Here is a 57671-nt window from a genome sequence, read left to right as displayed (position 1 = left end):
ACGCCGCCAGCTGCCACGGCCAGCGCCCCGCCCCGTCGATCAGCGCTTCCAGGGCGGTGCCGAGCAGCGCCAGCGGCACCACCACCATCGTCCACCAGGGAATCGCCGCCAGGTTCACCAGCGGCCCCGCACGCGAGGCCTGCCCGAACAGCGCCACGGTCAACGGCAGCAGCGCCACGGTCGCCACGCCCTGCGCGCTCAGGAAGCCCCGCAACCAGCCCTCCTCGCGCCCCGGCAGGCACCAGATCAGCCACAACACACCGGCGAAGCTCAGCCAGAAGCCGGGCGCAAGGACGGCGAGCGGGTCGAACAGCAGCATCGCCAGCGCCGCCAGGGAGAGCGACTGCGCCACGGTTGCGCGCCGCCGGCTGCAGCGCGCAGTGGCCACCACCGCGATCATCAGCACAGTACGCACCGTCGGCAGCGCGAAACCGGCCGCTGCGGCGTACAGGGCCGCGCCTGCAACGGCCGCCGCCGCGGCCCCCATCGGACGCGGTACGTACAGGCCGAGCATCGGCAGGCACCGCCAGAGCCCGCCCGCCAAGAGAGCAGTGACGCCGGCCACCACGCCGACATGGAAGCCGGAGATTGCCACCAGGTGGGTCACCCCCAACGCACGCAGGTCATCCCAATCGGCTTGGCTCAGGCCGCGGGTATCGCCCAGTGCCAACGCCTGGACGAAGCGACGGCCATCGCCCTGGACCGCCCTGGCGATCGCGTCAGCCATCCGCTCTCGCCACGCAGGCAATCCGGTCGGCTCACCCAGCGGGTGCGCCTGGGCAGGCTCCCGCACGTACCCACTGCCAGCCACCCGTTGCCGCAACGCATAGCCTTCGGCGTCAAAACCGCCGGGGTTCACCCGCCCGCGCGGCGGCCGGACACGGACCGTGAGCGACCAGCGTTCGCCGGCCTGGAGCGTGCGCCGGCGCTCATCGGCTGCGCCGCGGAATCCGTCATACCAGCCCAGCGCGAGGTCACGGCCGCGAAGTTCGGCTGGCATTGCCGGATCATCGTCCACCCGGAAGTGGAAGCGGGTACCGCCGGGGCCGTGTTGAGGCAGGCTGATCACGCGCCCGTGCAGCGCATGGTCCACCGGCGGACCACCAGGGGGCAGCTGCTGCGCCAGCACGGCATGGGCATGCACGGCGGCCCAACCGAGACCGAAGAGGGCAGCGCCGAGGAGGCGGAGGCGGCAGGGCAGGATCCAGAACAGAATGCCGGACGCGGCCGCGGCAACGCCCCACCCCAGCGGCAGCAGCCGGGGCGAGAAGACGATCGTGCAGATGCCTGCCAGCAAAGCGACGACACATGCCTTGCCGAAGATCGGAAGAGACGCGTGTGCCGCCATGCCGCCGGTGTGTAGCGCTCGCCGCATGTGCAGCACCCGGGAAACCCTGAGTGTCACCGGCGGGCGCAGTGCGGGGTATCAGTGCGCCATGCAGGCCGTTGTCAGGAAACGCACATAGCAAAAAAGCCAACCCGAGGGCTGGCTTTTCTGTTGTGCCACGACAGTCTCCGGGACTGAAGTGGTGGGCGGTACAGGGTTCGAACCTGTGACCCCTACCATGTCAAGGTAGTGCTCTACCGCTGAGCTAACCGCCCGTTTTGCTTTCCTGCCCCGCTGCGAATGCGTCGGTGCAGGCCGCGTATATTACGGACGCCCCCCGGAAAGCGCAACACTTTTGTGAAGATATTTCACAACGTGGTGTTCAGCCCAGACTGGCCTCCTTCAACTGGCGGATCTGATCGCGCACGCGGGCCGCATCTTCGAACTCCAGATCGCGGGCGTGCTGGTACATCTGCTGCTCCAAAGCCTGCAGGCGCTTGGCGATCTGGGCCGGCTCCATCGTGCGGTAATCGGTGGACTCTTCGGCCACGCGCCCGCCCTTGCCTTTGCCCTTCCCTTTGCCGCGCGACTCTTTCTCGGCCGCTTCCGACCGCGCGCCTTCGAGCACATCGGTGATCGGACGCAGCACCGACTTGGGCACGATGCCGTGCAGTTCGTTGTATTCGACCTGCTTGGCGCGGCGGCGGTCGGTCTCGTCGATCGCCGCCTGCATCGAGCGGGTCATCTTGTCCGCATAGAGGATCGCCTTGCCGCGCAGGTTGCGCGCGGCGCGGCCGATGGTCTGGATCAGCGACCCGGTCGAACGCAGGAAACCTTCCTTGTCCGCATCCAGGATCGCCACCAGCGACACTTCCGGCATGTCCAGGCCTTCGCGCAGCAGGTTGATGCCGACCAGCACATCGAACTTGCCCAGACGCAGATCGCGAATGATCTCCACGCGCTCGACGGTGTCGATATCCGAGTGCAGGTAACGCACGCGGATGCCGTGTTCGGTCAGGTACTCGGTGAGGTTCTCGGCCATGCGCTTGGTCAGCGTGGTGACCAGCACGCGGTCGCCCAGCTTGATGCGCTCGTTGACCTCGGACATCAGGTCATCGACCTGGGTGCCGACCGGGCGGATCTCGACGACCGGATCGATCAGGCCGGTCGGGCGTACCACCAGTTCGGTGATCTCGCCTTCGGTCTCGCGCAGCTCGTACGGCCCCGGCGTGGCCGAGACATAGATGCTGCGCGGGCAACGCTCTTCCCACTCTTCAAACCGCAGGGGACGGTTGTCCAGGGCCGAGGGCAGGCGGAAACCGAACTCGACCAGGGTTTCCTTGCGCGACCGGTCGCCTTTGAACATCGCGCCGATCTGCGGAATGGTCACGTGCGATTCGTCGATCACCAGCAGCGCATCCGGCGGCAGGTAGTCGAACAACGTCGGCGGTGGATCGCCGGCGTTCTTGCCGGTGAGATGCCGCGAGTAGTTCTCGATGCCGTTGCAGTAGCCGACCTCAGCCATCATCTCCAGATCGAACTGAGTACGCTGCGCCAGGCGCTGCGCTTCCACCAGCTTGTTCTGCTCGTACAGCTGTTCCAGGCGGACCTTCAACTCCGCCTTGATCGTGTCCACCGCCGACAGCACGCGCTCGCGGGTGGTCGCGTAGTGGGTCTTGGGATAGATGGTGTAGCGCATCATCTTGCGCAGGCTTTCGCCGGTCAGCGGATCGAACATGCTGATCTGCTCGACCTCGCCTTCAAACAACTCGATGCGCACCGCTTCGCTGTCCGATTCGGCCGGGAACACATCGATCACTTCGCCGCGCACGCGGAAGGTGCCGCGGTGCAGCTCGAATTCGTTGCGGGTGTACTGCAGCTGGGTCAGGTGCTTGATCAGGTCGCGCTGGTCGATCCGCTCACCGGTGGAGAGGATCAGGCGCATCGACAGATAGTCCTCGGGCGCGCCGAGGCCGTAGATCGCCGATACCGTCGCCACCACGATCGCATCCGGGCGTGACAACAGAGTCTTGGTCGCCGCCAGCCGCATCTGCTCGATGTGCTCGTTGATCGAACTGTCCTTCTCGATGAAGGTGTCCGACGAAGGCACATAGGCCTCCGGCTGGTAGTAGTCGTAGTAGCTGACGAAATACTCGACCGCGTTGTGCGGGAAGAACGACTTGAACTCGCCGTACAACTGCGCGGCCAGGGTCTTGTTCGGCGCCATCACCAGGGTCGGTTTCTGGACCCGCTGGATCACGTTGGCGACCGTGTAGGTCTTGCCGGAACCGGTGACGCCGAGCAGGGTCTGCTTGGCGATGCCCGCCTCGAAGTTGGCGGTCAGTTTCTCGATGGCCGCCGGTTGGTCGCCCGCCGGCGAATACGGGGATTCAAGTTGGAAACGATCGCTCATGGTGCCGCCACTGCCGGGAAGCCTTCAGTATAACGGCCGGGTTGGTGACGGCCTGTTGAGGGGAGGGCCGACAGCACAACGCGGCATGAACCGGCGGCGGCGGGGCCGTCGGGCCGCCAGAGTGAAGGTTGCACGCACCCCGGACCGTCGCCGTGGAACACGCCCGCCCCCTGCCCTGCCCGGCCAACTGCGCCGGCGTGACGCTGATCCAGTCGCTGATCGCGATGGCGGTCCTGGCCATCCTCACCGGCATGGCCCTGCCGGCCATGCAGCAGACCCGGGATCGCCTGCAGGCCGACAGCCTGCGCATGCAGCTGGCCTCCGCGTTGGCGACCGCGCGCAACACGGCGATCACCGAACGGCGCCCGATCGCGGCCTGCCCCACGGACGATGGCGTGACGTGCGGCCGGGACTGGGCCCGGGGCTGGATGCTCTATGCCCCCGCAACGCCTTCCTCGGGCGAGGCGCGTTCCGCAGGCCCCCTGCTGGTGCAGCAGCACGCCCGCTCCAGGCTGAGCGCCTGGGGCAGCCAGGCCAAGCCGCGCCTCCAGTTCCGGCCGGATGGGCGGCTCAATGGCAGCAACCAGTCGGTCAACTTCTGCCTTGACGGCGCCTCCCAGGGCAAGGTGGTGGTCAGCCTTTCAGGCCGCATCCGCAGCGAGCGCCCGCGGCGCCCCGTGGCCTGCTGAGGCCGTCATCGCCCGCCGGGCGGAAACACAAAAAGCAAAAGCCGCGATTGCTCGCGGCTTTTGCAGATCTGGCGCCCGAAGTTGGACTCGAACCAACGACCCCCTGATTAACAGTCAAGTGCTCTAACCGGCTGAGCTATTCGGGCGGGGTGCGCATTCTAGCCAGCATCGGCAGGGGGATGCAAGCACTCCGGTACAACCGGCGATAGGGCAACGTTACCAGCAGCCGGAGACGGTCTTCTCGGTGGGCTTTTTGCGCCCTGCCTGATCCAGCGCCAACGTGCCGCACGTGTCCTTGGCCTGGCTTCCGCCGGCCACCGGGACGGCCTGGATACCGAACGTACTCGCTGTCGGATCCTTGTCGAAAGACAGGGTGTAATGTGCGGTGCCATCGCGCGGTGACTGGGTGAACTGCAGTTTGGCGGTGGCGTACGTGTTCTGGACCGTGTGGTAACGCTCCAGGTTCTGGGCCAGCTCCACCAGATCGGCCTTCGCCTGGGCACGCCGGGATTTCCGCACGGAGTCCTGATAGGCCGGCATGGCGATGGTGGCAAGGATGGCCACCACGGCCACCGTGATCATCAGCTCGATCAGGGTGAAACCGGCGACACGGCGGCGGAAGGCGGTCTGCATGGGGGCTCTCGTCATGAAGGTCATCAGCGCACCTGCCGCCAGGACTGGCGTCCGCAGGGGCGCGGCATGTACAGCGGGTCGGCACCCGGTGCACGCAGCACGAAGGTGCACTGGTTGGCCTTGATCAGCTCATCGACCGTGCAGGTGGCCTTGGTCGGGTCGCACGGAGTCAGCTTCGGCACGAAGATGTTGCTGTCCTTCACCGGTGGGCCGCTATTGGTGGCCCCGCCCTTGGTCAGCGCGATGCCGCCGCAGTTGCCTGTGCACAGCGAATCGCCCCCGATCTCCTGACTGAGGCCGGTCATCGATCCGGCGCCGGTAAGCAGATCCAGCGAGTACATCCAGTTGGTACCGCCGCCGCCGCCGCAGATCGCCTGACCCGGCTCGTAGGTGGTGAACACCACCTTCCGATCCTGGATGGTCGGATAGCCAACGAAGCGCTCACCGGCCACCACGTCGCCGACGATCAGGTCGGTATACCAGCCGCGCTGGCTCACATAATTGACGGCGTTGCTGCTGACATCCCGCAGCGAGTAACCCCCGCTTCCGGCACGCGAGGTGATCTGCTGCGAGATCAGATCACCGCGTCCGCCAATCGTCGAGGTCATGTTGTCCCAGACGCCGTACAGCGATTGCACCGGCGAAGACGAACTCACGGAATTGTCGTCATTGGTGAAGTACTGGCCGGTACCGAACACGATGTTGTAGCCACGCCCGGCCGCCTTGGAGACCTCCAGCCCCCCCATGATCGGCTGGGCGACGCTGTTGCGGCTGGCGGTGAACAGGGGTGCGCCACTGTAGGCCACGGCCCACTTGCTGGGGTCTGGATCGCGGAGGTCGAACTTCCACAGGTTGCCCTGCATGTCACCGCCATAGACGGTGTCGGCGATCCCGTTGCTGTTGTAGGCCGCCACCGGCGCGACGTTGATCAGGCCGTTGCGCAACGCATAGCCGCTGCCACTGGGCGACAGTCGCTTGAGCACCTGCCCGGTCTGGATATCCACCACGAACAGCACCGGCTTGCCACTGGATGCATTGACGCCGTTGCCGAAGATCGCCACGAACCGCGGCGCGCTCTCAGCCGCGCTGCCAGCGACCGGCACGATCACCGGCTTGCCCAGCGCGAAGCCCATGTCCGAATCGGTCTTGCCCGAGACTTCCCACAGCACGTCATCCTTGGTGAAAGCGCCCGGATTGCTGATGTTCAAGCCAAACATCGCGCCGTTGCCGACAGCCTTCGCATTGGGCGCCAGGGTGGCGCCGCCGGCACCGGTGGAGCCGACCAGCACGGTATGCCAGGCATCGCCGTAGTAGACGTCCGACGAGGTCAGCGCACCATCCACGTAATAACGATGCGAGTACTTCGGATTGGCCAGCTCGGCCATGTGCTGCAGCGAGGCGGACGGAATGAACGCGAAGAGCTCATTGCCGGCCGTTGTGCCGGTGGAGGCATCGAAGGCGTGCAGCATGCCGTCGTTCGCGCCGACATACACCATGGTGCGCCGGCTCTTCTTCGCGGTCAGGTAGTCCTTGTATCGGGTCGCCAGCGTCGCCTTCCAGGCGGGCGTGGAGCCCCACGTGCCATAGCCGTAGTTGTCGGCCGTGGACACGATCTCGGTGGTGGAGTTGACGATATCGCCAAGAATCGAACCACGCGAGCGGAAGCCGCTGATGGCCGAGCCTTTCAGGTAGTTCACCAGGTCGGCCACGCTGTGCGAGCCAAACCAATCGGGGATAGAGCTACTGAAACCCATACTGGCCAACTGCGCCTTGCGGTCCGCACCCGGGACATTGTTCGCCTCGAACGGTGCAGCCGCCACCGGCACCAACGCCCCGCTCCCATCGACCGTGGTCGGCGAAGTCGCCATGACGATGGTGCGACCACTGGAGCTCATCTTGGTCGAGGCGCGCCACAGCTCAATGTCATCGGTACCCGTGTCGGACACCTTGCTGGCAACGACATCACCCACCCAGTCGTTGGTGCCCGAGGTCACTTTGTAACTGGCTGATACCGTGAACGAGCCCGCATTGATACGCGCACCGGAGCCACCGCCCGCCACCGGCGCGTCGCCTTCCGCAGCACTTGCGAAGATCGCCTCGAGCGCGGCCTTGAGCTTGGCTGGATTGCGTGCGAGGAAGTAGTTATCCGGCGTACCTGGCACCTTGGTGTCCCACTTGCCACTGGGCACGCCGTATTTGGCGGCGTACCACAGCGGGCTTTCCAGCTGGCTGGCCTGCGCACCACTCAACTTGTAGCGAACCAGAGAAGGCTTGGTCCAGTTGTCCGGCGGATTCTCCGAGGTGCTGATCACCGAGCCATTGCTGTCGCCCGGACGCAGCAGCAGGCGCTGCACGTTGGTCGCGCTCGAGCCAACGATGGTGTAACCGGTCAACATCGCATTGCCTGCGTACGCCGAAAGATTCTCAAGGCGCACCAGTACCTCATCTTCGCCGATGGTCGCGCTCAACAAGCCATTGGCGCATTCCGTCTTGTTCTCCGATCGCCAACACATGTCAGCCACGCCCGCCTTGTCCCCGCAGGCAGCACCGACGCAGTAGCTCATCATCGTCACGACGTCGTTGTCATGATCGTTGCCCCACAACGAATCCTCCCACACCAGCGAGAAGCTGCCGGACTTGCCGTCGGCACGATAGGGACGACCATAGACATGCTTGGCACCTACCGTCGACTGCTTGGTGCCGATTCCGACGGCGCCGAGGAAGCAGCTGCGCCAACCCGAATCACTGATCTTGGCACTGCCGGTGTTGTTTGCCTGACACAGCGGCGACAACGAAATCGTGCCGCCGGCAACGCTGATGTCGAACTTGGGCAGGTTCTCCGCCATGGCCACCGTATAGGTGGTCGCGGTCACTTTGTAGTCCGCCGGCTTGCCTGTCAGGCCCGGGCGCAGATCGGTCTCCGCGGCGGCCTTTGCCAACCCTGCCATCAGGTAGCTACCTTCGGTGGAAGGAATGTCCGGACAGATACCGCGGACCAGACTGAGGTTGTCGACGGTGCGGGCTTCGCAGATGTCTTCGTGGGTTCGAATCGACTCGTAGCGGCCAGTGAGTCCGACCCGCCCAGCCATATAACTTTTGCCGTTGATCCCTTCCGCAGCACCGAGCGCATCCGTTGCTGACACCGCCGAAGCCAGATGGGGCACCGAGCCGACGTTGTCACTGTCGAACGACGGGAGCCCCGAGGACATCACCAGGATGTTGCAGGTGGCGCAGTACGAGTTCCCCCCCGTTGCCGTGCTCCTGTAAGGATCCTTCCATTCGACCCCGGTTGGCAGGCCCGAAAGATCACCGGTATCTCCGTAAACCTTGGTTCCAGCGCCCACGTAACGCAGCGCCTCGGCATACATCTCGGCCAGCGGATTACCCCAGGCACTGCAGTTCTTGGCACCGTCGCCGGAACTGCCCGGATCGAGCAAATGGCCGCGCCCCTTGAACCCCTGGCGGTTCAGAATGCTGTAGTCGTTGCAGTCGTTCCAATTGTTGCTCCAGTTCCACTGGTCAATCCGGAAGTTGGACATCGTATTGATGATGCCCTCGGCGCCACTGTTCTTCGCCAGGCAGAGCTGCCCGGTGGCCAGGTTGATCTCATCGCCCGCGTCACAAAGCGTACTGCCATTGCCAGCAATCTTGCCGATGTTCCGGCGAAGCACACCGCCATCGCGAGGACTGGAGTAGGTGCCGGTCACCAGGCCAAAACGAAGACGGCCACTCTCACCATAGCTCTGCAGCAGACCACTAGGCTTGTAGTGATCGTTGGTACCGTCGTTGTACTTGCGGCAGAAACTCTCGCGGTGCGCATCCTTGCCTGGATTACAGACTTCCACCCGGACGTTGTAGTCGGTGGTTTTTTTAGGCGTATCCGAGCCGCCATCACCCGTGCGGCTCACGCCGCATTGATAAAGTGCCGTTGACGCCCATTCCGACCAGACCCCACCCGCCACGCGCATGAGCGGCGCACCATCCGCACTGATGCTCGCGTTACAGAACGATGCGCTCGCCGTCAGGGGCGTGAAGCTGTTGATATCGTTGCCGGTATAAACCTTGACCCACGCGTGCAGGTCATTGGGGATCTGTGCGCGCTCCAGCACGGTCTTGTTGGCATCATCGGTGGAACGCTGCCCGCCATAGAGGACGTAGCGCATCACGTCCAGCCGGCTCATGGTCACCCAGTTGAGGAAGTTGCCCGACCAGCCCTTGCCACCACAGCTGTGCTTGTTGTCGCCGGTGGCTGCGTTGGCGGCCTTGAACACTCCGGCGTCATAGCTGTAGCAAAGATTCGAATCGAAATAGCCTTCGTACGGGAACTTGTCCTGGTACGTGGTATCGATGATCTTGTCGTCGTCCAGATCGCTGTAATCGCTGTAGGCCTTGTTGAACAGCTGCTCATCGCGCGACATCACCATCATCATCAGCGGCGGCTGGCTCTGCTTGGTATAGAGCGGCTCCTGCGCGATGTCGTAGTCGCCCAGCGCGGCGCGCAGCGGCACGACGCGGCTGAGCAGGAAGCCCACCACGATGACAAGGACGCCAATGCGCAGCCAGTTGATCGTGCGCTTGCTGAAATGGAAGCGATCAGAGGTCATGGGATATAGATCGTGTCGACGACCGCGCTGGCCGAGGGATTGGTCGGTTCGTCACTGGCCAGTGCAGTGATCTGATAGATGTTGCCGGTCTCTTCGTTCTGGCGCTCACCCACGCGCGCACTGGAGGCGGCGAAGCACTTGTCCAGGCGCCGGGTATAGCTCGCCTTGGCGTCAGAGGTGCCGTCGGCCCAGGTCAGGGGATCGAAGATCGGGCTGCACTCTTCCTGCTTTGCCGTGTAGGTGCCGCCGGCCGCCAGGTCGGTATCGATGGTGTTCTCCAGCGTGCGTGCATCCGCCTCGGCATTCTGGAAGGCCAGGTTGGTGCGCAGGTAGTTGGCCGCCATGCGCTCCTGCATGCCGGTCACCTGCATGCCTGCTACGCCGAGAAGGGCAAGCAGGATCAATATGATGAGGGCCACATACAGCACGGCACCGTTCTGGCGGCGCGGTGCGACAAAGGGTTTTGGACGCGATGCCATGGAAGCCTCAATTGCCATAAAGGCGATTACGTACGGCGATCGTGGTTTGATAGACCGTCCGGAAACGACCGTCCGTCGGGGCGGTGAAGGTGACGCCCATGGCTGTCAACGCCGCATCCGCGTTGGCCTGCGCTGCGGCTGACGGATCCGGGCTTTCCAGCACCAGGCCCAGCTGCACCGCCCCGACCCGGCGCCACGCATCGGCGGCCGGCGTGATCGAGGCATCCACGTCGGCAGCGGTTCCCTGCCGATCGATGTAGCCGGTGGGCGGCGAGGCGGCGCTGAGCGAGCGATCCTGCCCATACAGCAGCTGCATGTTGCGGACCCCCTCCACCAGTGCCTCCGGCGTACCCGCGACCAGGGCTTCACCGGGTTTGGCCGAAAACCGCACGCGATAGAGCGAACTCTGCTTGGTGGTGGCGTCGTAGCCGATGTAATAGACCACGCTCTCCGCGCGGTACAGCATGGCCTGGCCCGGCGTATAGAGGCTGGTGAAGCTGCCGGTGTTGTTCGGCGCGGACTCGAACGTCACGGTACCGGCAGACCCACTCACCGCGCTTGCCTGGAACATGGTGGCGGTCAGGCAGTCGGCGACACCGAACAGGCCCGGCGCTTCCACACCACTTTGGAGAACGGCCCAACGGGTGCTGTCGAAATTGAACACGGGCTTGTCGTCCGTGCCCCCCACCACGGTGACCGGGACACCATCGGGCACCAGAAACCGGAGCGCGACGATGTCGCTGCCGTCCACCCGATTGGTCAGCGCCGCGGCGTATTCCGTCGGCAGCGCCGGGGTGTACTCGATGCCGCCGGTCGACGGTGTGGCACTGAGGGTCAACGGGTCGCCGGGCTTGGTATCGGCGGCCTCGAAGCCCTGGATGGATTGCATGAAATCCAGCGCCGGGTGGCCGCCGGCATCGAACGTCGTCTGCATCGAGCCAGGGCTCTGCACGTTGTGACTCTGGTCGTTGACGCAACCGAAGTGGCCGGCCATGCGCAGATCACGCTGCAGGAAGTCCATCGCGAAACGGCCATTCTCCTGCACGCGCGCCAACCCTTCCGAGAGGCGCGAGGCCGTGCGCGAAGCGGCGAACACCTGCATCAGGCCCAACAGCAGGACCAGGCCGATGACCATGGCGATCATCAACTCGATCAGCGAAAGACCGCGTACGCGTTCTCGGGACGACATGGCGCGCATCACAGCTGGGTCCTCGCCGCAAAGGTGGTGTCTGCGGCATCCAGCCAGCGCTCGTCGCCCCAGCTCACGCTGACCGTCACTTCATCGCCGCTGCGGGTCACCTTGGCACTGGCTTCATCGCCCAGGGCCTTGCCCAGCCGGCAGCGCCAGTCCGTCATGTACTGATCCTTGGTGATCTTGGCGCCGATCGGCGATGTGCAATCGGCCGCCTTGGTGGTGGCCGCGTAGGTGCCTACGTAGGTCGTCGCGGCGACGCGGTTGATCCGGATCTGGTCCAGCAGCTCGTAGCTGAGGTTGGTCGCCTGGGTGCGGAAATTCGCGCTTTGCACGAACCGCACGTTCATCGTCTGCAGCAGCGCGAAACCAAGCAGGCCGATGCTCATCACCACGATCGCGATCAGCACCTCGATCATGGTGAAGCCGCCCTGCCCTGCGCGCCGCGCGCCAAGATGTCTTGCCGTCACTTGCAGCTCTCCCGTTCCACACGTACCTGCCCAACGGCCGACAGCCGCAGCGTGCGCTGCAGCGGCAGGTCCCCGCACTCGTCGGGCTTGAGGGTGATGTCCAGCGCCGATGCGGCGCGATTGCGACCCCGGCCGTCGAAGGCCAGCGTCAGGTTGTCCTGGCTGCCCAGCATCTTGGTCGAGCCGGCCGAGTACCGCAGCACCGGCTCGCCGGAATCGAAGCTGCCACTGCCGTCGGCATCGGACCAGACCATCCAGCCGTCGCCCCAGGTATCGCCGTTGCAGCTGGTGCCATCGGATGAGGCACATACCCCGGCCCCACGGGTGTTCTTCAGCGCTTCGCTGCGCGCCAGCGCCAATGAAGCGATCAGCTCGTTGGTGGTGGTGGCCGCCCGGTTCGAGCGCAGCACGCCCTGGAAGCTCGGAAACGCAATCACTGCCAGGATGGCAAGCACCGCGATGGTGACCATCAACTCGATCAGTGTGAAGCCGTTGGACCGGCGCAAAGACATGAAACGCTCCCCAGCGTTGATGACACAGAAGATGAACGTCCCGCCGCCGATCAGCAAGGGGCGGCAGGACGAACGGTCGCCCGGAGGCGACAGGCGTCAATCAGTTGACGCAGATCCAGGCCGACGGCAGGCCCCCTGCCCGCCGCTGGCCCGGCCAGGGCCTCAGGCCATGACCTTGTAGCAGGGCTGGTACTCGCCCGAGATCTTCATGCGGCGCTGCTCGACGAAGGCGCGCAGCAGCTCATCCAGCGCCTGCATCATGTCCGCATCGCCATGGATCTCGAAGGGACCGAACTGCTCGATGCGGCGCATGCCGTCTTCCTTCACGTTGCCGGCCACGATGCCGGAGAACGCGCGACGCAGGTCGGCCGCCAGGGCATGCGGCGGACGGCCGTGATGCAGGTCCAGCGCGGCCATCGCCTCGTGGGTCGGCACGAACGGCTGCTGGTACTCCCACGGAATCTCGATCGACCAGTTGAAGAAGAACGAGTCCTTCTGCGCCAGGCGATGTTCGCGCACGCGCTTGATGCCCTGGGCCATCTTGCGGGCGACGTTGACCGGGTCGCCGATGATGATCTCGTAGCGGCTGGCGGCTTCCTCACCCAGGGTGAGGCGGATGAAGCGGTCGATCTGCTCGAAGTACGGCGCGGCCACGGTCGGGCCGGTCAGGATCAGCGGGAACGGCAGGTCCTTGTTCTCGTCGCGCAGCAGGATGCCCAGCAGATACAGGATCTCCTCCGCGGTGCCGACACCACCGGCGAACACGATGATGCCGTGGCCGATGCGCACGAACGCTTCGAGACGCTTCTCGATGTCCGGCATGATCACCAGGTGGTTCACGATCGGGTTCGGCGACTCGGCGGCAATGATGCCCGGCTCGGTCAGGCCGATGTAGCGCGTGGTGGTCTTGCGCTGCTTGGCGTGGGCGATGGTGGCGCCCTTCATCGGGCCCTTCATCGCACCCGGGCCGCAGCCGGTGCAGATGTCCAGCCCGCGCAGGCCCAGCTCGTAGCCGACCTGCTTGGTGTACAGGTACTCGTCGCGACCGATCGAGTGGCCGCCCCAGCAGACGACCAGGTTCGGGTCGCCCGGGTTGAGGATGCGCGCGTTGCGCAGCAGCCCGAACACCGCGTTGGTGATGCCTTCCGAAGATTCCAGCTCCGCCGCGTACGCCGGGCCCATCTCGATGGCCATGTAGGCCAGATCGCGGACCACCGCGAACAACAGCTCGGCCACACCGCGGATGATCTCGCCATCCACGAAGGCCATCGCCGGCGCGTTGACCAGATCGATGCGCACGCCGCGGTCCTGCTGTGCCACCTGGATATCGAAATCGGGATACAGATCGCGTGCCGCGCGCGGATCGTCCGAGGCGCTGCCGCTGGTCAGCACGGCCAGCGCGCAGCGGCGCAGCAGTTCGTGCATACCACCACCGGAGGCATCGCGCAGGCGCGCCACTTCCGCGCGCGACAACACATCCAGCCCACCGCGCGGGTAGATCCGCGCGTCCTGCACCGGCAGCGTCCGCGCCGGCTTTTCGTTGATCGTCATGTCCATCTTTTTCGCTTTCCTCAAGGTTACCGACTGTACCGCTGCCCCCTTAAAAAGCAAAACGGCCGGGAAACCCGACCGTTTGGACACCAATTCGAGGAGCCTGACATCTGCCCCATACCGCCCTGCACGCGAAGGCGCCAAGCCCGCGAAGCCTACACGCCCCGACCCCAAGGCACAAGGGCTTGTCTGGTCCGCGCAAAAAGAAACGGCTGGGGATGCCCCCCAGCCGTCTCCGTCACCTTCACATCAGTACAGCAATCAGAAGGTGTAACGCAGGGTCAGCAGCAGAGACCAGCGCTGCGACGGGCTCAGGCTTTCGTTGACCGCCAGCGCCTTCGGCGAGTAAACGCCACCAGCGTTGTAGTTGGTGCCGGAGATATCGTAGATGTACTTACCATCGGCGCTCACACCCGAGACGTCGGCAAGGCGACGGATCAGCGGGAAGTCAGCGCGGTGCTCGATACCCCAGTTCTTGTCGATCATGTTCAACACGTTGAACATGTCGAGGCGGATCTCACCCTTGTGACCCTTCATGAAACCAGGGATTTCCTGGCTGAAGGAAAGATCGATCTGATTCACCCAGCCAGCGCGGCTGGCGTTGCGATTGGCCACCGAGCCAGCTGCACGACTCAGGTCAGTGCTGTTGCCAAGGTAATCCCAGAACGAATCAGCCATCGCAGCCGATGCGGCATTCGCCCAGACCACGTCGTCAGGACCACCCGGGACGTAAGCAAGCGAACGACCCGAAATCCCCAGACCCTGCGCATCGTTGCCGAATACCCAGCTGTACGGCGCGCCGGTATGACCGTCATAGAAGGCAGAAACGCGGGTTGCATAGTCGCCGAAGAATTTACGTTCCCAGCTCAGCGACGCAATGATGCGGTTCGGGATCGAGTAGTTCGACGTCGACAACACGTCCTCGCCCGGGTTGTACCACGCGTTGTTCTGATAGCTGCTGTAGGCAACGCTCGAGGTGCCCGGATTGACTTCCTTGGCGCGGCTGTACGTGTACGCCAGCATGCCCGACCACGAACCATTGAACGGCTTCTTCAACGAAACGGTGAAGTTGTCCGAGCTGCCCTTGTCGGTATTTGCCAGTTCAATGACATTGCCGAAGGACGGGTTCTTGTTCCAGTTGGGCGTATTGGCGCTGGCCGGAGCACCAGCCGGGTTGCGGGCGTAGGTGAAGCGACCGTCCGGCAGCGTGCCGGTCGGAGCACCGGTGTTCAGATCGCGGTAGATGATGCCCTTGTCGACTTCAAGATGCTGGTACTCGGCAGTGAACACCAGGTCAGACCACGGAAGCTGATGGTCCAGGCCCAAAGTGTACTTCCACACGGCCGGGAGCTTGAAGTCCGGATCGACGACGTTCACGGTCATGTTGGAGGTACCCAGCCCAGGCGGGGTGATGACGCCACCCGGCACGTTCTGGTTGGCGCCGTCGCCGCTGAACAGCGGATCGCTGGGCAGACGGAGACGGTTGATGTCATAGCTGGTCACAGCAACGCCGTTGTTGGAGTACGGATTGCCAATCCACACGGCCGGCGTGTTGGAGACGAACAGACCCGCGCCGCCACGCAGCTGGGTCGGGCGCTCGCTGTCGAACTCATAGTTGAACGACACGCGAGGCTGCACCACGCTATTGCCATCGATGGTGCCGGTGTTTGCATAGCCGAAACCACCGGTCGCCGCAGCCGGATTGGCCGGGTTGTTGCGCAGGCCGCACGAACCCAGATTGCCCAAGGTACCCGGATCCGCAGCAAAACACTCATTCAACGTCGGAAGCGGGTTGACCTTCGGCATGTCATAACGCAGGCCGTACTGAACCGACAGACGATCAGTTGCCTGCCAGGTGTCCTGCAGGAACAGACCGTACTGCTTCAGCTTGAATTCGGCTGCCACGTTGCTCAAGCCATAGCCAGCTGCAGGCTGGGCCAGTCGATAGCGACGATAGGTGCCGTTCTCGAAATCAGCAATCGAGTTGAACTCGTAAGTGCCGTTGTAACGCTGCAGGAACAGGTTGTACACCTCGTCCTGCTGGTAATCGAAACCGGCCTTGATCACGTGATCACCCAGGAACCAGCTACCGGCGAAGTAAGCCGTCAGCGACTTGGTGCCCAGTACGTTTGCCTGGCTGGAGTATTCAGTGCCGAGAACGACGCTCGGGCCGGTGTCCCGGCCGCTGGTGCGAACGGTGATTTCCGGCTGGTAGCCACCAGCCAGCGGCACGCGGCTCTGATCGAACTTGCTGTAGCCCACCGATGCTTCGGTCGAGAAGGTGTCGCTCCAGTCGTCATAGAAGCTCAGGGCGTAGCTGGTGTTTTCTTTGGCTACGGTGTACCAATTGCTGGAGAGCTTCAGCTGGTCGGTCGAGCTGGCGGTGACGATCGGCTCGTCTTCCTCGGTACGGCTAAAGCGAAGGCTGGCGCGATGGAAATCATTGATGTTCCAGTCGATCTTGGCCAGGTAGCGCTTGCTTTCAATATCAGCATTTGCCGAAGAGGTATCACCAGCAACAACGCCAAAACGATCAGCAGCGGCCGTAATGCGATTCAGGTCGGCCGTGGTAACACCCGTAACGGTGCTTGCAGCCCCGGAATCAGCGGTGCCCCACAGCGAACCCGGGCTTTCCTTGATGCTTTCTTCATAGGAGGCGAAGAAGAACAGCTTGTCCTTCAGGATCGGGCCGCCCACCGTTGCACCCTTCGTGGTGTCCTTGGTGAAACCGGTCCACTTCGCGCCATTCTGGCTCTTGCCGACCATGTCATCCGGATCCTGGTAGACGTAATACGCCGAACCATGGAACTCGTTGGTGCCGCTCTTGGTGACTGCATTGACCCAAGCGCCGACGCCGCGGCGGGTAGCCACGTCAAAGTTGGCCGTCGAGATGTTGTAGCTTTCAATCGCGTCCTGCGAAATCGGCGTACCCTTCGTCGGCAGGCCGTTGTCATTCAAACCAAAGGGGTCACCGGCGTTGATCGTGTCGATCGTGATGCTGTTGTAACGATTGTTCTGGCCCATTGCCGAGAACGCACCGCGGTCGCGATCGGTGACGACCACGCGCGGATCCATACGCACCACGTTCTGGATCGAGCGATCCGGGGTCGGCGTGCGGTCCAGATCCTGACGGCTCAGATTGGTGGCAACGCCCTTGTTGTCCGAGGTAAAGGCTTCCGGCATGCGCGAGGCAACGACGCTGACCGAATCAAGCGTTGCCACGTCACCAGTCAAGGCGGCACTGACGTTGGTGACCTTGTCCAGGTTCAGATACACGCCCTCTTCGGTGCGGGTGCCCTCCCCGGACTTGGTGATGGTGATCGTGTACGGACCACCCACGCGCAGGCCGCGCGCGTTGTAACGACCCGACGCATCGGTGGTCGCACGGCTGACCGTGCCCGACTCGGTGTGCGTGATGGTGACTTCGGCACCGACGACAGGCGCACCTGCGGCCGACGTGACCTGACCGCCGACACCGGCAGAGGTGCTCTGGGCGAAGGCGGGTACGGCGGCAAGTGCAGCCACGAGACCAAGCGTCAGCTTGGACATCCGGAGACAACGGGAGTGGGTCATTGGGGAGTAGCCTCGATGCGAGATTGGCGATGGCGGAGAAAAAAACGCGCCCAAGCAGCCTTGCTGGCGGCTGACTGGACTTTTATCTGGGTTCCCTAGCCGCGAGCTGGTTTCAGCCGCAACGGTTAACACTAGATTAACACGGTAGCCCCGGATTGTGACGGTTTGGCGACAAAACACACGCCATCACAACGGGATCGTGACGCTATCTTCACATCTGAGTGTGACGGGCTGAATTCGGGCCAGTGGGGCCCTCAGCTGTGTCGAGATGGGTGCCCGCAAGTTGGCCGGGGAGCCGGGGAGCCGGCCAGCGGCCGGCACTACCGTGAAAGAGGCGGTGACGCCTTTGCCGCTCTCAGGCCTCGAGGATCTGGCCGCGGTGGGCGGCGCCCGCAGCGGACAGCAGCAGGACCGCCGCGGCGGCGCACTCGGCCGGGTCACGGGCGGTGCGGTCTTCATCCAGGGAGAACGCACGGGCGCGCAGCGCCGTACGCATCGGGCCGGGTTGCAGGCCGCTGACCCGCACCGGGCTGCGGCCGAGTTCGTCATGCAGGGAAGCGATCAGGCCGCGCAGGCCGTGCTGGGCCGCGCCGTAGCCGCCCCAATAGGCCTGCCCTACCCGCGCCGGGTCATCCACGGTGAACACCAGCGCGGCATCGTCACTCTGGCGCAGCAGCGGCAGGCAGGCCTGGGCCAGCCAGGCCGGCGCGGTCAGGTTCACATGCACGGCGCGGGCAAAGGCGGCCGGGTCGGCCAGCTCGAACGGGGTCAGCCCGGCGAAATCAGCTGCGCAATAGAGAACACCATCCAGATGACCGAGCTCGGAGTGCAGGCGCTCGGCCAGGGTGGCGTAATCGTCCGGGGTGGCGCCTTCCAGATCCAGCGGATACAGCAACGGCTCGGGGCCGACCGCCTCGACGGCGGCGTAGACCCGGTCCAGGCGGCGCGGTTTGCGCCCCAGCAGGACCACGGTTGCCCCGGCCTGCGCGCAGGCGACAGCGGCCGCGCTACCAAAGCCTCCCCCGGCCCCGGCGATAAGAATGACGCGATCGGCGAGCGATCCGGTCCCGACCACCACGGACGGGACCGCACTCACGGCTGGGAAGCCTCTTCGACGATGCGCTTGAGCTCGCCGGATTCGAACAGCTCCAGCACGATGTCGCAGCCACCGATCAGCTCGCCGTGGATGAACAGCTGCGGGAATGTCGGCAGGTTGGAGAAGCGCGGCAGGTTGGCGCGGATCTCGGGTTCTTCCAGCACGTTGACCGTGCGCAGCGCGATCGCGCCGGCGGCCATCAACGCCTGGATGGCACGGCTGGAAAAGCCGCACATGGGATATTGCGGAGTGCCCTTCATGAACAACACGAGGGGGTAACGTTCGACTTCGGACTGGATCTGCTGCATCACCGCCACAACGACTCTCCCTCCAATGGGACAACCCGGCCTCACCGGTCGGATAGACTTCCCTGGCCGCCATTGTATGCCCTACCTTCGGGTGGTGGGCACCCTGCCATCCGCCACACTGATGACGACCCGCCATGGATCGGCGCTCTCCCTTCCCAATCTGTCGTGCCCATGCCCCTCGAACTGCCTCGCCTTCCCTACGACCGCGCCGCCCTTCAGCCTCACCTGTCGGCGGAGACGCTGGACCTGCACCACGGGCGCCACTTCCGTGACTACCTGGATACGGTGAACGCACGTATTGAAGGCACGGAGCTGGCCGAGCTGCCGCTGGAGGAGATCGTCCGCCAGAGCCAGGGCAGCCTGTTCGATGCCGCGGCCCAGGCCTGGAACCACCAGTTCTATTTCCAATGCCTGCACCCGCGCGCCGGTGGCGATCCGCAGGGCCGGCTGGGTGAACTGGTCACCCGTCATTTCGGGGATGCCAAGCGCCTGCGCGATACCTTCGACAGCGCCGCACTGCGTCTGTTCGGCTCGGGCTGGGTGTGGCTGGTACAGCACCCCAATGGCGCGCTGGCGATCCAGGTCACGCGCAACGCGGGCACGCCGCTGACCGGCGAGAGCACCCCGCTGCTGGCCTGCGATGTGTGGGAACACGCGTATTACACCGACTACCAGAATGAGCGCGCGCGCTATCTGGAGGCGTTCTGGAAACTGGTGAACTGGGACTTCGTCACCGCGCAACTGCGCGATTGAGGCCCGGTAGCGCACGACCGTTGGTCGTGCGTCCAGGTAGTGCAGGCCGCTGGCCGGCACCCCTCGCCTTCAACCGCGCAGGATCTCGATGACCGGCGCGACCTGCTCACCGCGATCAAGCTGCGCACCGACGCTTTCCAATGCACCGGCCAGCGCCGCCGCATCGTCATCGCGCAGCGTGGCATGGCCAACCTTGCGCCCGTCCCGCGCCTGCTTGCCGTAATCGTGCCAATGGCCGCCGGCCTGGCCGAGCACCGCGTTGGCATCGGGCATCTGGCCGATCCAGTTGAGCATGCAGGCATGGCCCAGCATCCGCGTATCGCCCAGCGGCAGGCCGAGCACGGCGCGCAGGTGGTTGTCGAACTGCGAGGTCTCGCTGCCTTCGATGGTCCAGTGGCCGGAGTTGTGCACGCGCGGTGCCATCTCGTTGGCCAGCAGTTCATCGCCGCGGCAGAACAGTTCGAGCGCGAACACGCCGACATAGTCCAGGCGCTCGGCCAGCGTACGTGCGTAGCCGATGGCCGCCTCGTGCTGGAGCGCCGGCAGCTGCGCCGGGGCCAGGCTGGCCGAGAGCACCCCGTTGACGTGCCAGTTGCCGGTGATCGGCCAGGCGCGGAACTCGCCATCCTGCCCGCGGACCGCCACCACGCTGACCTCGCGATCAAAGGCGACGAAGCCTTCCAGAATCAGGCCGGTCTTCTCGACCTGGCTGCCGAGGGTGTCCCAGGCAGCGTCGATGTCGGCCGCGCTGCGGATCCGGAACTGGCCCTTGCCGTCATAGCCCAGCCGGCGGGTCTTGACGATGCAGGGCATGCCGAACTCGGCGACCTTGGCCGCCAGTTCGTCGCGGCTGCGGATATCGGCGAAGGGCGGCAGCGGGATGCCCAGCGACTGGAACAGGGTCTTCTCGCTGAGCCGATCCTGGGCCACGGCCAGCGCATCCGGATTGGGATACACCGGCACGCGCTCGGCCAGGAACTTGGCGCTGCGCGCCGGCACGTTCTCGAAATCGAAGGTCACCACGTCCACGCGGGCGGCGAACGCGGCCAGGGCCGCCTCATCCTCGAACGCGGCCACCTGCAGCGGTGCCACCTGGGCACCACAGGCATCGGCGGCCGGGTCGAACAGCTCGAAGCGCAGCCCCATCGGCGCACCGGCCAGGACCATCATGCGGGCAAGCTGACCGCCGCCCAGAATGCCAACGGTCCTGGGGGTCATTGACGCGGGTCGTCGTGGGCCATGACGTCTTCGGTCTGGCGGGCGCGGAAGGCCTCGAGCGCTTCGCCGATCGCCGGCTGGTCCGAGGCCAGCATGGCGGCTGCGAACAACGCCGCGTTGGAGGCGCCGGCGTTGCCGATGGCGAAGGTGGCGACCGGAATACCGGCCGGCATCTGCACGATCGAGAGCAGCGAATCCATGCCGTTCAGGGCTTTGGACTGCACCGGCACGCCCAGCACCGGCACGGCGGTCTTGGCGGCGATCATGCCCGGCAGGTGCGCGGCCCCGCCGGCACCGGCGATGATCGCGCGCAGGCCACGCTGGCCCGCCTGCTCGGCGTAGGTGAACAGCACGTCCGGCGTGCGATGCGCCGAGACCACTTTCACTTCATAGGGAACGCCCAGCGAATCCAGCTTCTGGGCGGCGTGCTGCATGGTTTCCCAATCCGAGCGGGATCCCATGACGATGCCGACGAGCGGCGCGGTTTGGTTGAGGGTCATTGGCCGTCACCTGCCTTAAAGACGTATTCTAGCCGTCTTCCACGCAAGACGAAGAATCCATGGATCGCAAGCTGCTCGACCTCCTGTGCTCGCCCGATACGCGCCAGCCCCTGTCCCTGCTCGACGCCACCGGCCTGGACGCGCTCAACCGCGCGATCGGCAGCGGTGCCGTGCTCAAGGCCGATGGCAGCCCGCAGGCGCAGACGCTGCGCGAGGCCCTGCTGACCCGCGACCGCAAGCAGGTGTTCCGCGTGGACGACGGCATCCCGGTGCTGCTGGCCGAAGAGGCCATCGCCACCGCCCAGATCGCCGATTTCCCGGAAAAATGAGCCACCTCCCCGTGCCGGCCCCCGAGGCCGCCCTGGTGGCCGCCGATGTGGCCCGTGCGCTGGCCGAGGACATCGGCAGCGGTGATGTCACCGCCGCCCTGCTTCCGGACCGCCCCGACAGCGCCTACCTGCTGTGCAAGCAGGACGCGGTGATCGCCGGCCGCCCGTGGTTCGATGCGACCCACCGGGCACTCGATCCGGAGGTCAGGATCGAGTGGCGCGTGGCCGAGGGCGACCGCGTCGCCGCCGGCACGGTGCTGGCGCTGCTGCAAGGCCGCAACCGCAGCCTGGTGAGCGCCGAGCGGACCTCGTTGAACTTCCTGCAGACGCTGTCCGGCACGGCGACCACCACCGCGCAGTACGTCGCGGCCGTGGCCGGTACCGGCGCGCGGATCCTGGACACCCGCAAGACCCTGCCCGGCCTGCGCGTGGCGCAGAAATACGCGGTGCGCTGCGGCGGCGGTGACAACCATCGCCTGGGCCTGTTCGACACGGTGATGCTCAAGGAAAACCACATCCGCGCGGCCGGCTCGCTGACCGCTGCGGTGCTGGCGGCGCGTGCGCAGTGGCCGGCGTTGCCGCTGGTGGTCGAGGTCGAAGACCTGGACCAGCTGCGCGAGGCGCTGGCGGTGGGCTGCACCCGCATCCTGATCGACGATTTCGATGCCGCCACGCGGCGCGAGGCCGTGCGCATCGCGGCCGGGCGGATTCCGCTGGAGGTGTCTGGCAGTGTCGGCCTGGACGGCCTGCGCGCGATCGCCGAGGACGGCGTGGACTGCATTTCCATCGGCGGGCTGACCAAGCATGTGCAGGCAATCGACCTGTCATTGAAACTGGGTCCGCCCCCGGGCTGAGGCGCGCGTGTCGATCAACGGTCGACATCTGCCGGGCTGGTAGCGCACGACCGTTGGTCGCGCGGCGTCGGCGCGCGGTGTTCACGGGATCGGCAGACCGGGTCTGCGAGGCTTGCCCTGCCCCCACCCGGAGAGCGCGCATGCGCCCCTTGTTCCTGCTTGCATGTCTGTCGCCGCTGGCGACGCTGCTGCCGGCCACCGCATCCGCGGCCGAGGTCTGCGATATCCCACCCCGGTTCGGGCTGAGCCCGCTGGCCGTGGCCATCGTGCAGACCGCCTGCAACGAACACCGCCTCTGGTACCGCCCCTTCATCGACCGCGATGGCCGCGCGGCCAGCCTCAGCGTGACCGAAGCCGAGGACGTCCACCTGGCCGACAACGGCCTCGTCGCGTGGCAGCGGGTGGTCGGCTACTGGCGGCAGAGCGGCACGTTGTCGCCGATGGGCAGCCAGCCCGGCGCATCGAGCTGCCTGGCCCCACCGGGCACGCGCTACACCGATAGCGACTGCCGTGCGTTCCTGATAGACAACCCGTGGTCGGCCGCCTTCATTTCCTGGGTGATGACCCGCGCCTCGGTACCCGGCTTTACCCGCTCGCCCCGACACATCGACTACATCCGCGCTGCCTACCAGAACAGCGGGCCGTACCGGATGACCGACCCGGCGCAGGAGAAACCCGCGCCCGGCGACCTGCTGTGCTACCTGCGCGACCGCCGCGAGACCCTGAGCTACAGCGGGCTGGTGCAGTCGCTGGGCAGCGGCGCGGTGACGCACTGGAAATCGCACTGCGAAGTGGTGATCGCGGCCAACATGGGCGGCGACCGCACGCTGTATCTGATCGGCGGCAACGTCATGAACACCGTGGCGTTGCGCAAACTGTCGCTGGACCGCAGCGGCCGGATCGAGCTGCCTCCCGCGAAGGCCGGTGCAGGCGATGGGGTGGATCTGGGCTGCACGCCGGGCCGCGAAGAGGAATGCAGCTTCAATCGCCAGGATTGGGCCGCACTGCTGAAGCTGGTGGCGACCGCGCCGGCGACGGTGCCGATGGGAACTCCGGACCCGGCGACCCTGCCCGCTCCCGGCGTGACGGCACCGCCGATGGCGGCTCCGGCTTCCCAGGCACCGATGCGAGCGCCCACCGTGGTTCCGCCCCGTCCGCCGGTCCCGAGCGCGAACCCGGTTCCGGCCCCGCCGGCGAGCCCGACTCGGACGCCGACACCCACACCGACACCGATACCCGTCCCGCCACCGCCACCGCGCACGCCCTGATCACGATCGCGCGGATGGCTTGATCCGCGCCGCATTCGTCGCCATCTTGGGAGGACCGACCTCCCTGACCGCGCCGAGTCACCGATGCCCAGTTTGATCCTGTTGATGATTGCCGGCGCGTTTGCCTACGCCTTCTGGAATTCTTCGCGTGCCGCCGCCGAACGTGCAGGCGTGCTCGGGCGCAATGCCTGCCGCGCTGCCGATGTGCAGTGGCTGGACCAGAGCGTGCACGCCACCGGCCTGCGCGTATGCCGCAAGGAGAACGGTTGGCTGGGCTGGGAGCGCACCTTCAAGTTCGAGTACTCGCACGATGGCGTGGACCGCCACAGCGGGCGCATGGTGCTGCGCGGTGATCAGCTGATCACGTTCGTGGGGCCGTCGGCGGCGCGGATCAGTGAGATCCGCCGCGATATCGATACACGGGATGCCGAAGACGTCTGAGCCCGGTAGAGCCGACCGTTGGTCGGCTGCTCTCTACGGACATCCAAGACAACCGACCCACGGCAGCCGACCAACAGCAGCCAACCAACCGCAGCCGACCAACGGTCGGCTCTACCGGGTCGGTGTCGTGGATCCCCAATGAAATGGCCGCCTTGCGGCGGCCATGGTGGGTCTTATTTGACCACCCGCAGATGCGGGCGACCGCTGGGCTTGGGCGGTGCATCGTCCGGCGGGGTCGGTGAATCGTCCGGCGGCAGCGCATCGTCCGGACCCGGCTCATGGCCCGGGATGTCATCCGGCAGCGCCATGCCCTGCCCCGTCTCGCGGGCGTACACGGCCAGCACGGCCGAGATCGGCACCTGCACCGGGTAACTGGTGCCGGAGAAGCGGGCCGAGAAGCTCACGCTGTCATTGTCGATATGCAGGCGCACCACGGCGCGCTCGGCGATGTTCAGGACGACGCGGCCGTCCTTGACCGCGCTCTGCGGCACCTGCACGCCAGGCATGCCGGCGTCGACCAGGATATGCGGCGTCAGGTCGTTGTCATTGATCCATTCCACCAAGGCCCGCAACAGGTACGGACGGTGGCTGGTCATGCGAAAAGTGTCTTCAGTCATGTGGTAGAGCCGAGCCGTGCTCGGCTGCTCTTGATCCGGATTGCCTGATGCAAGTGTACGCGCCCGCCTACCCGCAGGTCAGCCATGGCGCGTACCGGCACCGCGATTTCGTTCAGTACACGGGTGTGCCGCATGCGGCACACATCCCGCCGATCAGACCGGCAGATCGCGCAGTTTCTTTTCCTGGTCGGTCAGGCTGCGGATGAAGCCGGGGTGCCGGAAAATGCGGTTGCCATAGTCTTCGATCGACTTGCCATCCTTCGGCAGCGGCACGTCCAGTGCCTGGAGTCGCCAGATGATCGGCGCCATCGCGCAGTCGGCCAGGCTCATTTCCGGGTTGAGGAAGAACTTGCTGGCCTTGAACAACGGCACCGCGCTGGTCAGCAGTTCCTTGAGCCGTTTGCGCCCGGCCTCGGCCTGGGTCTTGTTGCCCAGCTGGATGGCCTGAACCTGTGGCACCCAGTCGTGTTCGATGCGCAACATCGCCAGGCGGATGCGGGCCCGCGAGAGCGGATCGACCGGCATCAGCGGCGGGTGCGGATAGCGCTCGTCCAGGTATTCGCTGACCACCGACGCCGCGTACAGCACCAGCTCGCGTTCCACCAGAGTGGGCACGGAGTGGTACGGATTGAGATCGATGAGATCTTCGGGCGGGTTCTGCGGGTCGACCGGCACGGAGTCATAAGTGACGCCCTTGGCCGCCAATACCAGCCGCACGCGATGGCACAGCACATCGTCGTTCGAGGAAAACAGCGTCAGGGTATTCCGCATGCGTACGCTCGCCGCCATCAAAGGCTCTCCAACGTCCGGTAACCGCCGGTCGTATCGGCGCCGCCAGCCCATTGCCAACGGTCGTCACAGTACCCGAGTGTGCAACCGCACATCACAAAAGCCAATAGGTCGATCGTCCCACGGCAGGAACGATCGACGCGGGAAGGCGTCCGACCGCTCAGTGGACGTCCTTCCAGTATTCCTTCTTGAGCAGATAGGCCAGGAAGGTCAGCAGCGCCAGGAACAGGATCACCCACACGCCCAGCTTCTGGCGTTTCAGGGCAGCCGGCTCGCCGGCATACTCCAGGAAGTTGGTGATGTCGCGCACCGCCTGATCGTACTGCCCGGCATCGATGTTGCCCGGCTGTTCGATCTTCAGCCCGACCACCGGTGCATCCAGCCCGGGGCCCTCGGCCTTGCCATGCACCGCATGCTGCAGCCCCTGCATTTCCCACAGGGGGTTGGGCATGGAGGCATTGGGGAACACGGTGTTGTTCCAGCCCAGCGGCCGCGTGGGATCCAGGTAGAACGACTTGAGGTAGGTGTAGACCCAGTCGCTGCCCCGCACGCGCGAGATCAGGCTCAGGTCCGGCGGCATCTTGCCGAACCACTTCTCGGCCTGCGCCTTGGGCATCGTCACCGGAATCGGTTCACCCACCGGGGTGCCGGTGAAGTTGAGGTTGTTCATGACCTCTTCTTCGCTCAACCCGAGATCGGCAGCCATGCGCGAGTAGCGCAGGTATTTCAGCGCGTGGCAGCCGGAGCAGTAATTCATGTAGAGCTGCGCGCCGCGCTGCAGCGAGGCACGATCGCTCAGGTCATTGCCGGCCTGCAGGGTCTTGGCGCCCTCGGCGGCATCGGCCACCGCGACACCGAGCATCAGGGCCGCCGCGCAGGCCAGCCGGACAATCCAGTGGTCAGTCATGCGTGGTCACCCGGTCCGGTACCGGCTTGGTCCTGTCCAGCTTGGTCCATAGCGGCATGGTGATGAAGAAGGCGAAATACAGGAAGGTCAGCACGCGCCCGATGTAGGTCTCGTGCGCATCCGTACCCGGGCCGGAGCCGATCACGCCCAGCCACACGAAGCACACCGCGAACATGCCCAGCAGGCCGCGCGAGAGCAGGCCGCGGTAGCGGTAGGACTTTACCCGCGCCCGGTCCAGCCACGGCACCAGGAACAGGATGGCGATCGCCGAGAACATCACGATCACGCCCCCGAGCTTGTTGGGCACCACGCGCAACATGGCGTAGTACGGGGTGTAGTACCAGACCGGCTTGATGTGCTCGGGCGTCACCAGGCGGTTGGCCTCGGTGAAGTTGTCGTGCTCGAGGAACAACCCGCCGAAGGCCGGGGCGAAGAAGATGATGAAGGCGGCGATGATCAGCAGGAAGCCGGCGCCGACCGCATCCTTGAGCGTGTAATACGGATGGAAGGGAATGCCATCGGTAGGCGCGGTGGCCGACCAGCGGTTGCCCTTCGGGCCCTTCTTGATCTCCACGCCGTCCGGATTGTTGGAGCCCACTTCATGCAGCGCGCCCAGGTGCAGCACCACCAGCAGCAGCAGCACCAGCGGCAGCGCGATCACGTGCAGGGCGAAGAAGCGGTTGAGGGTGGCGTCGCTGGGCAGGTAGTCGCCCATGATCCATTCGGTCAGGCCGGTCCCGATCACCGGGATCGCGCCGAACAGCGAGATGATCACCTTGGCGCCCCAGAACGACATCTGGCCCCAGGGCAGCACGTAGCCCATGAAGGCTTCGGCCATCAGCACCAGGTAGATCAGCATGCCCAGGATCCAGACCAGTTCGCGCGGCTTCTGGTAACTGCCGTAGAGCAGGCCGCGGAACATGTGCAGGTAGACCACGATGAAGAACAGCGAGGCACCGGTGGAGTGCATGTAGCGGATCAGCCAGCCCCACTCCACGTCCCGCATGATGTATTCGATGGAGGCGAACGCTTCGGCCGCGTTCGTCTTGTAGTGCATCGTCAGGAAGATGCCGGTGACGATCTGGTTGACCAGGATCAGCAGCGCCAGCGAACCGAAGTAGTACCAGATGTTGAAGTTCTTGGGCGCGTAATACTCGCTGACGTGCTTGCGGTAGACCGGCATCAGGCCCGGCGCGCGGGCGTTGACCCAGTCGGCCAGTCCGGTGGCGGTGCGGGAAAGGATATTGGCCATGATCAAGCCGCCCCCTGCGGATCAACGCCGATGATGATGGTGTTGTCGTCCTGGTAATGGTGCGGCGGCACCAGCAGGTTGATCGGTGCCGGAACATCCTTGAACACGCGACCGGACATATCGAAGCGCGACTTGTGGCAGGGGCAGAAGTAGCCGCCCTTCCACTGCGGGTCGTAGGGCTCGGGGCGGATCTCGGCGACCATTTCCGGCGAACAGCCCAGATGGGTGCACAGCCCGACCAGCACCGATACCTCGGCCTTGATCGAACGGAATTCGGGATTCTGCTTGAGCACGTACTCGGGCTGCTGTTCTTTCTCGCCCGACTCGGGATCCTTCAGGCGGCCGTCCAGCCCGTGCAGTGCATCGAGGATGGCCTTGGAGCGCTTGACGATCCAGATGGGCTGCCCACGCCACTCCATGACCAGACGCTGGCCTTCCTGGAGCGCACTGATGTCGGCAATCACCGGGGCACCGGCCAGTTTGGCGCGGGCGCTGGGATTCCAGGACTTGATGAACGGTACCGCTGCAAATCCGACGCCGACCGCTCCGACCACCGCAGTGGTTGCTGAGAGAAACCGCCGACGTCCAGTGTTGACTGGATCGTTTACCCCATCGTTGGCCATCCGGCACTCCGATATTGATTTAGGTAGCTTGAGGCTGCCAGCAGACCGGTGGGGGCCAGTCCACATTGAATCAGCCGCGAGTGTAGCTGAACCGAAGTCGGCCACACAACGCGGTACTACGGAACGACATTACCCCGACAGTACGGCATCAGGTACCACCGGCGCCATGGGTTATTGATGGCTGGCCACTGCGCCGCGATAGCGGTCGGCCAACAGGGCCACCCGCTTCACGTAATACCGGGTCTCGCTGTAAGGCGGCACGCCACCATGGCGGTCGACCGCGCCCTCGCCGGCGTTGTAGCCCGCCGCAGCCAGGGTGAGATCACCGTTGAAGCGCTTGAGCAGCCAGGACAGGTACTGCACGCCGCCGCGGATGTTCTGCGAAGCATCGAAGGAATCGCTGACCCCGAAACGGCGCGCGGTCGGTGGCATTAGCTGCATCAGGCCCTGTGCGCCGGCGCGGCTGAGCGCGGTCGGGTTGTAGGCCGATTCGGCATGGATGATCGCGCGGACCACCGCCTCTTCCACCCCGAACTCACGGGCGGCGGCGGCAATCTCGCTCTGGTAGGCCGTGGTGTTGAGCCGCACCGAGCCGAAGTTGACGGCCGGGTTCGCCCCGCAGGCGTAGCAGCGCTCGATGAAGCTGTAGTGGATGGTGCGGACCTGGCCAATGCTGGCGATAGCGGCCGGGCGTGCGCTGGTGTAATGGCGAACGCCATCCTTCATATAGGCATACAGCTGGCCGCTGCGGACCTTCCCTGCCTTGCCAGCGGCCGCTGCCGGGGCGGACGGCGCGCTCAGCACCGTGGCCGGGGCGGTGGCCGGGGCAGGAGCCGGGGTGATCGCGGTCGCCGTCGTGGCGGTATCGGCCCGGACCGGGGCGGGCGTGGCACCGGCGATCGGCGCCGCCGGCGTCGGCGCGGGAGGGGTTGCCAGGGCCCGGCGGGGCGCCGCGCTGCGGTCGGGCCGGTAGCTGCTGATCACGCTGCAGGCGGCCCCGGCCACACGCTTGCTCACATAGCTGGGAATGCCGTCACTGCCGACGCACTTGTACAGGGTGCCCGCACTGGCCGGCATAGCGGTCAGCGCAGCCAAGGCCAGCGCAGCGATCCCCAACATCCCCTTCATGAGCGGGAGTGTCCCCAATTCGCCGGGGATTGCCAAGGGGGGAGCCCGACCCGGCTACAATGACCTGCTCACCGCAGCCATCCGGCTGCCTGCCCGCCCACCCGACTGGAATAAGCGCCATGACCGGGACGCCAGCTTCGACCGCGCCGACTTCGGCCGGTTCTGCCTTGCCTGCCTCTGCTCCGCCCAGCTCCGCCCCCCGCCCCGATCTGCTCCCCCTGCCCGGCGCCAGGCCGCAGGTGACGGGTCCGGTGCGCGGCAAGCTGTACATCAAGACCCACGGTTGCCAGATGAACGAGTACGACTCGACCAAGATGGCCGCCGTGCTCGCCGCCTCGGAAGGGCTGGAACTCACCGACGACCCGGCCGAGGCCGACGTGTTGTTGATGAACACCTGCTCGATCCGCGAGAAGGCCCAGGAGAAGGTGTTCAGCCAGCTCGGTTACTGGAAGGCGCTGAAGAACAACGGCCGTGGCGTGATCATCGGGGTCGGCGGCTGCGTGGCCTCGCAGGAAGGCGAGGCGATCATCAAGCGCGCGCCACACGTGGATCTGGTGTTCGGCCCGCAGACCCTGCACCGCCTGCCGGAGCTGATCCGCCAGCGCCGTGAATCGGGCAAATCGCAGGTGGACATCAGCTTCCCGGAGATCGAGAAGTTCGATGCCCTGCCCGAGCCGCGTGCCGAGGGTGCCTCCGCGTTCGTCTCGATCATGGAAGGCTGCTCGAAGTACTGCTCGTTCTGCGTGGTGCCCTACACCCGCGGCACCGAGGTCAGCCGCCCGTTCGAGGACGTGGTGGTGGAAGTGGCGCAGCTGGCCGCCCAGGGCGTGCTGGAGATCAACCTGCTCGGCCAGAACGTCAACGCCTACCGCGGCCCGTATGGCGACGGCGAGTTCGCCGACCTGGGCTTGCTGATCCGCACCATCGCCGAGATCGACGGCGTCGGCCGGATCCGCTTCACCACCTCGCACCCGCTGGAGTTCAGCGATTCGCTGATCGATGCCTACCGCGACGTGCCGCAGCTGGCCAACTTCCTGCACCTGCCCGTGCAGGCCGGCAGCGACCGCGTGCTCTCGGCGATGAAGCGTGGCTACACCGCGCTGGAATTCAAATCCAAGATCCGCAAGCTGCGCGCGGTGCGTCCGGACATCTCGATCAGCTCGGATTTCATCGTCGGTTTCCCCGGCGAGACCGACGCCGAGTTCGAGAAGACCATGAAGCTGATCGAGGACGTGGGCTTCGACCAGAGCTTCTCCTTCATCTATTCACGGCGCCCGGGTACCCCCGCGGCGGATCTGGAAGACACCACCACCGATGCGGAAAAGCACGCGCGCCTGTCGCGCCTGCAGGCCCGGATCAACGAGCAGGCCGCGGCCATTTCGGAAAATATGGTCGGTACCGTGCAGACCGTGCTTGTGGAAGGCCCCTCCAAGCGCAACCCGAACGAGCTGACCGGCAAGAGCGAGAACATGCGCTCGGTGAATTTCCCGGGGCACCCGCGCCTGGTCGGCCAGTTCGTGGATGTGGTGATCACCGAGGCGTACAGCAACTCGCTGCGGGCGCGGATGGTGACGGCAGACTGAGCGGGATGGCCGGACGTCGGTCCGGCCATCGTTGACGCTTTTTTGACCACGCAATTGAACCCATTGCCGCAGTAGGGCTGGCGCCACCTATCCACAGGTTGCTGCACCGGCATTGCACAGCCCCTGTGGAAAACCACTTTCCGCCGGTGCTGTAGCGGCGGCCCCACACCCGCGCTACCCTGTTCTCCCTTTCCCTGCTTGCGGCCCGGTCGGCTGGACCGGCGGCCGCCGGACGCAATGACCGCACTCGCACAACGCGACTTCACCCTCACCCCGGAAGACAACGAGCGCCTGGCCAACATGGCCGGCCCGTTCGATGAACATCTCCGCCAGGTGGAACTCAAACTCGGCGTGGAAATCGCCAACCGTGGCCACGTGTTCCGCGTGACCGGCCCCAAGGCCGTGGTGGCCGATGCGCAGGCCCTGATCGAAGCGCTGTACGCCGAAGCCGGCGACGTGGTGTTCGACAGCCATGCCATCCACCTGCGGCTGAACCAGGCCAACGTGGAGCATGTGGTCGAGCGCGCCTATGAGGCCCAGGAAGTGGCGATCAAGGTCAAGCGCGGCACCGTGCGCGGCCGCGGCGCCAACCAGGCCCGCTACCTGCATCAGATCACCACGCACGACATCAACTTCGGCATCGGCCCGGCCGGCACCGGCAAGACGTTCCTGGCCGTGGCCAGCGCGGTGGAAGCGCTCAATGAAGCGCGCGTGCAGCGCCTGATCCTGGTCCGCCCGGCGGTGGAAGCCGGCGAGAAGCTGGGCTTCCTGCCCGGTGACCTGAGCCAGAAGGTGGACCCGTACCTGCGACCGCTGTACGACGCGCTGTATGAAATGCTCGGCGTGGAGAAGGTGCTCAAGCTGCTGGAGAAGAACGTCATCGAGATCGCGCCGCTGGCCTACATGCGCGGCCGCACGCTCAACGATGCATACGTGATCCTGGACGAAGCGCAGAACACCACGGTCGAGCAGATGAAGATGTTCCTGACCCGGCTGGGCTTCGGCTCCACGGCCGTGGTGACCGGCGACCTCACCCAGACCGATCTGCCCAAGCACGTGAAGTCCGGCCTGCGCGATGCGATCGATGTGCTGCGTGATGTCGAGGGCGTGAGCTTCACCTTCTTCGAAGCGCGCGACGTGGTCCGTCACCCGCTGGTGGCCCGCATCGTCAGCGCCTACGACCGCCGCGATCTGCAGCAGGTCCAACCCGGAGCGACCCCATGACCCGTGGTCCCGTGCGACTGGACGTCGCCATCAGCTACGCCCTGCCCCGCGCCGGTCTGCCCTCGGCGGTGAGCTTCCGCAAGTGGGTGGCCGCCGCCCTGAAGGGCCGCATCCGCGAGGCCGACCTGGCGATCCGGCTGGTCGATGCGAAGGAGGGCCAGTCCTTGAACCGGCACTACCGCGGCAAGGATTACGCGACCAATGTGCTCAGCTTCCCGGCCGAACTGCCGGAGGGCCTGCCCAAGGGCGTGAAATTCCCGCTGCTCGGCGATCTGGTGATCTGCGCCCCGGTGGTCGCCCGCGAGGCCGACGAGCAGGGCAAGGCGCTCAACGCCCATTACGCGCACCTGACCGTGCACGGCGTGCTGCACCTGCTCGGCTGGGACCATGAGGACGAGAAGGAAGCCGACGCCATGGAACAGCTGGAGCGCGACATCCTGGCCGAACTGGGCATTGCCGATCCGTATGCCGGCGAGCGCTGAACCGAACGGTCGTTGCGATTGCTGATTTCCCCGTCATACAAGGAGGTATGTCGTCATGCCGGTTCCTGATCGCCGCTCCGCACTTGGTCCGGTACTGCTTGCCGTGTCGGTCATCGCGCTGCTGTACTGCGCGGTCGGTGCGCCGGGCCTCGCCGGGCTGACCCCGGCCGGCCGCGATCCCATCGCGCTGCGGTGGGGAATGCTCGCACTGTCCGCGGTGATCGCATCGCTCTCATTGACGCCCGCACGCAGCTGGTGGAAGGCACGTCAACAGCGCGCGCCGCTATCGGCTGTCTCGGCCAGGCGCCTGTCTGCGCTGGCGGCGGCGACGCTGGTGCTGGGCACGCTCACCTGCGTGGTCACCGGCCTGATCCTGCCTCATCTGCTGGCCGGTCCTGCCGGGGCGACGCTCAGCGCCACCGCCCTGAACGTGGTCGGCTGGTCCGGGCTGGCCGCTGCCCTGGCGGCCCCGCTGGGGTGGCGCACCCTGTATCGCTGGGCGCGACGCGATGGAGCATCGCCTGCCCAGTCATCGATATTCCGCGCACGGCCCGTACAGGTGGCACTGCTGTTCGTGCTCGCCGCAGCCTTCGCACTGGTGTTCGGGCGCGCGCTGATGGCGGTCACCGCCGGCGGCCCGGGGGTGATCCACCTGGGCGCCTCCGCGCTGGTGCTGTGCGCGGCCGGCATCGCGGTGGTTTCCTTCACCACCACCCTGCGCTGGCTGGTCCGCCGCCGTTGATGCTCTGCCACGGCGAACCGGCGCCCGCTATCATCGGTGCCGCGTCCGTGCCGTGCACGCCTTAGTTGATGGACCTGTTGCGATGACCCCGTTCCGATGCGCCTGCCTGGGCCTGCTCGCCCTGCTGCCCACCCCGGCCTTCGCCGAGGCGGCGCCGCTGGACCTGACCGCCCTGATCGAATGCCGCCAGAGCGTGAGTGACTACGACGCGGTGGCCCCGGTCGTGGCCGACCCGCTCAAGGCGGTCGCCAACGGCCTTCAGCCATTGCCGCAGACCAACCAGTTCATGAGCGAGTTCCGCCTGGCCGCCCCGATCACGGTGTTCGGCGAGCGTGCCGAATACATCACGGTGGCCGGGGCCAGCATCATGGCGATCCTGGATCTGGCCGACCCGCGCCCGCTGGCCAAGCGCCTGGCGCTGGAGGATGGCGTGGACACCCCGGTGAAGTTCATGGCCGGGCGCGAGCTGGTCAGCCGCGACGTCACCGACCCGCGTACCGGCGAGGCCTTGATCGAGTCGGTGATCCTGAGCCTGTCCACGGTCAAATCCCACCCCGGCAAGACCCTGGCCGGCTGTACCTACAGCCTGGACCTGCCACCGGAGGAAGACACCCCGCCACCGGGCGCCGCCCCGGCCCCCTTGCCGGGCGTGAATCCGCCCTCGGCCGGGCGCTGACAGGCGCCCGCATCCTGATAGACTAAATCCAACGCCCGGCACGCCGGGTGCCTTTTTTTCCAGAGATGTCTGAAGACGACAGTAGTAGCTCCACCCTGGAGCACAATGAAAAGAAGCGCAGCTGGCTCGAACGCCTGACCGCTGCCTTCTCCGGCGAACCCCACACCCGCGACGAGCTGGTGGCGGTACTGCACACCGCGCACGAAGACGGCCTGATCGCCGCCGACACGCTGCGGATGATGGAAGGCGCCATTTCGGTGGCCGAGCTCACCGTCGGCGACGTGATGATCTCGCGCTCGCAGATGGTCTCCCTGCCGGTCGAAGCCCCCTTCCTTGACCTGATGAAGCAGGTGGTCGAATCCGGCCATTCGCGCTTCCCGGTGCACGGCGACAACAAGGACGACATCCTCGGCATCCTGTTGGCCAAGGACCTGCTGCGCGGCGTGGTTGCCGACAACGGGCCGGCCAACATCCGTGAGCTGCTGCGCCCGGCGGTGCTGATCCCCGAGGCCAAGAAGCTCAACGTGCTGCTCAAGGAGTTCCGGCTCTCGCGCAACCACATGGCCATCGTGGTGGACGAGTACGGCGGTGTCGCCGGCTTGGTCACGATCGAGGACGTGCTGGAACAGATCGTCGGCGAGATCGACGATGAGCACGACGAGGCCGAGGACCACACCTCGCAGATCGCGATCCAGGCCGACGGCCAGTACGTGGTCGATGCATTGACCGCGATCGAGGATTTCAACGAGCGCTTCGGTGCCACGTTCCCCGACGACGATTACGACACCATCGGTGGCCTGGTCACCGAGGCGATCGGGCACCTGCCCGAAACCGGCGATGAGCTCACCCTGGACCGCTTCGTGTTCCGGGTGGCGCGTGCCGATGCCCGGCGCGTGCAGGCGTTCCATGTGACCGTGCTGCCGCCCGACACCCACAACGAGGATTGACCCACGCCATGCGGCCCCCTTTGAATCGGTGGTCGCTGTGCCGCCTGTTGTTCGTGTTGTCGCTGCTTGCGATGGCCAGCCTGCCCTTCGGGGCGCTGGCCGCGCAGGATGCCGTGCCTGCCACGGCCGCCCCGGCCCCTGCCGCCGAGGCGCCACGCATCGGCGTGGTCACCATGCAGCCGGGCGAGATCTTCTTCGAACGCTTCGGCCATGACGCGCTGGTCGTGGTCGATCCGGTCACCGGCGACGCCACCTCGTACAACTTCGGTTACTTCGACCCGAGCGAGTCCGATTTCATCGGCAACTTCGTGCGCGGCGACATGATGTATTACCTGGTCGCGCTGCCGCTCGGGCAGGACCTGTCGTACTACCAGGAGAGCGGCCGCGGTGCGAGCGTGCAGTGGCTGGATCTGACGCCCGCGCAGGCGCGCACCCTGGCCGCGTCGCTGGCCGAGCGCGCCAAGCCCGAGAACGCGCGCTACCACTACGATTACTACACCGCCAACTGCGCCACCATGGTCCGCGATGCGATCGACGGCGCGTTGGGAGGCGGGCTGCATTCGCAGCTGTCCGGGCGCTCGCGCGGCAACACCTACCGCAGTGAATCGGTGCGCCTGGCCTCGCCGTCGCCGTGGATGTGGCTGGGCTTCGATATCGGCCTGGGCCCGTTCGCCGACCAGCCGCTGTCGCGCTGGCAGGAAGCCTTCGTGCCGATGCGCCTGGCCGATGCGCTGCGCCAGGTGCGCAACAGCGAAGGTCGCCCGCTGGTGCAGGCCGAGCAGGAACTTCTGCCGCACCGGATCGCCCCGGAGCCGACCGAGTCCCCGCGCAGCTGGTGGCCGTGGCTGCTGTGCGGCCTGATCGCCGCTGCGGGTGTGGTTGCACTGCGCCGCCGGCGCCGGCTGCTGGGTGGCCTGGCGCTGCCGTTCTGGCTGTTCTGCGGCATTGGTGGCGCCCTGCTGACCTACCTGTGGGGCTTCAGTGCGCACCAGGCCGCCTGGGCCAACCGCAACCTGCTGCAGCTCTCGCCGCTGTGCCTGCTGCTCGTTCCCGCTGCGATCACCCTGCTGCGCGGCCGCGTGCCGCGCGCGTGGTTCCGGTTCGTGCTGTGGGCGGTCGCCGGCGTGTCGCTGCTCGGCCTGGTGCTGCATTGGCTGACCTTGCAGGCGCAGTACAACCTGCAGTGGATCGTGCTGTTGCTGCCCATCCACGTGGCGCTGGCATGGGTGCTGGGCCGCCGTGACCTGCCCGTCACGGGCCGCTGACGCACGATGCCCGCCATGGATACCGTCACACCTGAAAACCCCGCCTGCGTCATCAACTGCGTTCACTACGATGACCAGGGCAAGCGCCACGACATCGGCCTGGATGCGATCAGCGATGTGATCGCCAGCGACAACGGCTTCGTGTGGGTGGGTCTGTACGAGCCCGACGACAGCGTGCTGCTGAAGCTGCAGGAAGAATTCGGCCTGCACTCGCTGGCCATCGAAGACGCCCGCAATGCGCATCAGCGGCCAAAGGTGGAGGCCTACGGCAATTCGCTGTTCGTAGTGGTCACGACCGCGCAGATGGTGGACGAGCGGATCCGCTACGGCGAGACCCACGCCTTCCTCGGCCCGCGCTTCCTGGTCACGGTGCGCCATGGCGCATCGCTGTCCTATGCCGCCCCGCGCGCCCGCGTGGAGCGCGAGCCGGACCTGCTGCGCACGATGGGCCCGTCGTACTGCCTGTATGCGGTGCTGGATTTCGTGGTCGACAACTACCTGCCGATCACCCAGCGTTACCGCGACACGCTGGAGCTGCTGGAAAAGGATATCTTTTCCGACAACTACAAGCGCCAGACCGTGGTGCGCCTGTACGAGCTCAAACGCGAGCTCAACAAGATGCGCATGGCGGTCGCGCCGTTGCAGGACATGCTCTCGCAGATCAAGCGCTACCAGGGCGACCTGGTGCCGGACGAAGTGAAGCTCTACCTGCGCGACGTGCACGACCACGCGGTGCGGATCAGTGATGTGATCGACACCCTGCGCGAAATGCTGGGCACCGCGCTGAGTGTGAACCTGTCGCTGGTGACCCTGGCCCAGGGCGAGACGGTCAAGCGCCTGGGTGCCTGGGCGGCGCTGCTGGCCGCCCCGACCTTGATCACCAGCTGGTATGGCATGAACTTCACGAACATGCCCGAGCTGGACAAGCCGTGGGCTTACCCGGCGATGATCATCGGCGTCGGTGCGGTGTGCGTGGGGCTGTACCGCCTGTTCAAGCGCGCACGCTGGCTGTAGTAGCGACCGTTGGTCGCTACGGCGACGACCGTTGGTCGCTACGGCGACGACCGTTGATCGCTACGGCGACGACCGTTGGCCGCCATGGCGGGCGACCGTAAGCCACCACGGCGCGAGCCGACCAACGGTCGGCTCCTACCCGATCCGTGGCATCACGCCACGTAAACCGTCTTGATGTTCATGAACTCATGGATGCCATGCTCGGCCAGTTCACGACCGAACCCGGATCTTTTGCTGCCGCCGAACGGCAGCCGGACGTCACTCTTGACGATGGCGTTGACGAAGGCGGCACCGCACTCCAGCTGCTGGGCGATGGCTTCGCCGCGCGCCGCATCGGTCGTCCACACGCTGCCGCCCAACCCGAAGGTGGTGTCGTTGGCCACGCGCAGCGCTTCGGCGTCATCGCGGACCCGCAGGATCGCGGCGGCCGGGCCGAACAGTTCTTCGTCGTAGGCCGGCATGCCGGGGGTGACGTTGTCCAGGATGGTCGCCGGATAGCCGGCATGCGAACCCGCCACCGGCTCGCCTCCCAGCAGCAGCGTGGCGCCCTTGGCGATGCTGTCCTGCACCTGCTTGTGCAGCTCGTCGCGCAGGTCCGCGCGTGCCATCGGCGCCAGCGTGGTTTTCTCGTCCTGCGGATCCCCGTAGACGCGCTTGCCTGCAGCGGCGACGAACTTCTCCACGAACGCATCGGCGATCGCATCGACCACGATGAACCGCTTGGCCGCGATGCAGGTCTGCCCGCTGTTGTCGAAGCGTGACTTCACTGCTGCGGCCACCGTCTTCTCGAGATCGGCATCGTCCAGCACCACGAAGGCGTCGCTGCCGCCCAGTTCCATCACGCACTTCTTGAGCTGGTCACCGGCATTGGCCGCAATCGACCGCCCGGCGCGCTCGCTGCCGGTCAGTGTGACCGCCTTGACGCGCTTGTCGCGCAGCACCTCGGCGGCCTGGTCGTTGTCGATATGCAGCACGTCGAACACGCCCTCGGGCAAGCCGCCATCGCGGCACACCGCCAGGATCAGGTCAGCGCATTGCGGCACGTTGCTGGCGTGCTTGAGCAGCGCCACATTGCCGGCCATGAACGCCGGCGCGAGGAAACGGAACACCTGCCAGATCGGGAAGTTCCATGGCATCACCGCGAACACGCAGCCGATCGGCTCGTAGCGCACGTAGCTGCGCTGGGCCTCGGTGTCGATCAGCTGCGGCTTCAGGTAATCGGCCGCGTGATCGGCGTAGAACTCGCAGGCCTCGGCGCATTTCTCGATCTCGCCCAGCGCTTCCCCCTTGAGCTTGCCCATCTCGGTGGTCATCGCCTGCTGGATGTCAGCCTTGCGCTGGCGCAGCTGGGCCGCGATGGCGCGCAGCATAGCCCCGCGCTCCTGCAGCGAACGCGCTGACCAGGCCGGAAACGCCTCGGCGGCAGCGGCCAGGCGCTGCTCGACCTCCGTGTCGGTGAGCAGTTCATGGCGATACGTGACCTGGCCGGTCGCGGGATTGATGATGTCAGCGGTCATCGCGGGTCTCCAAAAGTCAGACCCGCAGTGTGCGCCCCGCCCCGTGATCCGGATGTTGCCGGATCGGGATGACGTTCAGCCGGGGTCCTGCAGCGCCATCTGCATGTCGCGCTGGCGACGCTTCTCGGCGCGGGAGGTGATGTACCAGCCCACCACGGCCGCAATCGACACCGCCAGCACCATCAAGGTGGCCAGGGCATTGATCTCCGGCTTGATGCCCATCCGCACGGAGGAGAACACCTTCATTGGCAGGGTGGTCGAGTTCGGGCCAGCCACGAAGCTGGCGATCACCACGTCATCCAGCGACAGCGTGAACGCCAGCAGCCAGCCGGCCACCAGCGCCGGGGCGATGATCGGCAGGGTGATCTGGAAGAACACCTTCAACCGGCTCGCGCCGAGATCCATCGCGGCCTCCTCCAGCGAGCGGTCCAGCTCCTGCAGTCGCGAGGACACCACCACCGTCACGAAGGACAGGGTGAAGGTGACGTGCGCGATCCAGATGCTGGTCACGCCGCGGCTGGGGAAGCCGGGAATGCCGCCCATCGCCACCAGCAGGGTCATCAGCGAGAAGCCCAGGATCACTTCGGGCATCACCAACGGTGCGGTGATCAACGCACCGAACAGGGTCTTGCCCGGGAAGCGGCGCATGCGGGTCATCACCATCGCGGCCATCGTGCCGAGCACGGTGGCCGCGCAGGCCGTCCAGAACGCGACCTTGAGGCTGATCCACAGCGCATCCAGGATCTGCCGGTTGTTGAACAGCTCGCCGTACCAGCGCGTGGAGAAGCCCGACCATACCGTGGCCAGCTTGGAGGCGTTGAACGAGTACACCATCAACAACAGGATCGGCAGGTACAGGAAGGCGAAGCCCAGCCCGAGCAGGCTCCAGCCCAGCCAGCGGTTGCTGCGCACCATGCTCATGCCAGCTTTCCTTCCAGCTCGCGCTGCTGCATGCGGTTGAACAGCAGGATCGGCACCAGCAGCAGGGCCAGCATCACGATCGCCACCGCCGAGGCCGTGGGCCAGTCGCGGTTGTTGAAGAATTCGCCCCACAGCACGCGGCCGATCATCAGCGTATCCGGCCCGCCGAGCATTTCCGGAATCACGAACTCCCCTACCGCCGGGATCATCACCAGCATGCAGCCGGCGATGATGCCGGTGCGCGAGAGCGGCAATGTGATCCGCACGAAGGCCTGCCACGGCTTGGCGCCGAGGTCGTAGGCCGCTTCCAGCAGGCGGTTGTCCAGCTTCACCAGGTTGGCGTACAGCGGCAGCACCATGAACGGCAGGTAGCAGTAAACGATGCCGATGTAGGCGGCAGTCGGGGTGTACAGGATCTGCAGCGGCGCATCGATCAGGCCGAGCTTGAGCAGCAGCTGGTTGAGCAGGCCGTTGCGGTCCAGGATGCCGATCCAGGCATACACCCGGATCAGGAACGAGGTCCACGAGGGCAGCACCACCAGCATCATCGCCACGTTGCGCGCGGCCGGGCTCATCCGCGAGATCACGTACGCCATCGGGTAGCCGATCAGCAGCGTGAGCAGGGTCGAGATGACCGCGATCTTGATCGAGCTCAGGTACGCCAGCGCGTACTGGTTGTCCTTGACCAGGGCTGCGTAGCTGCCGAGGTTGAGCTTGAGCGAGAAGGCGCCATCCACGTACTCCAGCAGCCAGGTATACGGCGGCGAACCGACCTGGGTGCGCGCGAAGGAGATCATCAGGATGATCACGAACGGCACCGCGAAGAACAGCAGCAGCCACAGGTACGGCGCGGCGATCACGCCGGCGCGCGTGCCCGGGAGCCAGCGCTTCCAGCCGGTCGCGGTCATGAGGTCAGCACCACGCCATCATTGTCGCGCCAGTGCACCCAGACGGTGTCACCCCAGGTCAGGCCATCGCTGGCCCAGCGCTGGGAGTTGGCGAAATTGGACAGCACCTTGGCCCCGCTCGGCAGGCGCACATGGAACACCGAATGGCTGCCGAAGTAGGCGATCTCCTCGATCACGCCCTGGGCCTTGTTGGTATCCCCCGCCGGCTCGTCCTTGCCGATCATCACCTTTTCCGGGCGTAGTGCGAACGCCACCGGCTGGCCTTCGTAACCGGTGATCCCGTGGGCGACGTAGATCGGTGCGGGGAACAGCGGCGTGCGCACGGTGACGTACTCGGGCAGGTCCTCATCGAGCACGCCATCGAACAGGTTCACCGAGCCGATGAACTCGGCCACGAAGCGGTTGGCCGGCTGCTCGTAGATTTCATCCGGCTTGCCGACCTGCTGGATCCAGCCGGCATCCATGACCGCGATCCGGGTCGCCATGGTCATGGCTTCTTCCTGATCGTGGGTGACCATCACGCAGGTCACCCCGGTGGTCTCGATGATGTTGACCAGCTCCAGCTGCATCTGCGAGCGCAGCTTCTTGTCCAGCGCGCCCATCGGTTCATCCAGCAACAGCAGCTTGGGCCCTTTGGCCAGCGACCGCGCCAGCGCCACGCGCTGCTGCTGGCCACCGGAGAGCTGGTGCGGCTTGCGCTTGGCCAGCTTGCCCAGCTGCACCAGCTCCAGCATTTCGCCGACGCGGCGGTTGATCGCATCGCGCGCCATGCCGTCCTGCTTGAGGCCGAAGGCGATGTTCTGCTCGACCGTCATGTGCGGGAACAGCGCATAGGACTGGAACATCATGTTGATCGGGCGCTGGTACGGGGGCAGCGCGTTGATGCGCTGGCCGTCCAGGTCGATGGTCCCCTGGGTGGGGGTCTCGAAGCCGCCCAGGCAGCGCAGCAGCGTCGATTTGCCGCTGCCCGAGCCACCGAGCAGCGCGAAGATCTCGCCTTTGCGCACGTCCAGGGTGACGTCGTCGAGCGCGACGAAACCGTCGAACTCCTTGCGCAGCGCGCGGATGGACAGGTAGCCCGGTTCCAGGACCGGGAGGACCGCGCCTTCCGGCTTGGCTTCAAATGGCATGGTCAGCGGCTCCGGGAGCGGCGGCGGGACGGGGGGAGAATGCCATTTTACCGGTGGTGGCCGCGTCATGTCCTACCCCCTGAAACGACGACGCCGGCACGGGGCCGGCGTCGCAGGGGGCGGTCAGCGCCCGGTTTTCACCTCGGTCCACAACCGGGTGTAGAGCTTGTCCACCTCCGGCGTGTTGATCGAGTAGGTGAACATCTTCGCCGCCACATCGGCCGGCGGGTAGATGGTCGGGTCGGTGCGGATCGATTCGTCCACCAGCGGCGTGGCCGCGGTCACCGGGTTGGCGTAATGGATGAAGTTGGTGTTGGCCGCGGCGACCTTCGGCTCCAGCAGGTAGTTGATGAAGGCGTAGGCGGCCTCCGGGTGCTTGGCATCCTTGGGGATGGCCAGCATGTCGAACCACTGCGGGCCACCTTCGCGCGGGATCGAGTAGGCCACGGTCACGCCATTGGAAGCTTCAGCTGCACGGTCACGGGCCTGGATGATGTCACCGGACCAACCCACCACCAGGCAGGTGCCGCCGTTGGCCAGCGAGCCCACGTACTGCGAGGAGTGGAAGTTCTGCACGTACGGGCGGATGCTCTTGAGCAGCGCGGCCGCCTTCTCCAGCGTGGCCGGATCCTGGCTGTGCGGATCTTCGCCCAGGTAGTGCAGCGCGATCGGGATCATGTCCGAAGGCGTATCCAGGATGGTGATCCCGCAGTCCTTCATCTTGGCGATGTTTTCGGGCTTGAAGACCAGATCCCAGCTGTTGGCGATGTCGGTGCTGCCACCGAAGCGCTGCTTGAGCAGCTCCACGTTGTAGCCGATGCCGGTGGTGCCGATCATGTACGGCACACCGTATTCGTTGCCCGGGTCCTGCTGCGCGATGCGCTTCATCACGTCCGGGTCGAGGTTGGCCAGGTTCGGGATCTTGCTCTTGTCCAGCGGCAGGAACACGCCGGCCTTGATCTGGCGGCCGAAGAAGTTCAGCGTCGGCACCACCACGTCGTAGCCGCTGTTGCCGGCCAACAGCTTGGTTTCGACCATCTCATCACTGTCGAACACGTCATAGGTCACCTTGGTGCCGGTGGCCTTTTCGAAGTTCGGGATGGTGTCTTCGGCGATGTAATCGCTGTAGTTGTAGACGTTCAGGACCTTGGCGTCGTCCTGCTTGTCACCGCCGCCACAGGCGGTCAGCACGGATACGGCAATGCCGAGGGTGAGGATTCGCAGCTTCATCGGACTCTCCACAGGTCAGGTGCGAGTTGGGGGGAACCGGCCGGACCGGCGCAACGGGTGCCAGCCTACCGGGCATGCCCCCATTTTCCCAGCACATGGCCCTCACGGCCATGCCGGATCCGGTGGCTCGGTCAGACGTTGAGCAGCAGGAACTCACGTTCCCAGGAGCTGATCACCCGGAAGAAGGTCTCGTATTCTTTGCGCTTGACCGACACATAGGCGCGGCAGAAGCGCTCGCCCAGCATCTCGCGCAGTTCCGGGCAGCCTTCCAGCCCGTCCAGCGCCTCGCCCAGCGAGCGCGGCAGGTCATAGCCGAGTTCCTTGGCGCTGCCGCTGATCGGCGCGGTGGGGGAGCCCTGCTCGCGGATGCCGAGCAGGCCGGCGGCCAGGGTGGCAGCGATCGCCAGGTAGGGGTTGGCATCCGAGCCGGCAAACCGGCTTTCCACCCGCATGTTCTCTGGTGTATCCAGCGGCACGCGCAGCCCGCAGGTGCGGTTGTCGAAGCCCCAGTGCACGTTGCTCGGGGAGACCTCGCCGAACATCAGCCGACGGTAGGAGTTCACGTTCGGCGCGAAGAACGCCATCGCCGCCGGCACGTACTTCTGCAGGCCGGCCAGGTAGTGCCCGAACAACGGGCTGAAATCCTCACCGCCATGCTCGCCGGTGAACACGTTGCTGCCGTCGCTGATCCGCAGCAGGCTCTGGTGGATATGCATCGCACTGCCCGGCTCGTTCTCCATCGGCTTGGCCAGGAAGGTGGCGTAGATGCCATGGCGCATGGCCGACTCACGCATGGTGCGCTTGAACAGGAACACCTGGTCGGCCAGATCCATCGCATTGGCGTGGGTGAAGTTGACCTCCAGCTGCGCCGCGCCGGATTCATGGATCAGCGTATCCACGTCCAGCTTCATCGCATCGCAGTAGTCGTACATCAGATCGAGGATCGGATCGAACTCGTTGACCGCATCGATCGAGTAGGACTGGCGCGCGGTTTCAGGACGCCCGGAGCGACCGGCCGGCGGCAGCAGCGGGAAGTCCGGGTCGGTGTTCTTCTGGACCAGGAAGAACTCCAGCTCCGGTGCCACCACCGGGCGCAGGCCCAGTTCGGCATAGGCATTGAGGACGCGCCGCAGCACGTTGCGCGGGGCCAGCTCATGCGGCTCGCCGGTCTTGGTGAAACAGTCGTGGATGACCTGGGCGGTGGGATCGGTCGCCCACGGCACCATGCGCACGGTGTCGGCATCCGGGCGCAGGATCATGTCCGAATCCGACGGTGAGGTCAGCTCGTAGTAATCGTCCGGGAACTCGCCGGTGACCGTGGTGGCGAAAATGCCCTCCGGCAGGCGGGTGCCGTAATCGTGCGAGAACTTGTCGGCCGGAATGATCTTGCCGCGCGCGTTGCCGGTGATGTCCGGCACCAGACACTCCACCTCGGTGATGCGCCGGTCCTTGAGCCAGCGCAGCAGCGTGCTCTCCTGCGGAACAGGCTTGGGGGCGGCGGCTTTGCGCGAACGCGTTCGGGTGGTCATGACCGGTCTGCTGTAAGAGAGTTGCGGCGACAAGCATCGCCGAAAGCGTGAAAAATGCTGTGATAGAACGAATTGTCGGCCACCCGCCACTCCGGATGCCACTGCACCCCGAGCACGAAACGATGCGCGGTGCTGCGGGCGGCTTCTATCAGGCCATCCTCAGCAACGGCCTCGATCTGCAGGCCCTCGGCCAAGCGATCGATGCCCTGCCCGTGCACGGAATTGACCCGTGCCGTGGGCGCGCCGGCCCAGCCGGCCAGCCAACCGCCCTCACACAGGTGCACCGCATGCGTCGGCCCATATTGCACCGCCACCGGCGCCTCCGGGTCTTCACGATGATCGTTCATGGCCGGCACCGCGTGCACGCTCGGGTGCAGACTGCCCCCGAGCGCGACGTTCAATTCCTGGAAACCCCGACAGATCGCCAGCACAGGCAGGTCGCGGGCCAGCGCCTCCTGCAACAGGGAGAGCGCGTTCGCATCGCGCGCCGGATCATGGCGGTTGCCGGGCCAGCTCGGCGGCCCGGCATACAGATGCGGTTCGATATTGCTCACCGCGCCGGTCAGCAGCAGGCCCTGCAGGCGGTCCAGCCAATGCGTGGCCGGCAACGGCGGCTGCAGGCTGGGCAGCAGCACCGGGGTGACACCGGCCGCCTCGGCCAGCGCGCGGACGTACTTCTCACCCGCCGCCGCGAAGGGATGATGGCCCAGCATCGTGCTGTCGGTGGGCAGTCCGACCCAAGGGGGCGAGACCATGCGTCATGCTCGGATGACCTGCAGCCACGTTACCCCCGTGCGCAGACCTCGCGCAACACAGCGCCGCATCGGCGGTGCGCGCCTCCCTCACACGCCTGCGGCAGTAGCTGCGACAGACTGACCCCTGTCCCGCGCGCCGGTTGCTGGCATCCTTTGTCCATGATTGTTGTCCTGTCCTCTCCCCGCCGGTGCCCGGCATGACGGCTGCCGGCGAGGCGCATGCACCCAGCTGGTACGCCGACAGCGTGCCGGGCGCGCCGCTACGTGAACCGCTGACGGGCGATCTGAGCGCCGACGTGTGCGTGCTGGGTGCCGGCTACACCGGCCTGTCCGCCGCCCTGACCCTGGCCGAGCGCGGTTATCGCGTCGTGCTGCTGGAGGCGCACCGCGTGGGCTGGGGGGCGTCCGGCCGCAACGGTGGCCAGGCGATCGTCGGCTACGGCTGCGAAGTGGATACGCTCGAGCATCTGGTGGGCGCTGAAGACGCGCGGGCGCTGTTCGAATTCTCGCGCGATGGCATGCGCCTGCTGCGTGACCGCATCGTCCGCCACCAGATCGAGTGCGATTGGCGCGACGGCCATGCCAGCGTGCCGATCAAACCCCGCCAGGAGCGCATGCTGCGCGCCGGGCTGATCGATCTGGCCCAGCGCTACGACTATCCGCTGCAATGGTGGGACCGCACGCAGCTGCGCGGGCAGTTGGACAGCCCCCGCTATCGCGGGGCGATGTTCGATCCCCATAGCGGCCACCTGCATCCGCTGGCCTACGCGCAGGGCCTGGCCCGTGCCGCGGAGGCGGCCGGCGCGGTGATCCACGAGCAGTCCCCGGTCCTGCAGCTGATCCGCGGGCCCCGGCCGCAGCTGCGCACCGCGCACGGCACGGTCAGCGCCGACCACGTGGTGATCGCCGGCAATGCCTGGCTGGAGGGCATCGCGCCGGAGCTGGAATCGCGGATCATGCCGGTCGGCACCTATATCGGTGCCAGTGCGGTCCTTGGGCAAGCACGGGCGCAATCGCTGATCCGCAATGACATGGCCGTGGCCGACGTCAGCTGGGCACTGGACTACTTCCGCCTCAGCCGCGATCACCGCCTGCTGTTCGGCGGCCAGGCCAGCTACTCCGCCCTGCCCCCGCCCGGCCTGCGCGGTGTGATGACCCGGCGCATGCGCGCGGTGTTCCCGCAGCTGGCCGACGTGGAGCTGGAGTACGTGTGGGGCGGCTATGTGGATATCACCCGCAACCGCGCCCCGCACTGGGGCCGACTGACCCCGAATGTCTATTTCGCGCAGGGCTTCTCGGGCCACGGTGTTGCCGCAGCGGGCCTGGCGGGCCAGGTGCTGGCCGAAGCCATCGCCGGCCAGGCGGAGCGCCTGGATGTATTCGAACGCATTCCGCACCGCCCCTTCCCCGGCGGGCGCATGCTGCGAACCCCGCTGCTGGTTGCGGCGATGTCCTGGTACAAGCTGCGGGATGCGTTGTGGTGAGGGCGCAAGGGGCGTTCGGCGACCACGGGTAAAGTGAGACATGGTGCGAAATCTGAAAGCGGTCGCTCCGTTTCCCGGCAGCGCCAGACCGGGAGTGCCAGCAGATGGCATGAGAGCGCATCTCTTGCTGCGCACGCCGCGCGTCACAGCGCAACGATGTGTGGAGAATGCGTCATATCAAGGCCTGCAGTGGCAGAGATGGGCACGCCTCGAACACGGGACGTCATCTGTGTATCCGCGGCGCAACTCGACTGCGGGCCGTACGACGAGCGTGAAGAGTTTCCTAAGAAAATGAGATATGTGTCACGCACATGGCCCCGACCCATGCCCGCGCGTGAATCCATACGCTGCGCGCGCCATCGCGCCGGACCACTTGCGCAATTGCATAATCCGGCGCGTGTATATACCGTCCAATCTGATCGCGGCATTGATACACAGGGATGTTGACGGCACGAACAGGGGGAGCCGGTGCGAGGAGAATGGTGGAAAAATGGACTTCAGTTGAATCTGCGCATCGAGCCGATCGGGCTTGTCCTTGCCGTCATCTATGCCTTTGCCTGTTGGGGCGCACGCAAGCTGTCCCTCGACCAGTTCTACCTGCCTGCCGGCATACGCGTGGCTGCACTGCTGCTCTGTCCACCACGACTGTGGCCCTATCTGTTCCTGGGTGAGTACGCCTACTTCGCGCAGATGCGTTACCCGATGGTGGAGAAGTACGGGCTGGCGTGGGTCATTCTCGCCTCCGTCTCGCTGATGCCCACGGTGGCAACGATCGTGCGACTGCATCGCAAAATGGTGATCGCCACCACGCAGGCTTGGTTGCTCTCGGTTGGCGCAGCATCAGCCGTAGCCGTCACCTCGTTGAACCTGGTTCTGATGCACTTGCTTTGGCCGACTCCAGATGTCCCCCTCCTTACGGGCGCGGCGCGCTACATGGTGGGCGACTTCATCGGCATTCTGACGGTCGTCCCTCTTGCCCTGCTATGGGCAAGTAGGCGCACGGAACTTGCATGGACAGGCCGGTTCCTGACGCCGAGCATCGCCGCACTGGCACTGATGATATTGACCGGGATCGCTTCTGCGCTCGTTCCTGCAGAGTCCGCCACGGTCAAGAGCAGCCTGCAATTGTTGATGGCGCTACCGGCGATAGCGCTTACCTGTCTTCTTGGTTGGCGTGGGGCGGCAATTGCCGTGCCGTCACTCAACCTCATCATTGGGCTTACGACGCCAAAACCGTATCCACTGGCATTTGATGCGACAACGTTTACGACGCAGATGATCATGGCCATTGCGAGTATCGCGCTGCTTTTGTTCGGCTCACGCATTACGCACTATTATCATCGCTATCAGATTCGTGATGACGGCGAGAGAAACGCCCTAAAACTGGCGCGCAATTCACACATGGCCAGTGAAAAAGGTCTACGAGAACGTGCACTTCATCTCAGGAAGCTTGGCGATGGCATCGAGGTATCGCTTAAAGAGGTGGTGACCTGGCTGAAACTGCAGGGTCACCATGAGATAGCAAACGGGCTGATGAACACTGCAACGTTGCATTCACAGCAGTTCCGCACACAGGCAAGCATGGTCTATCCAACGGCATTGGATCAGTTGGGCCTCTACGTTGCACTGCAAGCCGGCGGCGTCCGTGAATGCTGGGACCAGAGCAACCGGGTGACTCGGCCTCGCTTGGAAGGCGACCCTTGCATGTTGAGTACAGGCCTTCAGCTCGCGGCCTATCGTGCGCTCACTGAAGCGGTACCCCTGCTTTTGGAGCATGAGTTTGGACAGATAATGGTCCGCGCCCGCTGCGGGGGTTTCGGGTCGCAACGGGGAATCCTTTTAGTGGTAGCACTGCTTGATTCAGCCCAGCCGTTGTCCGAGACAACCGTCGCCATGGTGGACGAGCATCTGGCAGGCCTGCCTCTTGCTTACGGCGGCTTTGTACACTGCCGCCGCAACCGCATCAGGATAGTGCTCACGGAGGCAGCCGCGCGCTCCCCCGCCAGAGCGACAGACATGCCGCGGCAAAACTGGGTGCGGGAAAGCATCCGATCTGGACAATAGATCCTTCCGGTGCCCTCCAAAGTGCGTTGACGTGCAGCCGCACTCTAGGCGGCAGCACGTCAACGCTGGCTATCTATCAGAATCCTAAGGCTGCTGACCTGCGACCTCAACGGACCACACAGCATCATTGCCATGTCCGTAGAGAACCAGCGAGAAGCGGGAACCTCTATAAATCTCGGCCCTCGCTGCGTTTACCGGCGGCCGTACGCGCTGCCGTGGCAACGACACACTCGCCGAGCTTTCGCCAGCGGGCAGGGTCCAGAACGCATCATCTACATTTCCGATGATCACTTGAACGCGCCCCACGAAATCATTTACCTGGAAATAAGAGATTCCATCGCGCGTGAACCCATACACGTGCCACTGTGGATCCAAACTCAGATCGACCGCGATCGGCTGCGCCCTGCCCAGTCCACTTTTTGCCAGAGGAGTTCCGTGTCCATCTGACTGCGCCATTCCAACCATCGGAACCGACGCGAGAATAACGACACCCACAACACCAACAATCCTTGGAATGCGCACATTTACCTCCTGATTAAAACGTTGAGGGGAACTTCAGCGATAGTAACCGTAAGCGGACATCCATCGATAAGCCGGGGCCGCCTGAGCGGCCAGCACAGGACGACGACCCACCCGGCAACCAGACGGAGGCTGCGACATTTCGCGGCACCCCTCTCCCTAAAGTTACGCGTGAAACCGCCGCTACCAGTCCCGACCCACTCGGAACCGAGCGTACGCCTCATGCCGGCACTGTTGCAGGGCGCTGTTCTCAGCGACCCCGGTGATGCCCTGCCCCAGCGGATCCTGCTGGTGGAAAACTCGCGCACGTTCACCAGCATGCTGCGTGAGGCGATCGAGCAGCGGCTGGAGCTGCCGGTTTCGGTGGCGACCAGCCTGGCCGAGGCCGGGCGGCTGCTGGATGAGGAACAGGGTTGGTTCCTGGTCCTGACCGGGCTGGTGCTGGCCGATGGCGACCGCGATACCGTGGTGGACTACTTCCTGTCGCGCGGGCTGCCCACCGTGGTGGTCAGCGGCGTGTATGACGAGGATCTGCGCAAGCGCGTGCTGCAGCAGCAGATCATCGATTACGTGCTCAAGAACACCCCGGGCAGCATCGATTATCTGGTGTGGCTCGTGCAACGACTGGAGCGCAACCGGCGCATCGCCGCGCTGGTGGTGGATGACTCGATGTCGGCGCGGATGTACGCCGCCTCCTTGCTGCGCATGTATGGGCACGATGTCTACGAGGCCGCTGACGGCGCCGAGGGACTGAAGGCCATCGAGGCGCACCCGGCGATCCGGCTGGCGGTGGTCGATCAGGAGATGCCAGGCATGGAGGGCGTGGAATTCACCCGCCGCCTGCGCACGATGCGCTCGCGCGACAAGCTGGCCGTGATCGGGATTTCCGGCAATACCGATCCCTCGCTGATTCCGCGCTTCCTTAAGAACGGCGCCAACGATTTCCTGCGCAAGCCCTTCTCGCGCGAGGAGTTCTTCTGCCGCGTCTCGCAGAACGTGGACCAGCTCGAGCTGATCGGCACCCTGCAGGACCTGGCTACCCGCGATTTTCTGACCGGGCTGCCGAATCGTCGCTGCTTCCTGGAGCAGAGTCAGCGTCAGCTGCCGCAGCTGCACCTGGATGGCGAACAGGTGGCTGTCGCGATGATCGACATCGACCACTTCAAGCACATCAACGATACCCATGGCCACGAGGCCGGCGACGATGCGCTGCGCGCGGTGGCCGCAGCGGTCGCCCAACATGCGCGCCAGGACGATCTGATCGCACGCTTCGGCGGCGAGGAGTTCTGCCTGCTGGTACCGGGCATGGATGAAGAGCAGGCCGTGCACTACTTCGACGAACTGCGCCAGCGCATCGCCGCGCTGGAGGTCGACCTGGGCCACACCACCCTGCGCATGACGGTCAGCATCGGGCTGTGCTGTCTGCGGCCGCAGCGCGATTCCCTGCACCGGCTGATTTCCGAGGCCGATCGGCAGCTGTACCTGGCCAAGGCCGGCGGCCGCAATCGCGTCCATTGCGCCACCGTGGCGACCGGCCCACGCCAGCGCGAGCCTGCCCTGGCGCCTTGATCGAGATCAACGCGGCCCCGGCCGCGACTGCCTAGAGTCGCCCCCAGTTGAACAGCACGGGGAACGCACCATGGCACTTCTGGTCTGGCAGGACGATCTGAACATCGGTATCGATGTCATCGATCACCAGCACATGCGCATCGTGGAGATGCTCAACCACCTGCACGTCGCCCAGAAGAGCCTGGAGCGGCTGGCCGTGGCCGAGGTCATCGACGAACTGGTGGACTACACGATGTCCCACTTCGCCTTCGAAGAAGAGCTGATGGAGGAAGCCGGCTACCCGTTCTGCGCGGCGCACAAGCGCGTGCACGAAATCTTCGGCAAGCGCGTGGGCGAGTACCGGCTGCGTTTCCAGGCCGGTGAGGACATCACCGACGAGCTGCGCACGATGCTGTCGCGCTGGCTGTTCAACCATATCCGTGGCGATGACAAGGCGTACGCGCCGCAGGTCAAACAACACCTCAACCAGTTCGCGCGCGACCACCAGCAGGGCAGCTGGCTGGGCCGCACGCTCAAGCGCTTCTTCCGCTGATCAGCGTCCGCGCCGCCCCATCGCCAGCAAGGCGACGATGGTGATCAATGCGGTCACGCACAGGTAATAGCCCACCGCGACCAGGCCATAGCGCTCGGCCAGCCACGTCGCCACATACGGCGCCGGTGCGGCACCGAGAATGCCGGCCAGGTTGAACGACAAGGAGGCGCCGGTATAGCGCACCTGCACCGGGTAGATCTCGGCCAGGAAGGTGCCGCACGGGCCGTAGGTCAGGCCCATCAGGAACAGGCCCAGCGCCAGGAACCCCAGCACCAGCCACGGGCTGCCGGCCTGGAACAGCGGCGCGAACACCACGCCGAAGGCGAGGATCAGGCCGCTGGCCACGATCATCGTGCGGCGCGTGCCCCAGCGGTCGCCGTACACCGCGGAAATGGGAATGCCGGCGGCGAAGAACAGGATGCCGACCATCTGCAGCAGCAGGAACTGCTCACGCGAGTAGCCCAGCACGGTGGTGCCGTGGCCGAGGGTGAACACCGTCATCAGGTAGAACAGCACGAAGGTGGCGAACGCCCCCAGGGTGCCCAGCACCAGCGTCAGCGGATGTTCGCGCAGCACCGTCCACATCGGCAGCTTGACCCGCTCGTTGCGGTCCAGCGCGGCCTGGAATTGCGGGGTCTCGTGGATGTTCAGGCGTACCCACAGGCCGATGCCGACCAGCAGCGAACTGGCCAGGAACGGCACGCGCCAGCCCCATTGCAGGAAATCGGCCTCGCTCATCGCGCGGCCCAGCAGCAGGAAGATACCGGCCGAAAGCAGGAAGCCCAGCGGTGCGCCCAACTGCGGGAACATGCCGTACCAGGCGCGTTTGCCGGGCGGCGCATTCTCGGTGGCCAGCAGCACGGCGCCACCCCACTCTCCCCCCAGCCCCAGGCCCTGCCCGAAGCGGCACAGCGCGAGCAGTGCCGGCGCGACCAGCCCGATGCTGGCATGCGTGGGCAGCAGGCCGATCGCCACGGTGGAGATGCCCATCGTGAGCAGCGCAGCGACCAGCGTCGCCTTGCGCCCGATGCGGTCACCGTAGTGACCGAACACCGCCGAGCCGACCGGCCGCGCGATGAAGGCCACCGCGAAGGTCGCCAGCGACTGCAGCATCGCCGCCCCATCGCTGCTTTCGGGGAAAAACAGGTGCGGGAACACCAGCACCGCGGCGGTGGCGTAGATGTAGAAATCGAAGAACTCGATGGTGGTGCCGATCAGGCTCGCCAGCAGAATGCGGCGGGGAGAGTTCACGACAGGGGCGACAGCAGGTGTGGACATCGGGCACGCAGAAAAAGGCAGCTGCCGGATTCTGCCACGGCCTTCCGCTGGCTGCCGCAATGGTTGCAGACGAGACTGTCAGCCTGTGACCGCCTCGGCGACCTGCGCATCCGGCAGGAACTTCCCCGGCACCGCAGGGTCTCACCGCGGTCACCCCGCCAGGACGGTCCCGGATGTCAGCCTCACGGAAGAGTGCCGCCCCCTTGCGCTGGGCGCAGCCGGTCGCCATCGCGGTGGTGATCGTTGTGCACGGGCTGATGCTGGGCGTGCTGCTGCGGTCTCCGGCCCCCAGCGGCGCTGCGGAGGAGGCCCGCCTGGCGGTGTACTGGCTGCCGCGGCCGTTGCCTGCACCAGTTCCCCTACCCTCGCCCGCCCCGCCGCCAGCACAGCAGCCGCCTGCGTCGCGGCGCCTGGCTGCACCTCTCGTGGCCACGTCCAGCACCGCATCGCCGGCTGCGGTGGTGGATCCGCCAGCACCACCGGCCGTACTGGAGCTGCGCGTGCCTGCCTCGCTGACGGGCAGCGGTATCGATGCCGCCTCGCTGGCGCCACGCGTGCTGGGGGATCGGGATGTGCACCTGGCATTCCAGCCCAAGCGCAAGCGCTTCCGTATGAAGGCCGGGATGACCCCGGAGCAGATCGTGCACGGCATCTTCCAGCTGATCGGCGCGTGGCCCCCGGGCTACACGGTGGACCCGTGCCGCCTGACGCGGCAGCAGATCGACTACCTGCGCAACGCCGTGGATGAAATCGATCGCGACCTGCTGCGCGAGTCGCTGATCCGCCACAGCCAGGACTGCTGAGCGGCGTCAGCCGCCCAGGTGGATCCAGGTCGCCTTGAGGTCGGTGTACTTGTCGAAGGCGTGCAGGGATTTGTCGCGGCCGATGCCGGACTGCTTGTAGCCACCGAATGGGGCGGTCATGTCGCCACCATCCCATTGATTGACCCACACACTGCCCGCACGCAGCCCGCGTGCTACCCGATGCGCACGGCCAAGGTCGCGTGTCCATACGCCGGCGGCCAGCCCGTAGATCGAATCATTGGCCATGCGCAGGGCATCGTCTTCATGATCGAAGGTCAGCACCGACAGCACCGGGCCGAAGATCTCCTCGCGGGCGATCGTGTGCTGCGGATCGACCTCGTCGAACACCGTCGGCTCCACATAGCTGCCACCCGGCACCACCTCCAGCCGCTTGCCCCCCAGCAGCAGGCGTGCGCCCTCGGCCTCGCCGCGTGCTACATAAGCCAGCACGCGGCCTGCATGCGCCTCATCGACCAGTGCGCCCATCGCGGCATCCGGCTCGAAGGGATGCTGCGGCTGCATATGCCGGCCATGCGCCAGTACGCGGGCCACGAAGGCATCCTTGATCGAGCGCTGGACCAGGAGGCGCGAGCCGGCGGTGCACACCTCGCCCTGGTTGTAGAAGATCGCGGTGGCAGCGGCCTGGGCGGCCTTGTCCAGATCGGGCGCATCAGCGAAAACGAGGTTCGGGCTCTTGCCGCCGCACTCCAGCCAGGTGCGCTTGAGATTCGATTTCCCGGCGCATTGCAGCAACCGCCGACCGACGGCGGTGGAGCCGGTGAACGCCAGCGCATCCACGTCCATGTGCAACGCCAACGGTTCGCCCGTCCGCTCACCATGGCCGGGAAGCACATTGAACACGCCATCAGGCACCCCCGCCTCGGCCACCAGCGCGGCCAGGCGGATCGCGCTCAGCGGCGAGCGCTCGGAGGGCTTGAGCACCACGGAATTGCCCGCCGCCAAGGCTGGCGCGATCTTCCACGTTGCCATCAGCAGCGGGAAGTTCCACGGCACGATCACCGCCACCACGCCCACCGGCTCACGGGTGATCAGGCCCAACGTATCCAGCGCGGTCGGGGCAACCTCGCCGTACACCTTGTCCACCGCCTCGGCGGTCCAGCGCAGGCAGCGCACGACACCGGCCAGATCGCCTTCGCGTGCGTCGCGGACCGGCTTGCCCATGTCCAGGGTTTCCAGCAGCGCGAGCGCATCGGCGTGTTGTTCCACCAGGTCGGCCAGCCGCAGCAGCACCTGCTTGCGATGAGAGGGCGCCGCCCGCGACCAGTCGCCCGCATCGAAACTGCGCCGCGCCGCTGCGACCGCCCGATCGACGTCCGTCGTGTCGGCGTCGGCCACCTGCACCAGCACGCGGCCATCGATCGGGCTGACGCAGTCATAGCGCGCGCCACTGGCGGCGTCCACGTAGCGCCCATCGATGAAGGCCTGGCCCTGCAAGGTCAGTGCATCGGCCTGGCGTTGCCAGTCGTCGCGGGTGCGTGCGGTGGTCATCGGCGTCGTCCTCATCCACTCAGTCGGGTAAGGCGGTTATACCCGTCGCCATCACGGGATGACGTGAGGCGAGTGCGATAAAGTCGTGACCATCGCGCCCTTGCGGAGTGCCGCATGCCTCGTCCCGATTCGTCGTTGTCGACCCTGGCCAGCCAGGCACCCGCAGACGTGGATGCCTTCTGGATGCCATTCACCGCCAACCGCCAGTTCAAGGCGGCCCCGCGCCTGCTGGTGCGTGCGGAGGGCATGTATTACCACGACATCGACGACCGTCCGATCCTGGATGGCGCGGCCGGCCTGTGGTGCTGCAACGCAGGGCATGCGCGGCCGCGGATCGTGCAGGCGATCCAGCAGCAGGCGGCCACGCTGGATTTCGCGCCACCGTTCCAGATGGCCTCACCCTTGCCCTTCGTGCTGGCCCAGCGGTTGGCCGCGCTGGCACCGGCCCGCTTGAACCATGTGTTCTTCACCAATTCCGGCTCCGAAGCAGTCGACACCGCGATGAAGATCGCGCTGGCCTACCACCGCTTGCGCGGCGAGGGCCACCGCACCCGCTTCATCGGCCGCGAAAAGGCCTATCACGGGGTCGGCTTCGGCGGCCTGTCGATCGGCGGCCTGCCCAACAACCGCAAGACGTTCGGGCCGCTGTTGGCCGGCAGCGACTTCCTGCGCCACACGCTCGATCTGGAGCGCAATGCCTTCAGCCCCGGCCTGCCGCGCCACGGCGCCGAACTCGCAGAAGACCTGGAGCGTTTGATCGCACTGCACGATGCATCCACGATCGCGGCGGTGTTCGTCGAGCCGATCGCCGGCTCGGCCGGGGTGATCCTGCCCGCACCGGGCTACCTGCAGCGCCTGCGCGAGATCTGCGACCAGCACGGCATCCTGCTGGTGTTCGATGAGGTGATCACCGGTTTCGGACGGGTCGGCAACGCCTTCGCTGCGCAGCGCTTCGGGGTTACCCCGGACCTGATGACCTTGGCCAAAGGGCTGACCAACGGCGCGGTGCCGATGGGCGCGGTGCTGGCCAGCGATGCGATCCACGACGCCTTCATGCAGGGCCCGCCGGCCGCCATCGAGTTCTTCCATGGCTATACCTATTCCGGCCATCCGCTGGCCTGCGCGGCGGCCCTGGCGGCACTGGATACCTACGCCGAGGAGCATCTGTTCGAGCGCGCCATCGAGCTGGGCGACTATTGGCAGGAGCGGCTGCACAGCCTGCGCGGGGTGCCGCACGTGATCGACATCCGCAATTTCGGGCTGATCGGTGCTGTCGAGCTGATGCCGCGCAAAGACGCCCCCGGCGCGCGTGGCTACGAGGTGTTCGAGCGCTGCTTCCGCGACGGCCAGCTGCTGGTGCGCTGCACCGGCGATGTGATCGCACTGTCGCCGCCGCTGATCCTGGAGCGCAGCCACATCGACCGGATCGTGGACGTGCTGGGCGAGATGATCCGCGCCACTGGCTGAGCCTGAATCCATCGGCGACGACGGCGGCCGCCGCGATCCTTACAATGGTCGGTCACGTTTCGCTCGCGTACCGGATTGCATGGACATTGTCGTCAAAGAAGAACTCAAGGCCTACATCGACCCGCTGACCCCGGACGAGCACGACGCCCTGGAGCGCAGCATCCTCGCCGAGGGCTGCCGCGATGCGCTGGTGCTGTGGGGGGAGGTGCTGGTGGACGGCCACAACCGCTACGGCATCTGCCAGAAGCACGGCCTGCCGTTCCAGACGATCCAGAACACCCGCTTCCAGTCGATGGATGACGTCCACCTGTGGATGATCGAACAGCACCTGGGGCGCCGCAGCGTCTCCGATTTCCAGCGTGGCGTACTGGCGCTGCGAAAGCGCGACATCCTGGCCGAGCGCCACCGCGCCGATCAGGCCCAGCTGCAGAAGGAAAGCGATGGTGAGATCAGCGGCCCGGCCGATGCTGGTGACGAAGACAGCCCGCCGTGGGCGGCCGCGCCGAAGGTCAGCCGCGCCGACATGGCCCGCGAAGCGCGCCTGAGCAGCAGCCAGGTGACGATGATCGAGCGCATCCACAAGCAGGCCGCACCGGAGCTGGTGGAAGCGGTCAAGACCGGGGTGATCTCGATCAGCGCCGCGGCCGCCGTGGCCGACCTGCCCGAAGACGAACAACGCGCCGCGGCCGCCGCCGGCAAGGACGAGCTCAAGCAGGCCGCCAAGCGCGTGCGCGAGTCCAAGCGCAAGCCGCGCAAGCCGGTCCAGGAGGTGTTGCACAGTGCCGACGGCGACGCCGAGGTCGACCCCAGCCGCGCCGCCGAGATCGCCGATGCGCTCAACGCACTGGGCGAAGGCCCTGCCGAGCTGCGCCAGCGCATCATCGCGCTGACCCTGGAAAACGACACCCTGCGCCAACAGCTGGCCGCGCTGCGCAAGCAGGTGGCGGACATCTGAGGTAGTGCCGGGCGGCGGCCCGCCCCCCCCACCGCCTACGGC

General features: G+C 65.8%; 50 protein-coding genes and 2 tRNA genes (1 of these 52 running past the window's edge). 21 read left to right on the top strand and 31 right to left on the bottom strand.

Annotated features, from left to right (window positions below; translation table 11 throughout):
* The 3 genes from ABE422_RS11210 to uvrB all read right to left on the bottom strand — a co-directional run.
* Positions 1-1375 carry the 5' portion of a DNA internalization-related competence protein ComEC/Rec2 gene (locus ABE422_RS11210; protein ID WP_346482969.1) on the bottom strand. 1034 nt of this gene lie to the left of the window's left edge, so only the first 1375 of its 2409 coding nucleotides appear in the window; its start codon is at positions 1373-1375; its stop codon lies off the left edge, out of view.
* Between the two features lie 152 nt (positions 1376-1527).
* A tRNA-Val gene (locus ABE422_RS11205) sits at positions 1528-1602 on the bottom strand.
* A gap of 107 nt (positions 1603-1709) precedes the next feature.
* On the bottom strand, positions 1710-3740 hold the full coding sequence (gene uvrB, locus ABE422_RS11200; RefSeq protein WP_259260246.1) for an excinuclease ABC subunit UvrB: 2031 nt from the start codon (positions 3738-3740) through the stop codon (positions 1710-1712).
* 152 nt (positions 3741-3892) lie between these two features.
* On the opposite strand from uvrB, the gene ABE422_RS11195 reads away from it, so the two are divergent.
* Positions 3893-4429 (top strand): GspH/FimT family pseudopilin, encoded by a 537-nt coding sequence (locus ABE422_RS11195; protein WP_346482968.1) that lies wholly within the window; start codon positions 3893-3895, stop codon positions 4427-4429.
* Between the two features lie 69 nt (positions 4430-4498).
* On the opposite strand, the gene ABE422_RS11190 is transcribed toward ABE422_RS11195, so the two are convergent.
* The 11 genes from ABE422_RS11190 to grxD all read right to left on the bottom strand — a co-directional run bounded on the left by ABE422_RS11190 (position 4499) and on the right by grxD (position 18856).
* Positions 4499-4575 (bottom strand) — tRNA-Asn (locus ABE422_RS11190).
* A gap of 70 nt (positions 4576-4645) precedes the next feature.
* On the bottom strand, positions 4646-5077 hold the full coding sequence (locus ABE422_RS11185) for a type IV pilin protein (RefSeq protein WP_313211234.1): 432 nt from the start codon (positions 5075-5077) through the stop codon (positions 4646-4648).
* An 8-nt stretch (positions 5078-5085) separates the two neighbouring features.
* Complete coding sequence (locus ABE422_RS11180) at positions 5086-9666, bottom strand: PilC/PilY family type IV pilus protein (RefSeq protein WP_346482967.1); 4581 nt, start codon at positions 9664-9666, stop codon at positions 5086-5088.
* Positions 9663-10145, bottom strand: a complete 483-nt coding sequence (locus tag ABE422_RS11175) for a PilX N-terminal domain-containing pilus assembly protein (protein ID WP_121041674.1) — start codon at positions 10143-10145, stop codon at positions 9663-9665. The genes ABE422_RS11180 and ABE422_RS11175 overlap by 4 nt, the downstream gene beginning before the upstream one ends.
* A 7-nt stretch (positions 10146-10152) precedes the next feature.
* Positions 10153-11334: a PilW family protein gene (locus ABE422_RS11170; RefSeq protein ID WP_346482966.1), complete on the bottom strand. Its 1182-nt coding sequence runs from the start codon at positions 11332-11334 to the stop codon at positions 10153-10155.
* Between the two features lie 8 nt (positions 11335-11342).
* Complete coding sequence (gene pilV / locus ABE422_RS11165) at positions 11343-11807, bottom strand: type IV pilus modification protein PilV (protein ID WP_346482965.1); 465 nt, start codon at positions 11805-11807, stop codon at positions 11343-11345.
* Positions 11804-12319 (bottom strand): Tfp pilus assembly protein FimT/FimU, encoded by a 516-nt coding sequence (locus ABE422_RS11160; RefSeq protein ID WP_313211239.1) that lies wholly within the window; start codon positions 12317-12319, stop codon positions 11804-11806. The genes pilV and ABE422_RS11160 overlap by 4 nt, the downstream gene beginning before the upstream one ends.
* A gap of 162 nt (positions 12320-12481) precedes the next feature.
* Positions 12482-13870: a nucleotide 5'-monophosphate nucleosidase PpnN gene (gene ppnN, locus ABE422_RS11155; RefSeq protein ID WP_121042205.1), complete on the bottom strand. Its 1389-nt coding sequence runs from the start codon at positions 13868-13870 to the stop codon at positions 12482-12484.
* 261 nt (positions 13871-14131) lie between these two features.
* Positions 14132-17497: a carboxypeptidase regulatory-like domain-containing protein gene (locus ABE422_RS11150; RefSeq protein WP_346482964.1), complete on the bottom strand. Its 3366-nt coding sequence runs from the start codon at positions 17495-17497 to the stop codon at positions 14132-14134.
* A 301-nt stretch (positions 17498-17798) separates the two neighbouring features.
* The gene (locus ABE422_RS11145) at positions 17799-18539 is read right to left on the bottom strand and encodes an SDR family NAD(P)-dependent oxidoreductase (protein ID WP_346481867.1); all 741 of its coding nucleotides are present in this window, start codon (positions 18537-18539) and stop codon (positions 17799-17801) included.
* A complete protein-coding gene (gene grxD, locus ABE422_RS11140; RefSeq protein WP_019186185.1) occupies positions 18536-18856 on the bottom strand; it encodes a Grx4 family monothiol glutaredoxin in 321 nt (106 codons plus the stop codon). The genes ABE422_RS11145 and grxD overlap by 4 nt, the downstream gene beginning before the upstream one ends.
* Before the next feature lie 162 nt (positions 18857-19018).
* On the opposite strand from grxD, the gene ABE422_RS11135 reads away from it, so the two are divergent.
* Entirely contained in the window at positions 19019-19600 is a 582-nt protein-coding gene (locus ABE422_RS11135) for a Fe-Mn family superoxide dismutase (RefSeq protein WP_346482963.1), read from the top strand.
* A 69-nt stretch (positions 19601-19669) separates the two neighbouring features.
* On the opposite strand, the gene ABE422_RS11130 is transcribed toward ABE422_RS11135, so the two are convergent.
* Together ABE422_RS11130 and purE are read right to left on the bottom strand one after the other, a co-directional pair.
* Positions 19670-20818 (bottom strand): 5-(carboxyamino)imidazole ribonucleotide synthase, encoded by a 1149-nt coding sequence (locus ABE422_RS11130; protein ID WP_313217813.1) that lies wholly within the window; start codon positions 20816-20818, stop codon positions 19670-19672.
* Positions 20815-21318 (bottom strand): 5-(carboxyamino)imidazole ribonucleotide mutase, encoded by a 504-nt coding sequence (gene purE, locus ABE422_RS11125; protein ID WP_019186188.1) that lies wholly within the window; start codon positions 21316-21318, stop codon positions 20815-20817. The genes ABE422_RS11130 and purE overlap by 4 nt, the downstream gene beginning before the upstream one ends.
* Positions 21319-21377: 59 nt before the next feature.
* Between purE and ABE422_RS11120 the strand changes: the two genes are divergently transcribed.
* From ABE422_RS11120 to ABE422_RS11105, 4 genes are all read left to right on the top strand, one after another.
* Complete coding sequence (locus tag ABE422_RS11120) at positions 21378-21647, top strand: Trm112 family protein (RefSeq protein WP_019186189.1); 270 nt, start codon at positions 21378-21380, stop codon at positions 21645-21647.
* Positions 21644-22501: a carboxylating nicotinate-nucleotide diphosphorylase gene (nadC, locus tag ABE422_RS11115; RefSeq protein ID WP_313211243.1), complete on the top strand. Its 858-nt coding sequence runs from the start codon at positions 21644-21646 to the stop codon at positions 22499-22501. Before ABE422_RS11120 ends, nadC begins: the two co-directional genes overlap by 4 nt.
* A gap of 140 nt (positions 22502-22641) precedes the next feature.
* Complete coding sequence (locus ABE422_RS11110; protein ID WP_346482962.1) at positions 22642-23769, top strand: DUF2272 domain-containing protein; 1128 nt, start codon at positions 22642-22644, stop codon at positions 23767-23769.
* 84 nt (positions 23770-23853) lie between these two features.
* Positions 23854-24210, top strand: coding sequence for a DUF3301 domain-containing protein (locus ABE422_RS11105; RefSeq protein WP_313211245.1), 357 nt, complete (start codon positions 23854-23856; stop codon positions 24208-24210).
* 173 nt (positions 24211-24383) lie between these two features.
* Here ABE422_RS11105 and ABE422_RS11100 read toward each other — a convergent pair whose 3' ends face one another.
* From ABE422_RS11100 to ABE422_RS11075, 6 genes are all read right to left on the bottom strand, one after another.
* Complete coding sequence (locus ABE422_RS11100) at positions 24384-24827, bottom strand: ClpXP protease specificity-enhancing factor (RefSeq protein ID WP_313211246.1); 444 nt, start codon at positions 24825-24827, stop codon at positions 24384-24386.
* A 153-nt stretch (positions 24828-24980) separates the two neighbouring features.
* The gene (locus tag ABE422_RS11095; RefSeq protein ID WP_019186262.1) at positions 24981-25616 is read right to left on the bottom strand and encodes a glutathione S-transferase N-terminal domain-containing protein; all 636 of its coding nucleotides are present in this window, start codon (positions 25614-25616) and stop codon (positions 24981-24983) included.
* Between the two features lie 160 nt (positions 25617-25776).
* Positions 25777-26523, bottom strand: coding sequence for a cytochrome c1 (locus ABE422_RS11090; protein WP_313217808.1), 747 nt, complete (start codon positions 26521-26523; stop codon positions 25777-25779).
* On the bottom strand, positions 26516-27775 hold the full coding sequence (locus ABE422_RS11085) for a cytochrome bc complex cytochrome b subunit (RefSeq protein ID WP_123728838.1): 1260 nt from the start codon (positions 27773-27775) through the stop codon (positions 26516-26518). Before ABE422_RS11085 ends, ABE422_RS11090 begins: the two co-directional genes overlap by 8 nt.
* Before the next feature lie 2 nt (positions 27776-27777).
* Positions 27778-28398: a ubiquinol-cytochrome c reductase iron-sulfur subunit gene (gene petA, locus ABE422_RS11080; RefSeq protein WP_019186259.1), complete on the bottom strand. Its 621-nt coding sequence runs from the start codon at positions 28396-28398 to the stop codon at positions 27778-27780.
* 171 nt (positions 28399-28569) lie between these two features.
* On the bottom strand, positions 28570-29526 hold the full coding sequence (locus tag ABE422_RS11075; protein WP_346482961.1) for a lytic transglycosylase domain-containing protein: 957 nt from the start codon (positions 29524-29526) through the stop codon (positions 28570-28572).
* Between the two features lie 119 nt (positions 29527-29645).
* On the opposite strand from ABE422_RS11075, the gene miaB reads away from it, so the two are divergent.
* The 8 genes from miaB to ABE422_RS11035 all read left to right on the top strand — a co-directional run bounded on the left by miaB (position 29646) and on the right by ABE422_RS11035 (position 37459).
* Positions 29646-31109, top strand: a complete 1464-nt coding sequence (gene miaB, locus ABE422_RS11070) for a tRNA (N6-isopentenyl adenosine(37)-C2)-methylthiotransferase MiaB (protein WP_346482960.1) — start codon at positions 29646-29648, stop codon at positions 31107-31109.
* 237 nt (positions 31110-31346) lie between these two features.
* Entirely contained in the window at positions 31347-32333 is a 987-nt protein-coding gene (locus tag ABE422_RS11065) for a PhoH family protein (RefSeq protein ID WP_088433024.1), read from the top strand.
* Positions 32330-32815, top strand: a complete 486-nt coding sequence (ybeY, locus tag ABE422_RS11060; RefSeq protein ID WP_121041647.1) for an rRNA maturation RNase YbeY — start codon at positions 32330-32332, stop codon at positions 32813-32815. The genes ABE422_RS11065 and ybeY overlap by 4 nt, the downstream gene beginning before the upstream one ends.
* Positions 32816-32870: 55 nt before the next feature.
* Positions 32871-33557 (top strand): hypothetical protein, encoded by a 687-nt coding sequence (locus tag ABE422_RS11055; protein ID WP_313211249.1) that lies wholly within the window; start codon positions 32871-32873, stop codon positions 33555-33557.
* Between the two features lie 82 nt (positions 33558-33639).
* On the top strand, positions 33640-34233 hold the full coding sequence (locus tag ABE422_RS11050) for a hypothetical protein (RefSeq protein ID WP_313211250.1): 594 nt from the start codon (positions 33640-33642) through the stop codon (positions 34231-34233).
* 65 nt (positions 34234-34298) lie between these two features.
* A complete protein-coding gene (locus ABE422_RS11045; RefSeq protein ID WP_313217798.1) occupies positions 34299-35180 on the top strand; it encodes a transporter associated domain-containing protein in 882 nt (293 codons plus the stop codon).
* 8 nt (positions 35181-35188) lie between these two features.
* Positions 35189-36445, top strand: a complete 1257-nt coding sequence (locus tag ABE422_RS11040) for a DUF4105 domain-containing protein (RefSeq protein ID WP_313211252.1) — start codon at positions 35189-35191, stop codon at positions 36443-36445.
* Positions 36446-36460: 15 nt separating this feature from the next.
* Positions 36461-37459 carry a magnesium and cobalt transport protein CorA gene (locus ABE422_RS11035; RefSeq protein WP_313217796.1) on the top strand — a complete coding sequence of 333 codons (999 nt, stop codon included), beginning with the start codon at positions 36461-36463 and terminating at the stop codon, positions 37457-37459.
* Positions 37460-37611: 152 nt separating this feature from the next.
* Here the strand turns inward: ABE422_RS11035 and ABE422_RS11030 are convergent, their stop codons facing one another.
* The 7 genes from ABE422_RS11030 to ABE422_RS11000 form a co-directional block, all read right to left on the bottom strand.
* The gene (locus ABE422_RS11030; RefSeq protein ID WP_346482959.1) at positions 37612-38976 is read right to left on the bottom strand and encodes an NAD-dependent succinate-semialdehyde dehydrogenase; all 1365 of its coding nucleotides are present in this window, start codon (positions 38974-38976) and stop codon (positions 37612-37614) included.
* Positions 38977-39051: 75 nt separating this feature from the next.
* The gene (locus tag ABE422_RS11025) at positions 39052-39897 is read right to left on the bottom strand and encodes an ABC transporter permease subunit (RefSeq protein WP_313211255.1); all 846 of its coding nucleotides are present in this window, start codon (positions 39895-39897) and stop codon (positions 39052-39054) included.
* On the bottom strand, positions 39894-40805 hold the full coding sequence (locus ABE422_RS11020; protein ID WP_259260210.1) for an ABC transporter permease subunit: 912 nt from the start codon (positions 40803-40805) through the stop codon (positions 39894-39896). The genes ABE422_RS11025 and ABE422_RS11020 overlap by 4 nt, the downstream gene beginning before the upstream one ends.
* The gene (gene potA, locus ABE422_RS11015) at positions 40802-41935 is read right to left on the bottom strand and encodes a polyamine ABC transporter ATP-binding protein (protein ID WP_070426989.1); all 1134 of its coding nucleotides are present in this window, start codon (positions 41933-41935) and stop codon (positions 40802-40804) included. The genes ABE422_RS11020 and potA overlap by 4 nt, the downstream gene beginning before the upstream one ends.
* A gap of 123 nt (positions 41936-42058) precedes the next feature.
* Entirely contained in the window at positions 42059-43165 is a 1107-nt protein-coding gene (locus ABE422_RS11010; protein WP_313211256.1) for a polyamine ABC transporter substrate-binding protein, read from the bottom strand.
* A gap of 131 nt (positions 43166-43296) precedes the next feature.
* The gene (locus ABE422_RS11005; RefSeq protein WP_123728825.1) at positions 43297-44694 is read right to left on the bottom strand and encodes a glutamine synthetase family protein; all 1398 of its coding nucleotides are present in this window, start codon (positions 44692-44694) and stop codon (positions 43297-43299) included.
* Entirely contained in the window at positions 44691-45449 is a 759-nt protein-coding gene (locus tag ABE422_RS11000; protein WP_346482958.1) for a gamma-glutamyl-gamma-aminobutyrate hydrolase family protein, read from the bottom strand. The genes ABE422_RS11005 and ABE422_RS11000 overlap by 4 nt, the downstream gene beginning before the upstream one ends.
* 197 nt (positions 45450-45646) lie before the next feature.
* Here ABE422_RS11000 and ABE422_RS10995 point away from each other — a divergent pair, with 197 nt between their 5' ends.
* The 4 genes from ABE422_RS10995 to ABE422_RS10980 all read left to right on the top strand — a co-directional run bounded on the left by ABE422_RS10995 (position 45647) and on the right by ABE422_RS10980 (position 51617).
* On the top strand, positions 45647-46933 hold the full coding sequence (locus tag ABE422_RS10995; protein ID WP_313211258.1) for an FAD-binding oxidoreductase: 1287 nt from the start codon (positions 45647-45649) through the stop codon (positions 46931-46933).
* 501 nt (positions 46934-47434) lie between these two features.
* Positions 47435-48997, top strand: coding sequence for an MASE1 domain-containing protein (locus tag ABE422_RS10990; protein WP_346464570.1), 1563 nt, complete (start codon positions 47435-47437; stop codon positions 48995-48997).
* A gap of 741 nt (positions 48998-49738) precedes the next feature.
* Positions 49739-51085, top strand: a complete 1347-nt coding sequence (locus ABE422_RS10985; RefSeq protein WP_313217783.1) for a diguanylate cyclase — start codon at positions 49739-49741, stop codon at positions 51083-51085.
* 70 nt (positions 51086-51155) lie between these two features.
* Positions 51156-51617: a bacteriohemerythrin gene (locus ABE422_RS10980; protein WP_313211262.1), complete on the top strand. Its 462-nt coding sequence runs from the start codon at positions 51156-51158 to the stop codon at positions 51615-51617.
* Here ABE422_RS10980 and ABE422_RS10975 read toward each other — a convergent pair whose 3' ends face one another.
* Positions 51618-52895 (bottom strand): MFS transporter, encoded by a 1278-nt coding sequence (locus ABE422_RS10975; RefSeq protein ID WP_346482957.1) that lies wholly within the window; start codon positions 52893-52895, stop codon positions 51618-51620.
* A gap of 173 nt (positions 52896-53068) precedes the next feature.
* Between ABE422_RS10975 and ABE422_RS10970 the strand changes: the two genes are divergently transcribed.
* A complete protein-coding gene (locus ABE422_RS10970; RefSeq protein WP_346482956.1) occupies positions 53069-53698 on the top strand; it encodes a hypothetical protein in 630 nt (209 codons plus the stop codon).
* A 6-nt stretch (positions 53699-53704) separates the two neighbouring features.
* Here the strand turns inward: ABE422_RS10970 and ABE422_RS10965 are convergent, their stop codons facing one another.
* On the bottom strand, positions 53705-55207 hold the full coding sequence (locus ABE422_RS10965; protein WP_346482955.1) for an aldehyde dehydrogenase: 1503 nt from the start codon (positions 55205-55207) through the stop codon (positions 53705-53707).
* A 114-nt stretch (positions 55208-55321) separates the two neighbouring features.
* Between ABE422_RS10965 and ABE422_RS10960 the strand changes: the two genes are divergently transcribed.
* Complete coding sequence (locus ABE422_RS10960; RefSeq protein WP_346482954.1) at positions 55322-56674, top strand: aspartate aminotransferase family protein; 1353 nt, start codon at positions 55322-55324, stop codon at positions 56672-56674.
* A 79-nt stretch (positions 56675-56753) separates the two neighbouring features.
* Positions 56754-57629, top strand: a complete 876-nt coding sequence (locus tag ABE422_RS10955) for a plasmid replication/partition related protein (RefSeq protein ID WP_070426982.1) — start codon at positions 56754-56756, stop codon at positions 57627-57629.
* Positions 57630-57671 lie beyond the last annotated feature (42 nt).

This window comes from Stenotrophomonas sp. TWI1151 (assembly GCF_039673135.1).
GTDB lineage: Bacteria > Pseudomonadota > Gammaproteobacteria > Xanthomonadales > Xanthomonadaceae > Stenotrophomonas.
The sequence above is the reverse complement of the archived record's forward strand: the minus strand, read 5'-3'. Positions and strand labels throughout refer to the sequence as shown.

What these genes read in the sequence shown, in the direction of transcription:
- uvrB (WP_259260246.1), bottom strand. Translation starts at nt 3,740, where the DNA reads ATGAGCGATCGTTTCCAACTTGAATCCCCGTATTCGCCGGCGGGCGAC.
- ABE422_RS11185 (WP_313211234.1), bottom strand. Translation starts at nt 5,077, where the DNA reads ATGACGAGAGCCCCCATGCAGACCGCCTTCCGCCGCCGTGTCGCCGGT.
- ABE422_RS11180 (WP_346482967.1), bottom strand. Translation starts at nt 9,666, where the DNA reads ATGACCTCTGATCGCTTCCATTTCAGCAAGCGCACGATCAACTGGCTG.
- ABE422_RS11175 (WP_121041674.1), bottom strand. Translation starts at nt 10,145, where the DNA reads ATGGCATCGCGTCCAAAACCCTTTGTCGCACCGCGCCGCCAGAACGGT.
- ABE422_RS11170 (WP_346482966.1), bottom strand. Translation starts at nt 11,334, where the DNA reads ATGTCGTCCCGAGAACGCGTACGCGGTCTTTCGCTGATCGAGTTGATG.
- ABE422_RS11160 (WP_313211239.1), bottom strand. Translation starts at nt 12,319, where the DNA reads ATGTCTTTGCGCCGGTCCAACGGCTTCACACTGATCGAGTTGATGGTC.
- ppnN (WP_121042205.1), bottom strand. Translation starts at nt 13,870, where the DNA reads ATGACGATCAACGAAAAGCCGGCGCGGACGCTGCCGGTGCAGGACGCG.
- ABE422_RS11135 (WP_346482963.1), top strand. Translation starts at nt 19,019, where the DNA reads ATGCCCCTCGAACTGCCTCGCCTTCCCTACGACCGCGCCGCCCTTCAG.
- ABE422_RS11130 (WP_313217813.1), bottom strand. Translation starts at nt 20,818, where the DNA reads ATGACCCCCAGGACCGTTGGCATTCTGGGCGGCGGTCAGCTTGCCCGC.
- purE (WP_019186188.1), bottom strand. Translation starts at nt 21,318, where the DNA reads ATGACCCTCAACCAAACCGCGCCGCTCGTCGGCATCGTCATGGGATCC.
- ABE422_RS11120 (WP_019186189.1), top strand. Translation starts at nt 21,378, where the DNA reads ATGGATCGCAAGCTGCTCGACCTCCTGTGCTCGCCCGATACGCGCCAG.
- nadC (WP_313211243.1), top strand. Translation starts at nt 21,644, where the DNA reads ATGAGCCACCTCCCCGTGCCGGCCCCCGAGGCCGCCCTGGTGGCCGCC.
- ABE422_RS11110 (WP_346482962.1), top strand. Translation starts at nt 22,642, where the DNA reads ATGCGCCCCTTGTTCCTGCTTGCATGTCTGTCGCCGCTGGCGACGCTG.
- ABE422_RS11105 (WP_313211245.1), top strand. Translation starts at nt 23,854, where the DNA reads ATGCCCAGTTTGATCCTGTTGATGATTGCCGGCGCGTTTGCCTACGCC.
- ABE422_RS11100 (WP_313211246.1), bottom strand. Translation starts at nt 24,827, where the DNA reads ATGACTGAAGACACTTTTCGCATGACCAGCCACCGTCCGTACCTGTTG.
- ABE422_RS11095 (WP_019186262.1), bottom strand. Translation starts at nt 25,616, where the DNA reads ATGGCGGCGAGCGTACGCATGCGGAATACCCTGACGCTGTTTTCCTCG.
- ABE422_RS11090 (WP_313217808.1), bottom strand. Translation starts at nt 26,523, where the DNA reads ATGACTGACCACTGGATTGTCCGGCTGGCCTGCGCGGCGGCCCTGATG.
- ABE422_RS11085 (WP_123728838.1), bottom strand. Translation starts at nt 27,775, where the DNA reads ATGGCCAATATCCTTTCCCGCACCGCCACCGGACTGGCCGACTGGGTC.
- petA (WP_019186259.1), bottom strand. Translation starts at nt 28,398, where the DNA reads ATGGCCAACGATGGGGTAAACGATCCAGTCAACACTGGACGTCGGCGG.
- ABE422_RS11075 (WP_346482961.1), bottom strand. Translation starts at nt 29,526, where the DNA reads ATGAAGGGGATGTTGGGGATCGCTGCGCTGGCCTTGGCTGCGCTGACC.
- miaB (WP_346482960.1), top strand. Translation starts at nt 29,646, where the DNA reads ATGACCGGGACGCCAGCTTCGACCGCGCCGACTTCGGCCGGTTCTGCC.
- ABE422_RS11065 (WP_088433024.1), top strand. Translation starts at nt 31,347, where the DNA reads ATGACCGCACTCGCACAACGCGACTTCACCCTCACCCCGGAAGACAAC.
- ybeY (WP_121041647.1), top strand. Translation starts at nt 32,330, where the DNA reads ATGACCCGTGGTCCCGTGCGACTGGACGTCGCCATCAGCTACGCCCTG.
- ABE422_RS11055 (WP_313211249.1), top strand. Translation starts at nt 32,871, where the DNA reads ATGCCGGTTCCTGATCGCCGCTCCGCACTTGGTCCGGTACTGCTTGCC.
- ABE422_RS11050 (WP_313211250.1), top strand. Translation starts at nt 33,640, where the DNA reads ATGACCCCGTTCCGATGCGCCTGCCTGGGCCTGCTCGCCCTGCTGCCC.
- ABE422_RS11045 (WP_313217798.1), top strand. Translation starts at nt 34,299, where the DNA reads ATGTCTGAAGACGACAGTAGTAGCTCCACCCTGGAGCACAATGAAAAG.
- ABE422_RS11040 (WP_313211252.1), top strand. Translation starts at nt 35,189, where the DNA reads ATGCGGCCCCCTTTGAATCGGTGGTCGCTGTGCCGCCTGTTGTTCGTG.
- ABE422_RS11035 (WP_313217796.1), top strand. Translation starts at nt 36,461, where the DNA reads ATGGATACCGTCACACCTGAAAACCCCGCCTGCGTCATCAACTGCGTT.
- ABE422_RS11030 (WP_346482959.1), bottom strand. Translation starts at nt 38,976, where the DNA reads ATGACCGCTGACATCATCAATCCCGCGACCGGCCAGGTCACGTATCGC.
- ABE422_RS11025 (WP_313211255.1), bottom strand. Translation starts at nt 39,897, where the DNA reads ATGAGCATGGTGCGCAGCAACCGCTGGCTGGGCTGGAGCCTGCTCGGG.
- ABE422_RS11020 (WP_259260210.1), bottom strand. Translation starts at nt 40,805, where the DNA reads ATGACCGCGACCGGCTGGAAGCGCTGGCTCCCGGGCACGCGCGCCGGC.
- potA (WP_070426989.1), bottom strand. Translation starts at nt 41,935, where the DNA reads ATGCCATTTGAAGCCAAGCCGGAAGGCGCGGTCCTCCCGGTCCTGGAA.
- ABE422_RS11010 (WP_313211256.1), bottom strand. Translation starts at nt 43,165, where the DNA reads ATGAAGCTGCGAATCCTCACCCTCGGCATTGCCGTATCCGTGCTGACC.
- ABE422_RS11005 (WP_123728825.1), bottom strand. Translation starts at nt 44,694, where the DNA reads ATGACCACCCGAACGCGTTCGCGCAAAGCCGCCGCCCCCAAGCCTGTT.
- ABE422_RS11000 (WP_346482958.1), bottom strand. Translation starts at nt 45,449, where the DNA reads ATGGTCTCGCCCCCTTGGGTCGGACTGCCCACCGACAGCACGATGCTG.
- ABE422_RS10995 (WP_313211258.1), top strand. Translation starts at nt 45,647, where the DNA reads ATGACGGCTGCCGGCGAGGCGCATGCACCCAGCTGGTACGCCGACAGC.
- ABE422_RS10985 (WP_313217783.1), top strand. Translation starts at nt 49,739, where the DNA reads ATGCCGGCACTGTTGCAGGGCGCTGTTCTCAGCGACCCCGGTGATGCC.
- ABE422_RS10980 (WP_313211262.1), top strand. Translation starts at nt 51,156, where the DNA reads ATGGCACTTCTGGTCTGGCAGGACGATCTGAACATCGGTATCGATGTC.
- ABE422_RS10975 (WP_346482957.1), bottom strand. Translation starts at nt 52,895, where the DNA reads ATGTCCACACCTGCTGTCGCCCCTGTCGTGAACTCTCCCCGCCGCATT.
- ABE422_RS10970 (WP_346482956.1), top strand. Translation starts at nt 53,069, where the DNA reads ATGTCAGCCTCACGGAAGAGTGCCGCCCCCTTGCGCTGGGCGCAGCCG.
- ABE422_RS10965 (WP_346482955.1), bottom strand. Translation starts at nt 55,207, where the DNA reads ATGACCACCGCACGCACCCGCGACGACTGGCAACGCCAGGCCGATGCA.
- ABE422_RS10960 (WP_346482954.1), top strand. Translation starts at nt 55,322, where the DNA reads ATGCCTCGTCCCGATTCGTCGTTGTCGACCCTGGCCAGCCAGGCACCC.
- ABE422_RS10955 (WP_070426982.1), top strand. Translation starts at nt 56,754, where the DNA reads ATGGACATTGTCGTCAAAGAAGAACTCAAGGCCTACATCGACCCGCTG.